At 36.0% G+C, this 57,671-nt stretch carries 46 protein-coding genes and 2 tRNA genes (2 of these 48 cut by a window edge); 30 read left to right on the top strand and 18 right to left on the bottom strand.

All coding sequences use genetic code 11. The features are described from left to right. On the bottom strand, window positions 1–6,047 hold the 5' portion of the coding sequence (locus LB449_RS13555; protein ID WP_224455659.1) for a LamG-like jellyroll fold domain-containing protein. 2,551 nt of this gene lie to the left of the window's left edge; 6,047 of the gene's 8,598 nt are visible here — the first part of the coding sequence; the start codon lies at window positions 6,045–6,047; the stop codon falls past the left edge of the window. A 6-nt stretch (window positions 6,048–6,053) separates the two neighbouring features. Further along, complete coding sequence (locus tag LB449_RS13550) at window positions 6,054–6,935, bottom strand: tail fiber protein (RefSeq protein ID WP_224455658.1); 882 nt, start codon at window positions 6,933–6,935, stop codon at window positions 6,054–6,056. Between the two features lie 504 nt (window positions 6,936–7,439). On the opposite strand from LB449_RS13550, the gene LB449_RS13545 reads away from it, so the two are divergent. Then, window positions 7,440–10,478, top strand: coding sequence for a histidine kinase dimerization/phosphoacceptor domain -containing protein (locus LB449_RS13545; protein WP_224455657.1), 3,039 nt, complete (start codon window positions 7,440–7,442; stop codon window positions 10,476–10,478). Beyond that, window positions 10,471–11,139: a LytR/AlgR family response regulator transcription factor gene (locus LB449_RS13540; protein WP_224455656.1), complete on the top strand. Its 669-nt coding sequence runs from the start codon at window positions 10,471–10,473 to the stop codon at window positions 11,137–11,139. Before LB449_RS13545 ends, LB449_RS13540 begins: the two co-directional genes overlap by 8 nt. A 231-nt stretch (window positions 11,140–11,370) precedes the next feature. On the opposite strand, the gene LB449_RS13535 is transcribed toward LB449_RS13540, so the two are convergent. After that, entirely contained in the window at window positions 11,371–12,474 is a 1,104-nt protein-coding gene (locus LB449_RS13535; RefSeq protein ID WP_224455655.1) for a hypothetical protein, read from the bottom strand. On the opposite strand from LB449_RS13535, the gene LB449_RS14005 reads away from it, so the two are divergent. Next, entirely contained in the window at window positions 12,473–12,598 is a 126-nt protein-coding gene (locus tag LB449_RS14005; protein WP_262901872.1) for a hypothetical protein, read from the top strand. The genes LB449_RS13535 and LB449_RS14005 overlap by 2 nt on opposite strands. Window positions 12,599–13,212: 614 nt before the next feature. On the opposite strand, the gene LB449_RS13530 is transcribed toward LB449_RS14005, so the two are convergent. The 7 genes from LB449_RS13530 to LB449_RS13500 form a co-directional block, all read right to left on the bottom strand. Continuing rightward, window positions 13,213–13,287, bottom strand: a tRNA-Val gene (locus LB449_RS13530). A gap of 40 nt (window positions 13,288–13,327) precedes the next feature. Then, window positions 13,328–13,402, bottom strand: a tRNA-Val gene (locus LB449_RS13525). Window positions 13,403–13,461: 59 nt separating this feature from the next. Continuing rightward, window positions 13,462–14,682, bottom strand: coding sequence for a bifunctional folylpolyglutamate synthase/dihydrofolate synthase (locus LB449_RS13520; protein WP_224455654.1), 1,221 nt, complete (start codon window positions 14,680–14,682; stop codon window positions 13,462–13,464). Window positions 14,683–14,685: 3 nt separating this feature from the next. Further along, window positions 14,686–15,570: an energy transducer TonB gene (locus LB449_RS13515; RefSeq protein WP_224455653.1), complete on the bottom strand. Its 885-nt coding sequence runs from the start codon at window positions 15,568–15,570 to the stop codon at window positions 14,686–14,688. A 3-nt stretch (window positions 15,571–15,573) separates the two neighbouring features. Continuing rightward, window positions 15,574–15,966 (bottom strand): ExbD/TolR family protein, encoded by a 393-nt coding sequence (locus LB449_RS13510; RefSeq protein ID WP_224455652.1) that lies wholly within the window; start codon window positions 15,964–15,966, stop codon window positions 15,574–15,576. Window positions 15,967–15,968: 2 nt separating this feature from the next. Further along, a complete protein-coding gene (locus LB449_RS13505) occupies window positions 15,969–16,658 on the bottom strand; it encodes a MotA/TolQ/ExbB proton channel family protein (RefSeq protein ID WP_224455651.1) in 690 nt (229 codons plus the stop codon). Between the two features lie 76 nt (window positions 16,659–16,734). Continuing rightward, window positions 16,735–17,961 carry a Glu/Leu/Phe/Val dehydrogenase dimerization domain-containing protein gene (locus LB449_RS13500; protein ID WP_224455650.1) on the bottom strand — a complete coding sequence of 409 codons (1,227 nt, stop codon included), beginning with the start codon at window positions 17,959–17,961 and terminating at the stop codon, window positions 16,735–16,737. A 279-nt stretch (window positions 17,962–18,240) separates the two neighbouring features. Here LB449_RS13500 and LB449_RS13495 point away from each other — a divergent pair, with 279 nt between their 5' ends. Beyond that, on the top strand, window positions 18,241–19,068 hold the full coding sequence (locus tag LB449_RS13495; protein WP_224455649.1) for a GLPGLI family protein: 828 nt from the start codon (window positions 18,241–18,243) through the stop codon (window positions 19,066–19,068). 38 nt (window positions 19,069–19,106) lie between these two features. Beyond that, entirely contained in the window at window positions 19,107–21,824 is a 2,718-nt protein-coding gene (locus tag LB449_RS13490; RefSeq protein ID WP_224455648.1) for a carboxypeptidase-like regulatory domain-containing protein, read from the top strand. A gap of 14 nt (window positions 21,825–21,838) precedes the next feature. Here LB449_RS13490 and LB449_RS13485 read toward each other — a convergent pair whose 3' ends face one another. Further along, window positions 21,839–22,891, bottom strand: coding sequence for an anhydro-N-acetylmuramic acid kinase (locus LB449_RS13485; protein ID WP_224455647.1), 1,053 nt, complete (start codon window positions 22,889–22,891; stop codon window positions 21,839–21,841). Window positions 22,892–23,061: 170 nt separating this feature from the next. Between LB449_RS13485 and LB449_RS13480 the strand changes: the two genes are divergently transcribed. The 6 genes from LB449_RS13480 to arfB all read left to right on the top strand — a co-directional run bounded on the left by LB449_RS13480 (window position 23,062) and on the right by arfB (window position 27,857). After that, complete coding sequence (locus LB449_RS13480; RefSeq protein WP_224455646.1) at window positions 23,062–24,204, top strand: acyl-CoA dehydrogenase family protein; 1,143 nt, start codon at window positions 23,062–23,064, stop codon at window positions 24,202–24,204. Between the two features lie 312 nt (window positions 24,205–24,516). Continuing rightward, a complete protein-coding gene (locus LB449_RS13475; RefSeq protein ID WP_224455645.1) occupies window positions 24,517–24,777 on the top strand; it encodes a thiamine-binding protein in 261 nt (86 codons plus the stop codon). Beyond that, the gene (gene pnuC / locus LB449_RS13470; protein ID WP_224455644.1) at window positions 24,761–25,399 is read left to right on the top strand and encodes a nicotinamide riboside transporter PnuC; all 639 of its coding nucleotides are present in this window, start codon (window positions 24,761–24,763) and stop codon (window positions 25,397–25,399) included. The genes LB449_RS13475 and pnuC overlap by 17 nt, the downstream gene beginning before the upstream one ends. Continuing rightward, window positions 25,354–25,908 (top strand): AAA family ATPase, encoded by a 555-nt coding sequence (locus tag LB449_RS13465; RefSeq protein ID WP_224455643.1) that lies wholly within the window; start codon window positions 25,354–25,356, stop codon window positions 25,906–25,908. Before pnuC ends, LB449_RS13465 begins: the two co-directional genes overlap by 46 nt. 7 nt (window positions 25,909–25,915) lie before the next feature. Continuing rightward, complete coding sequence (locus LB449_RS13460) at window positions 25,916–27,460, top strand: DUF4301 family protein (protein WP_224455642.1); 1,545 nt, start codon at window positions 25,916–25,918, stop codon at window positions 27,458–27,460. After that, entirely contained in the window at window positions 27,453–27,857 is a 405-nt protein-coding gene (gene arfB, locus LB449_RS13455) for an alternative ribosome rescue aminoacyl-tRNA hydrolase ArfB (protein ID WP_224455641.1), read from the top strand. The genes LB449_RS13460 and arfB overlap by 8 nt, the downstream gene beginning before the upstream one ends. Window positions 27,858–27,912: 55 nt before the next feature. Here arfB and LB449_RS13450 read toward each other — a convergent pair whose 3' ends face one another. From LB449_RS13450 to LB449_RS14060, 3 genes are all read right to left on the bottom strand, one after another. Continuing rightward, entirely contained in the window at window positions 27,913–29,028 is a 1,116-nt protein-coding gene (locus LB449_RS13450; protein ID WP_224455640.1) for an NAD(P)/FAD-dependent oxidoreductase, read from the bottom strand. 157 nt (window positions 29,029–29,185) lie between these two features. Beyond that, on the bottom strand, window positions 29,186–31,444 hold the full coding sequence (locus LB449_RS13445) for a phosphoenolpyruvate carboxylase (RefSeq protein ID WP_317196228.1): 2,259 nt from the start codon (window positions 31,442–31,444) through the stop codon (window positions 29,186–29,188). 68 nt (window positions 31,445–31,512) lie between these two features. Further along, a complete protein-coding gene (locus tag LB449_RS14060) occupies window positions 31,513–31,692 on the bottom strand; it encodes a hypothetical protein (protein WP_317196227.1) in 180 nt (59 codons plus the stop codon). 398 nt (window positions 31,693–32,090) lie between these two features. Between LB449_RS14060 and LB449_RS13440 the strand changes: the two genes are divergently transcribed. Then, on the top strand, window positions 32,091–34,466 hold the full coding sequence (locus tag LB449_RS13440) for a TonB-dependent receptor (RefSeq protein WP_224455639.1): 2,376 nt from the start codon (window positions 32,091–32,093) through the stop codon (window positions 34,464–34,466). A gap of 61 nt (window positions 34,467–34,527) precedes the next feature. Here the strand turns inward: LB449_RS13440 and LB449_RS13435 are convergent, their stop codons facing one another. After that, window positions 34,528–35,523, bottom strand: a complete 996-nt coding sequence (locus LB449_RS13435; protein WP_224455638.1) for a DUF4837 family protein — start codon at window positions 35,521–35,523, stop codon at window positions 34,528–34,530. A gap of 74 nt (window positions 35,524–35,597) precedes the next feature. After that, on the bottom strand, window positions 35,598–36,119 hold the full coding sequence (locus tag LB449_RS13430; RefSeq protein WP_224455637.1) for a DUF4304 domain-containing protein: 522 nt from the start codon (window positions 36,117–36,119) through the stop codon (window positions 35,598–35,600). A gap of 205 nt (window positions 36,120–36,324) precedes the next feature. Here LB449_RS13430 and LB449_RS13425 point away from each other — a divergent pair, with 205 nt between their 5' ends. The 10 genes from LB449_RS13425 to LB449_RS13380 all read left to right on the top strand — a co-directional run bounded on the left by LB449_RS13425 (window position 36,325) and on the right by LB449_RS13380 (window position 47,422). Next, entirely contained in the window at window positions 36,325–36,942 is a 618-nt protein-coding gene (locus LB449_RS13425) for a porin family protein (RefSeq protein WP_224455636.1), read from the top strand. Window positions 36,943–37,003: 61 nt separating this feature from the next. Then, the gene (locus tag LB449_RS13420; RefSeq protein ID WP_224455635.1) at window positions 37,004–37,822 is read left to right on the top strand and encodes a pseudouridine synthase; all 819 of its coding nucleotides are present in this window, start codon (window positions 37,004–37,006) and stop codon (window positions 37,820–37,822) included. 8 nt (window positions 37,823–37,830) lie between these two features. Further along, a complete protein-coding gene (locus LB449_RS13415) occupies window positions 37,831–39,849 on the top strand; it encodes a hypothetical protein (protein ID WP_224455634.1) in 2,019 nt (672 codons plus the stop codon). Between the two features lie 5 nt (window positions 39,850–39,854). After that, window positions 39,855–40,676, top strand: a complete 822-nt coding sequence (locus tag LB449_RS13410) for a DUF2490 domain-containing protein (protein ID WP_224455633.1) — start codon at window positions 39,855–39,857, stop codon at window positions 40,674–40,676. Between the two features lie 12 nt (window positions 40,677–40,688). Further along, complete coding sequence (locus LB449_RS13405) at window positions 40,689–41,582, top strand: MORN repeat-containing protein (RefSeq protein ID WP_224455632.1); 894 nt, start codon at window positions 40,689–40,691, stop codon at window positions 41,580–41,582. A 231-nt stretch (window positions 41,583–41,813) separates the two neighbouring features. Further along, a complete protein-coding gene (locus LB449_RS13400; RefSeq protein ID WP_224455631.1) occupies window positions 41,814–43,214 on the top strand; it encodes an arginine decarboxylase in 1,401 nt (466 codons plus the stop codon). Further along, window positions 43,204–44,079, top strand: a complete 876-nt coding sequence (gene speB / locus LB449_RS13395; protein ID WP_224455630.1) for an agmatinase — start codon at window positions 43,204–43,206, stop codon at window positions 44,077–44,079. Before LB449_RS13400 ends, speB begins: the two co-directional genes overlap by 11 nt. A 140-nt stretch (window positions 44,080–44,219) precedes the next feature. Continuing rightward, window positions 44,220–45,188, top strand: coding sequence for a deoxyhypusine synthase family protein (locus LB449_RS13390; RefSeq protein WP_224455629.1), 969 nt, complete (start codon window positions 44,220–44,222; stop codon window positions 45,186–45,188). Window positions 45,189–45,407: 219 nt separating this feature from the next. Next, window positions 45,408–46,946, top strand: coding sequence for a carbon-nitrogen hydrolase family protein (locus tag LB449_RS13385; protein WP_224455628.1), 1,539 nt, complete (start codon window positions 45,408–45,410; stop codon window positions 46,944–46,946). A 113-nt stretch (window positions 46,947–47,059) separates the two neighbouring features. Next, window positions 47,060–47,422 (top strand): S8/S53 family peptidase, encoded by a 363-nt coding sequence (locus LB449_RS13380; protein WP_224455627.1) that lies wholly within the window; start codon window positions 47,060–47,062, stop codon window positions 47,420–47,422. Window positions 47,423–47,531: 109 nt separating this feature from the next. Here LB449_RS13380 and LB449_RS13375 read toward each other — a convergent pair whose 3' ends face one another. Both LB449_RS13375 and LB449_RS13370 read right to left on the bottom strand, forming a co-directional pair. Next, window positions 47,532–48,224 (bottom strand): zinc metallopeptidase, encoded by a 693-nt coding sequence (locus LB449_RS13375; protein WP_224455626.1) that lies wholly within the window; start codon window positions 48,222–48,224, stop codon window positions 47,532–47,534. A gap of 63 nt (window positions 48,225–48,287) precedes the next feature. After that, on the bottom strand, window positions 48,288–48,809 hold the full coding sequence (locus LB449_RS13370; protein ID WP_224455625.1) for a lipocalin family protein: 522 nt from the start codon (window positions 48,807–48,809) through the stop codon (window positions 48,288–48,290). Between the two features lie 169 nt (window positions 48,810–48,978). Here LB449_RS13370 and rplM point away from each other — a divergent pair, with 169 nt between their 5' ends. The 8 genes from rplM to LB449_RS13330 all read left to right on the top strand — a co-directional run. Beyond that, window positions 48,979–49,434 carry a 50S ribosomal protein L13 gene (gene rplM / locus LB449_RS13365; RefSeq protein ID WP_003440104.1) on the top strand — a complete coding sequence of 152 codons (456 nt, stop codon included), beginning with the start codon at window positions 48,979–48,981 and terminating at the stop codon, window positions 49,432–49,434. Beyond that, a complete protein-coding gene (gene rpsI, locus LB449_RS13360) occupies window positions 49,435–49,821 on the top strand; it encodes a 30S ribosomal protein S9 (protein WP_003440105.1) in 387 nt (128 codons plus the stop codon). It abuts the gene before it with no gap. Between the two features lie 161 nt (window positions 49,822–49,982). After that, window positions 49,983–50,924 (top strand): 30S ribosomal protein S2, encoded by a 942-nt coding sequence (rpsB, locus tag LB449_RS13355; protein ID WP_224455624.1) that lies wholly within the window; start codon window positions 49,983–49,985, stop codon window positions 50,922–50,924. Window positions 50,925–50,998: 74 nt separating this feature from the next. After that, the gene (tsf, locus tag LB449_RS13350; RefSeq protein ID WP_003440109.1) at window positions 50,999–51,820 is read left to right on the top strand and encodes a translation elongation factor Ts; all 822 of its coding nucleotides are present in this window, start codon (window positions 50,999–51,001) and stop codon (window positions 51,818–51,820) included. A 132-nt stretch (window positions 51,821–51,952) separates the two neighbouring features. Beyond that, a complete protein-coding gene (gene pyrH / locus LB449_RS13345) occupies window positions 51,953–52,660 on the top strand; it encodes a UMP kinase (protein ID WP_224455623.1) in 708 nt (235 codons plus the stop codon). 2 nt (window positions 52,661–52,662) lie between these two features. Beyond that, window positions 52,663–53,217, top strand: coding sequence for a ribosome recycling factor (gene frr, locus LB449_RS13340; protein WP_224455622.1), 555 nt, complete (start codon window positions 52,663–52,665; stop codon window positions 53,215–53,217). A 32-nt stretch (window positions 53,218–53,249) separates the two neighbouring features. Continuing rightward, entirely contained in the window at window positions 53,250–55,550 is a 2,301-nt protein-coding gene (locus LB449_RS13335) for a hypothetical protein (RefSeq protein ID WP_224455621.1), read from the top strand. A 58-nt stretch (window positions 55,551–55,608) separates the two neighbouring features. Continuing rightward, window positions 55,609–57,671 carry the 5' portion of an efflux RND transporter permease subunit gene (locus tag LB449_RS13330; protein ID WP_224455620.1) on the top strand. It continues 334 nt past the right edge of the window, so the window shows 2,063 of its 2,397 coding nt (coding positions 1–2,063); it begins with the start codon at window positions 55,609–55,611; its stop codon lies beyond the right edge, outside the window.

Below are 57,671 nucleotides of genomic sequence, written 5' to 3'. Positions count from 1 at the left end.
CCTCCGGACATTACAGGGTCTGTACCATCGCCTTTCCCGTTTGAGAAAATGGTAGCGTCCTGAGAAACATCAGTTTTCATCCAGAAAGATATGGTAGCATCCATCGTAGGTGTCAATTGGGCAAAACCTACATTATCTAATGTCAGAGATGCACCATTACTAAAGGAGTAACTTTCACCTTTAGGCTTGATATCCCAATCTGTAGTAACTACAGCGTCTTTGAATCGAGCTTTGTCTTTGGCAATGTTACCACGACCTTCATCTAAAGGGTAGTAGGCTGTAAGTCCTGCCTCGTTACCCATTAATTTAGAATACATCATCGCAAATGAATCGTCTAGAGATAGTGGAATGTTCCAAAATCGCAATTGACTCATGTTTCCAATAAAGGTATTTCCACCTATGGTTATATTATTATTGTTCTGAAGGGAAGCATCTACATTTCCTGAAACCGATTTCAACACACGATCTTCTTCGATGATTTTTAAATCTCCAGTTTCACTATTGTAAGTCAACGTATAATGATGGAATAAATCATCTACAGCTATAATTCCACGAGCTTCAGCTCCAGCAAGTTTGAATACCATTTCAGTACCTTCTAAACTTACATCGATGCCTCCCGGCTGACTTATAATGCTTGCGCTGCTTGCCGTGGTTTGATTGTTCATCCAGAATTCGATGGATAGGTCACCATTAGCAATACGCGGATTTTCAATTACCATAGTGTTGTTCAAACCATTGAAAAATAAGGAGACCTCATTAGTCACCGGTAACTGATTGGTCTGGCCTTTGATTTCCAAAAGACTCACCGCAGAATTATAGAAAATGTCCTCGCTAAAACGCGCCCTAAGATCAGTTCCGGTAGCATAGATTCCGTTTAATGGGAATGGCGTTCCAAACTTTTGTGGACTAGTCAAGTCTACGCGACCAATAATGGGTTCTGATATATACTCAGTGCCATTGGTGCAACTGGATCTTGCTCTGATCTCATACTCGCCATCCGCTAAATTAAGGCCAGCGATGTCGAAAGCATAATTGATATTTGCACTTTCAATCAATGAAACTTTGGTCTCATTATTATCTATTGCAGCATCAAGAAAATCTTGCGTATTATAATACGTCTGCAATCTTGTCCATGATGGAGAAGTTGCCTTACGGTACTCCAATTCAATCTTTTCAAACGAATTGAATGAGCTGTTAAATTCACCTAATTCTACGTTTAAGGAATTAGTAGTTCCATCAAGATTAAACGCTGAATCTCTATTGAAGGAGAAGTTATTTAGCGGAGCATTGACAACAACCTTGGAACAAGAAGGAATGAATGATGCCGATATCAAAATATCGTCAAACACCTCTTCTGAATCACAAACGGATTGTAATATAATTCTGATATCCTTATAGTCATAAACATCAGATATGGATTTACGCAACGTAAGGAAATATTCTACCTTTTCTCCATAAGGGACATCAACGAAGGTATTGGTACTCCCTATATTGAACTCTGCATTAAACGGATTGGTAGTGTTATCTACCCTTAGCTCAAAGGAGCCAAAACCTTCTCCATTACCATTAGTATCTGCATTATTCTCTAAGATCAATTTAAATTCTGCCGCGTCAGATTCTGGGATGTTATTGATCTCTGCGATTTCTACACTTATCCTTGGATCTTCTGCCTTTTGTGTTGCTGCGGTTAACTGTTCTCTTTCCGATTCTTCTGAAATTCGTTCTATAGAAGAAGGATTAGTTTGATAGGTTTCCTTATCATAGAAATAGGATAATTCTGCCCCTTCATAAGGACAAGATGTTCGACCCCCTATCGTACTGAAAATAGGTCCATTCCCGTCGAATGCATTGATCACATCTACACTTAAGAAGTTTGCCGGGTCGTTATCTTTAAGAGTAAAAGATATTTCAGTAGTTTCCTGTTGCTCTTCTGTTAGACTCGAGGTAATATCCTGCGAAGCAGAACCTCCTGTCGAATTTATAAATCCAGCACCATTGAATCCAAAACCAACATCAAAAGAAAGTTTTTCATCAATTTTTACATTAAATGCTGTTACTGTGGTATTCACAATACTGGTCTCTACAGAACGTGTGATCTCACCAACACCAGCATCAAATGAAATATTATCGTCAAAATTATTCAGAACTTGATTGCGCAAGATATCCATGGCTCCCAATTGATCTTTTAAGCGATCCACATAATCACCTCCAGAACCTATACCAATGCTCCCGTCAATTTCATCAATCAAGTCTTGTCTGAATGCATCTATCTGATCAATGGTCTGTTGCTTATATGCTTCACGTTCTTTAAATGCTAAATACTTAGAACGTTCATTTTCTAAGATGACATTCTTCCAAAGTCGAATTTGCTCATTGTACTCTTCTATTGTCAGAACATTAGCATCAGGATCTGATGGATCTAAAAGTCCACCTTCAATGTTTGAAACAATTAACTCTAAACTAGGAATCAATTCCTCTAAAATGAATTTCTGAGAATAAACAAACATGGTTTCGGTAGGTTCGTCTGCAAAAAACATCGCTTTTTGTTTTGAAATCTCGAACTCAGTACCATCATCAGCAACTAAAATTCTGGTACCTGGATCTCCGGTTATTACATCAGATATCTGAACATTATCAAAACTCCCGTAACTGAAATTTTTAGATTGTCCTATGTAAAGGTCTCCTTCTGCTCCTACAAACTCAGGATCATCACTGGTGGCAATTTCTTGAGAAAATGTGTAAGTTTTGTTCAAACTACTTCCATCTGTAGAGCCTGTAGTTACAGAAATGCCGGTATTGATATTATTGGTAGTTTCCTGTTCAACTACAGGACCTGCTAAACCACCTCCGGCTCCAACTGTCAAACCAGCTTTAATTGTAAATTCAGTCGAGATTACTCCTTCGTTGGTAGCATTTCTTTCGGTAGTAAAGGATACTGTTTGTCCAGCTTTAATTCTAGCTGAACTATTGGTTCCTGGAGGATCACGTAGAATAATATCCGGCATATCAGGACCTGCAGTTACAAAAGTCTGGCTTCCATCAGATTTACCTCCCAGGACAATCACGTCCTTTATCAAGTCTTCAGCCTCATAAGAATTACCATTTATTTCATAAATGATAGAAATTGATTTTGTGAAAGGCGTACTTATGGTAGGCAGTCCTGCCTTAAATTTATAGGTCAAAAGACTTGGTTCCGTTGTACTTCTGGTTACCTGTGTATTATAATTAAAGGGATTTAATGCAAGGTTATTGGTAATGTTCAAATTCCCGTCAACTACCGGAACTATATCTTCTATAGTGTTTGAGCCATCATCTTTATTTTCATATCGCTCAAACGTATTAAGCACGACCTCATATGTTTTTCCTTGCGTAATGACAGGTACCTCAAAGCTTGAAGTAGATGCCGTCTCCTTATCAGACTTTAAAACTACCGGATCAAAGGTCTGTTTCACGACCTTCATTGTAGGTATAGATCTATAAACCAGACTCTGTTCATAATTGAAAGGGACCCCTGTTATAACCGTATCATCTGAAAACACAAATTCAGGAATGCTAACTTCGTTTACGTCTTCAAAATTTAGAATTTCATTGGACTCCAGTATCTGTGAACCAATATTTACTTCCACATTGCTACTAATAGTAATACCATTAGTTTCACTAATCTCATATTGCAAAGGCATGACTTCCACACGATACTCACCGGTGGCTGCATTTGTTTCAAAAGTAAAGCGCGTTTCAGGTACAATACTGCCAACTGCTGGCTTGTGACCAAATACTAATTTAGCTTGCCCTATGTTATTCTTAGCAGAATAGCGAACCGTTTCTTCAATACCTTCACTGTTGGTAAAGGTTCTTGTTGCAATTCCATTTTCACCAAAACCAATGGGTTTTGCCGCTTCTACAGAGCCTCCCACAACTTTACCAACGATGGCAACTCTGGTCTCGTCTATAAAAAAAACAGGTTCTACCGCATCCTCAAAAAATTCCTGAAACGATGGTGTAGCTGCAGGAAATCTCCCTGAGGCTACAAATTCATGACCGTTTTTCTTAACTGTGATAAAGTGATTTCCTATGGGTACATCTATGCTAAATTTTCCTTCGGCATCAGTTTCTACAGGGAAGTTGTTTTCATCCAGTACAATGTCGCCGTCTACAAATACATTTGCTCCTTTAAGACCTATTCTGGCATAACGTTCCAGGCGATCCTCATTTTCATTGTACCAGTATTCTCCTTTTGGATATTTGATACCTGATTTTTCATAGGTATTGTAACCTTCATCGATAATCCCAGGTCCAGAAACATATTCATCACCATCGGTAAGATTATTAGTTGTATTTTCATTCAATTCTACAAAAGATTTAAAAACACCTCGTGTATCATAAAGAATTTGACCATTAAAGTTGAAGGCAGAGATGTCTGTAAAATCAATTTTATTGACCACCTCAGATCCCTGACCTAGAAATACCAGTTGTTGCCCTGGATCAAACTCGTGTTGTCCAAAAAGTGGGGTGATGGTAAAGCTCTCGCCTGTTCCTGTATAAGGAATGGCATTGATCTCATAATTTCCATTCTCGTCTGTAATACCCAGAATTCCCAGTTGGTTTTCATTGGGGAAGTTTTCAACATTGCTTTCCCATAGCACCTTGTCCAGGCTATTGGTAGCTAGTTTTCCATTATTCTTGTTGTAATTAAACCCGTTACGAGAAAGGTCATAGGCAAAATCACCAACGCCTTCATTTGCTCTCAGGTAGGCGATCATTCCCGCATCATTACCACTTATGTATCTGGAATAATCACTGCGGATTACCTTAGGCGATTTTATAGTATTGTACACCCTAATTTCATCGATGTAAGCTGCTCTCAGCCCACCTATTTTTAACTCGTCTGTATCAAGATTTATAGGTGTTACTCCCTCGTTTAATGATAAAGCGAAAAAAGGCTCTGTATAATTTGCATCTTTTCCTCTTAGCGCATCATCGGCAGTCGACACGTAGGCATCAGTTACAGGCCGGCCGTTAATAAAGACTTTAGGAATTATACCATTTTCTACCTGTATAGTGATGTGCGTAAAGGAAGTATTAAAATTTGAAACCGGAACCAGAATATCATCACCTCTTGTATTTACTGCACCACTAGGCATATAATTTTTTAGGGTAAATTCCTGGCCTTTAACATCAATGATGAGTTCATTCGCTGTGGCGTTTAATTTCACATTGGCATATATAGATTGTGGATCAGAATCCGTTAAAAACAGCCTTATAGGTAATTCATTATTGTTAGAAAATGCATCAACAGGCTTCACCCAGGTTTGAAAAGTCATCTTTGTCACCACAGGTTTATTAAGGTCATCGATTAACAGCTGTCCATTATCAGGGATCATTAAGCCACTGCCATAGTTAAAATCACTACCACTGGATCGTGCTCTCAGCGTTACGTCCTTGACCGGGTTACCCCCTTCAAAAGTGACATTACCGGTAACGATCGCCGTAGGATTACGGAAACCAATTCCTGTTATAAAGTTGCTCAATCGCACTTCCCCCTGCACAATGCCCTGGGCAAACAACTTATATTCATATAATATGCCGCCGTCTACATACCGGTCTTCATAACTGGTTGCTGTTGGGGCTATATTCGCCACAAATTGATAGGGTTGTGAGCCATCTTCCGTATATTCCCTGCGGTAAAGCTTTAAGGTAGTGATGAGATTGGCGTTAGCCCCAATCTGCCAATTCACCAGGATTTTATCCCCAAAAAAGCCTTTAGACACCTCAAAGGAATCTTCACTAAACGTATCAAATAAATAGAGAACGCCCCAGGGAAACCTTATCTGTAAGTCCTGAGTAGCTGGAGGTGTCGTAACATTGCGGTTTTGTCCCAATATGGGCAAACCTGTCTGTATAGTATAATTGTTACTACCTGTATTATTGGTCTGGATCGTTTGTGCCGCCGTGACGATACGGGCACCTTTAGGAGTAGTCTGTGAATAGCCCATACTTATGGCTATCAGGAACAGAACCCCTGAGAGTATATGTTTGATTTTCATCATGATGGATTAAAGTTTGATCATATAGTTCACACCAAAGTGAACTGGTGCAGATTCGTTACTACCAGAAGTAAGCGTATTACCACTGACTTTGTGGGTGTGTGCTGGTATGTTCAATACACTACTTCCCCCTAAGTCAGGTTCACGACCAAAACTAGTATTATCAGGATTGTTTACTGTATAATTTCCAGTAAATTGTAATAGCCTGTTATATGCTTCATTTGTAGGATTGTATGCACCATCGGAAGAGGTGTCAATATTCACAGCGTGGCCGTGTGATAAATTAGTATCATCATAGGCTACTCCTACACTGGTTGTTTTTTCAGTAAATCCGTTGCTACCGGCACCTCTTAAGAAGTAGCCTTGTAGATTTGGAACATTATTACCGACCAAAGCACGTAGCTCTTCAGAGCCAGCAACATTTGTCAATGTTCGCCCATCACAAAGTACCCAGCCTTTTGGTATAGTGGCACCCATAAATGCCATAATAGATCCAGTAGGCACCCCATTTCCAGCAGAAATACTGTAGGGAACGGTTTTAAGCTTTTCATCAGATATGGTCGTCCCATTACCGTCCTTAATACGCAGGTAGCTTTCGTGATTAGCAAACACTGGATTGTTGTTCACGTTAGTATCCAGTGTCAGAGAAAACACCCCAAAAGAATCTGTTGTCACGGAATTGTTCAGGTTAATAATTTCCTGCTCCTGACCGCTGGCATTAATATAATAGAAGGCTAAAGACAACTGAATGTTTTGGTTGGCCCGTGCTGTGTTATTAGCATCTCTGGCGATACCCTGAATGGCAATTCCAGATTGATTAGCGGTTGTTTGTGCGTTGCTAATTCCAAAGAAGAATAAGCTGAAAACTGCAAGAAGTAAATGTTTGTTCATAAGTGGTGGTATAAAAGTTATTGATTTGATTTTAATGATTTTACAGATCGATTTGATCACTGCTTAAATATTTAATGATTTAAGTAGTTCGCGGTATTAAATTCTTAAAATAAAATGGGTTCAAGTCTAGTATTTGTTGATGTTATTTAAGATTTTGTTAGCAAATCTAATTAACACTCGATTAAGATTTTAAAAAATGTCGTGAACAGTCATTTTTTTGTCGTGAACGAATTTTGTTAACAAAATATTTTGAATTGTCTTATTTAAAAAAGATTCAAAATTGATTTCATTTGAAGTAAACGAGAACTTATTTTTTGGAGGTGCTGTTGAAAAGAAATCCTTCAAAAATTGAAAAATTTATGTTCTTCATTTTTGCTTTTAGGTCTTCATTTATTGGTGCATTATAAATTAGCCTAAGATTATTTATTAAATAATTATTCAAATCATAAAATTACTTGGCCTGCTTTTTTACATTTGATTTTTTTTTAGGTCTTAAACCAGAATTTGAAAAAATCACTTTTTATAGTTTTCTTGTTCAGCACCATGCTGTGGTCTCAGCAGGAAAGTGCTGTGTTGACTTCTAAAAAAACGTTCTCCTCTGCAAATGGTTACCTGATTTCCAATCCTTACCATTCCATCTATGATACCAACGGCTGGTTGTGGATTTTGGGAGAGAATAAGCTTTCAAACGAATTTATTTATGGAGAGCAGGAAATTATGATTCAACGTTTCGACGGGGCCAATTTTTTCAAGCTGAGGTTGCCAGATATCTCCGGAAAAAAAATCACAAACGGACATTTCTTGAAACAGCAGAACAAAGGTTTCTACCTCAAACTCTATTATCAGTCTGCAAGGGCAGAATTATTTTACATCAACACAGAATCTTTAGAGATTCAGCCTGTTGAAGCATACAATACTTTAGATCAAAAGTATATCATTTCCCAAGCCCATCAGGATAATGGTTTAACCCGACTCATTCTCACCTCTGAAGGTAAATTTTATAGTGCTGAACTTGATAAAGTGAAGCTGACATTTATAGATTCTATTCCTTTTGATAAGCCAGTGACCGATCCATTTATCGCTGATCCAGTTATAACTGATGAGTTTACGCTCATTAAGCTGTTATTTGAAAAGGAGATTTATCTATTAAATAAAAAAGGGAAATTCACAAAAAAATTAACAGAGAATAATTTTGAAACAAAGAGCGGAATCCATTTCTATCCAACAGAATTACACCCCTCTTTCAAAGTCGATGATGCCTTTTACACTTATATTGATGACTACCAAAATGCATTCAAATTTGATAAGGCAAATACAAAATTTGTAGAAATACCTTTTACAGATAAATTTTATAGCAAAAACAAAACACTGGAGTTTTCACCAGACTTTAAACAAGCATATTCAACTGAGATTTTTAGTGACAATATGGAAATTGAGTTGTATCGTTTTAAAAATTTTCAAAAGGAGTTACTCACCAGAATTGAAGTAAAGAATTTTTCAGAAATCGCTTATAGGGAATTTGGAAAAGACCTGGTTGTTCTTAACGGAAATACCTTAGAATCCTATTCTTTCATTGAAACTAAAATCAAAACTTTTTTGAAAGGTAAAAGTATACGAACGATTAGAAAACTGAATGAAAACAAGTATATCGTAGCAACTGATGCTGAGGGGTTTTACAAGATCGACGTAAAAGAAAACACAGAAGAACGAATTAAAATTCTAGAAGATACTACCGAGCTCGCAATTAATTACTCCCGGGATATTTTTATTGGAAAAGACAACACATTTATAATTGGGGATTCTGATGATCTATACACACTGGATTTAAATTTTAAGGTAATTCAGGATAAAACTGTCAAAATACATGGTGAAGAAATCATAAAAATAAAAGACACTCTGTTTACTGCAGATCAAAGAGGTGTCATTTCTAAATACAACATTAACGAAAAGAGGTATACTAAAATTACCAATACAGATGCTATACAGGTGAAGGAATTTACAACAGATGGCACAAGACTCTATGCAACCTCCTTTCAGGGGATTTTTGAATACGAGAATGGCACTTTTAATACCTATGAATTTGAAAATGTAGAAACAGATGATTTACTATCTATTAACTATCTGGAAGATTATGGGGTCCTGGTTTCTACAAAATTTGGTGAAATCTATTCATTCGATACTACAACTAAGGAATTAACTCTCTTCTACGAAGATGAGTTAAAGGCTTCTATCGTGGGAATGATAGCAGACGATACAGGCACGTTATGGCTAAATACCTATGCGGGAATTGTTTCGGTTAACCCGACTTCAAAAAAAATAGCTAGATACACTACTGAAGACGGTGTTTATGAGCTTGAAGGCAACAGGTTCAGCACCTATAAAGATGAGCAAGATGGCAGTATTTTGATGGGAAGCTTCAAAGGACTCAGCTACTTTAAGCCTGATGAAATAGTTGAAACTGATACCAATGTGCAGCCTCAGTTTACGTCAATTTCTTTTTTTAATTCAGAAAATGATCGTTGGACAGTCAATGCTTCTCCAGATTTTTTAAATAATACCAGCGAGATAGTATTGCCTGCAGAATACAGAAGGTTTTCGGCAACATTATCCGTACTAGGAGAGATCGTTCCCCAAGATATTAAGTACCGATTTCGACTGTTGAATTCTGAAAGTGATTCAGACTGGTTTACAACTTATCCAGGAAGAGAACTTCTCTATGCAAATCTGGCTGCAGGAACATATACATTGGAGGTCGAGGCCTTTAGTCCATCTCAACCAAAGATAGGAGAAAGGGTTGCGCTCAAAATAATTTCTAAAGAAGTTTTTTATAAAACCTGGTGGTTTATTCTGCTTCTTCTCGGTTTTGTTTCCCTCTCAGTTGTATATCTATTTTATCAGTATAGAATAAAACAGGTGTTATTTGCAAAAAATGAAATGGCTCTAAATGAAGCTAACATCAAAAATACTATGATGTTGGAAATTCATCACAGGATAAAAAATAATCTTCAAATTGTTTCCGGGCTATTAGGCTTGCAAATTGCCAAAAGCAAAAACGAGGAATTAAAACTAAAATTGCAGGATAGCCAGAGCAGAATAGAGTCTATTGCAGGCATTCACAACCTATTGTATCATACCAGTAATCAGGATTTTATTTCTGTTAAAGAAAACATAGAAAACAGCGTAACCTACTACCAAAAGCTTTTCCTGGATAATGTGAGCTACCAACTAGATATAGATGCTTCCCTCTTAAGCGTAAAAAAAGCCACTCCATTTTCATTGTTATTAAATGAATTGATAAATAATTCCAACAAACACGCTTTTACAGAAATTGAGCATCCGGTAATTTCTATTTATTTTAAAAAGCAGGACAAAACCTATGTATTTGAATATTTTGATAATGGAAATTTTAAAAAACAAGAGAACAAAAAAGTGTCTATGGGTATGAAAATAATAGAAATGATGAGCAAGCAATTGAAAGGAGATTTGAAGATTGAAAACACTTCTAATTTCAAATTAACTTTACTTTTCTCGACAAATGAATAGCATTAAAATTTACATTTTAGAAGATGAAATTATTACTCAGGAGCTTTTGAAACAGACGCTGGAGGATTTGGATTTCACAATTTGCGGGATGGCAACAGATGTAGAAACTGCACTTACAGAAATAAGTAAACTTAAACCAGACATTGCTATTTTAGACATTAGAGTAGAAGGTTTACAAACAGGGGTTTGGCTGGGCAGTCAACTGGATATTCCGCTCATTTATCTCACTGCTTTCAATGATAAAGAGACTATAAAAGCTGCAATCGCTACAAAGCCTGCTAGTTATTTAGTAAAACCTTTTAATACTAAAGACCTCTTTATTGCTGTAGAGTTAGCGGTTAGTAGAATAAAAAATAAGGGGCAAATCACTGTAAAAGATAAAGACAAAAAAGTTATACTATTAGAAGAACAGATATTATTCGCCAAAAAAGAAGATCAATATTTGATACTCCATTTAAAAGATTCTAAAAAATTAGTTCGCTCCAGCATTAAAGGTTTTTTAAAGCAAATGAATTCTTCTTCTTTTTTACAAGTTCACCGTTCTTATGTCATCAACAAAAATTCTATTGATGCATTCAATACTAAGGAAATCAGTATTAATGAAAATATCATACCTATATCAAAAACCTTTACCAAAGAAATTATAGAGGCGATTTCATGATTTGAAAGTTATTTTAGACCATTTAGAGTTTCCCCAGAACTAAAGCTCATTTCTGTAAATAGAAATAGAATACCAGTTATAATTCATTTTCTGATCAGGTCTTAAATTTAATAAACACTTTTTTAAAATTCGGTTTGTTTCGTAATCAACGAATTATAAAAATACCCCTGATCTTTTATGATCAGAGGTATTTGTTAAGAATAAATTATTAGTTAACTCGATGATTAATTTCTATTCACAGACTACAGCATGGGCTACGATCCAGAAGTCACCGTCACCACTATAGGATACTGAAAAAGAATCACTTGTTGCACCGTTCAAATTGTTAGTATTTCCGTACTGTCCAGGGGCTATTGTTGAAGGTGGATTATCTCCTAGGTATAAATGAGTTTCACTCATTGTAAATCCGCTGTTCATATCATAGGTAGCAGTTACATCAGAACCAGAGACTTCAATTGTCAAAAGACCGACTAAAGTTCCGCTACTGGTATTGTTCTGGCCAGCACCAGCCCAAATATCCAAAGTATACGTACCATCCTGAACATCGGTAAATTCATTAGCCCATCCCCATCGACTATTGGTCAATTCAAGATCAATAAATGTATTGTTTCCAAAAGCAAATGCTGTCTCGCAGCCAGTCTCGTCAAAGTCATCATAATCATCTTCGCAATTTTCATTTAAATGAAGGTAGCCGTCCTCTTCATTGATTGAGTCAACTTCATCCAATGACATAGTGGTTTCTAAAAGTACACCATTCACAAATAACTCGATGTAGAATGATTGATCTTCAGTAGGAATACTAGGATCATAAGGGAATTTCAAACAAAGCAGTTCGTTAGCTTCATCATTACTGTTATAATCACCATCTGCTGAACCACTCCAGATTAAATCTTCTTCATTAGTCTCATTTTCATTTGGATAAATAAAGACATCCAAAGAAGCTACAGCGTGTCCGGTTTCAGGTTCACAATAGTTAGCAAATACACATAAATTTTTAACTTCTTTAATTGTTACATCCCAGAATATAAAACCAAATTGTGGTGGGGTAAATTCTTCGATACATAATACTTCCAGATCATATTCAATTTTCCTGTAATTTTCAACAGTTACGTCGAAAGGTAGTGCCTGACTTACAAACGGACCAAATTCACTTTCTGCCAAAGGAGTAGCATAAAGTGGATGATCATCGGCATCAAAAAGCTGCACATTAGTCACTTGATAAGTGCCAGGACCGAGCTCAATAAGATCTGTCTTATAGCTTTCGCCCCATGCCTTTAAATCGATCTCATAAGTTTCTCCGCTCATTTCAACAATAGCATAAGAAGCTAAAGCCATGTCACAAGATTCTGCATCGTTTTTAGCATTTGTAATTCCAGACTTGGCATTACTTACTCTGTCACCAGCAAATAGGAATTCAACACCACCTTGTTCTTCTTGCGATGTGGATTCTTCATCTTGACAGGATTACATAAAAAGCATTGCAATGCAAGCAAAAAGTAAACTGAAAGGTTTTAATAAATTTTTCATGATTTTAATGTTTTAGGTTTAAATTTTTAGATAAAAAGCGTTTGTTTTAAAAAATAATCTTCGGAGATCTAATCGATCATTTCATAACCCCAACGTTTTTATTTAAGATAAAATTAAGATTTGAGCCTTATTATTTATAGCTATTTAACAAAAAACAAGCTTTAAAAAAAGTTATCAACAAATTGTTAATACTCTGAAAAGTAGACTCTTATTGATTTTTATTAAAATTAGCGAGCATTAAAAATGAATATAGAGTTATAATTATTACTAAATAAAACATAAATAAATTGCTTGTTTTTATTTTATTATAGTATTTTTTTGTAAAACGATTGTAAAATAATTTTAAGATGTAGGTGTGGTTTGAAATTACGAAGTGTATCGGATTAGCTTTCATTGATCCAAAGTTGAAGTCCGCCCCTGAAGAAAGAAATCTAAATGTACTAGGACACATTCTTGTTTTTTATTTTTCATCAGCCTTTAAGTAAGCTTAAGATTTTGAAAAACAAAAAAATCCAACACCTTTCGGCGTTGGATTTCTGCTTGATGTGGGTCATATTGGATTCGAACCAATGACTTCCACGTTGTCGACGTGACACTCTAAACCAACTGAGTTAATGACCCGGCTTTAAAATAAAAAAACCCTAACTTTAGCTAGGGTTAGTGGGCGATGAGGGGTTCGAACCCCCGACCCCCTCGGTGTAAACGAGGTGCTCTGAACCAGCTGAGCTAATCGCCCCAAATTGGGATTGCAAATATAAACCTTATTTTGAGTTCTCAAACTAATTTTTTTGTTTTTTATAAAATTTCTGCAACCGTAAATGTACTGCCTCCAATATAAATCAGATCATTCTGTTTTGCTTCACGTTGTGCTGCTTTCAATGCATTTTCAACAGTTGTAAAGGCTTTGCCGTAAAGTGAATAATCTTTAGCCTTGTAATACAAGTCCGTTGCTTCCATGCCTCGTGGTACATTGGGTTTAGAAAAATAATATTTTGCTGATTTTGGAAACAATGGTAAAATGCTATCTAGGTCTTTATCATTGACGAAACCTAAAACCATATGCAACTCTTCATACTTTTCTTCCTGCACCTGTTTCATCACCAAAGCTAAACCTTCCTTGTTGTGTGCAGTATCAGCTATTGTTTTTGGTTTATATTCCAGCACTTCCCAACGGCCTCTTAACTGGGTCCTTGCTTTTACCTCGGCAAGTCCTTTTTTAATGGCTGTTTTAGTAATCTTCCAGTTCCCCAAAGTTTGTAAAACTTCAAGACTTTTTACGCAGGTCTTGAGGTTAGACTTCTGGTAGTGACCTCCAAGATCGGTTTTATGCAGAGCATCATCCATATCTTCAGCAAAATATAATGGAGAAGTCTCCTTTTTTGCTTTCGATTTGAATACACGTTTTGTGTCTGCTGTGGTTTCACCTATAACTACCGGCACCTTCTTTTTGATAATGCCCGCTTTTTCTCCAGCTATTTTTTCCAGAGTGTTACCAAGTATAGCTGTATGGTCTAGTCCGATATTGGTGATAACAGAAAGAATCGGTGTAATAATATTTGTAGAATCCAGCCTGCCGCCTAATCCAACTTCAATGATAGCGATGTCCACTTCTTCTTTTGCAAAGTATTGAAAAGCCATGCCTACAGTCATTTCAAAAAACGATAACTTTTGAGTTTCCAGAAAATCTTTGTGTGCATCTATAAAGTCAATTACATCAGTTTTTGGGATGGTAACGCCATTTATTCTGATGCGTTCGCGAAAATCTTTCAGGTGGGGAGATGTATATAAGCCTACTTTGTAACCTGCCGTTTGCAAAACCGAAGCTAGCATATGACTTACGGAGCCTTTGCCATTGGTGCCTCCTACATGAATGCTTTTGAAATTATGCTGAGGATTCTTCAGTTGCTTCATTAAAGCTAAAGTATTTGTCAAATCCTTTTTGAAGGCAACTTGACCTTGTCGCTGGTACATTGGAAGTTGATCAAACATCCAGTGGAGCGTTTCAGTATATGTCATTTGTTATTCAGATAATTTGAAAACGTAAGTTATAAATCCGATTTGAGTAGAGGGGGCTTTAGAATCACTATTGAATTGGGTGGCTAAAGCTGCACGTTTAGCCGGATCCATTAGACAAGCACTTGAGTTGGTTGTCCCTTTCGCTCCTGGTGTTGCTTTTACGACGTCCCCATTTCTATTGACTTCAATTCGAACGACTACTTCTCCGGATTCATCGCATTCCTGGACAAATGTCTTTTTGGATAGGGCTTTTCTGCCTCCAAGTCTATAATTTCCATCGCCGTCAAGTCCTTTTCCAGTACCATAGTAATTTTTTGCATTGGGATCACCATTGGGATCTCCTTTATCTCCAGCCTGATTGTCATTACCCTCGCCTCCTTCAGTCTCACCAGTGTTCTCCGGGCCATTCATCAGGCTTTCCATAGCATCGGTTACCGATTTTTCTGGTTTTTGTTCTTTTACAGGTTCTGGCTCTGGTTCTGGAGCAGGTTCAGGTTGAGTTTCCTCTATTTTTTCTTTTACTTCTTCTTTGGGTTTCTCAGGTTGTTTTTTTTGTTTTTTTACGACTTCTTTTTTTTCTTCAATAACTGGTGCTTCCTCGGTTTCCTGTGTAACCACATCCTCTTGGATGTTCTCTGCAGTACTGGTTTCTTCAACTTCCTGTGGTGGAGGTGTACTTCTGGGTTGAGGTGAAGTTTTTATAGGCGCATCGGGCTGAACATCTCCGGAACCAACCTCTGTAGTTCCAAAATTAATAGCGATACCACGTTCTTCTGGAGGATCCAGGTACTTCAATCCAAAGAAAAACATCAATAATATAAACAGGATATAAATTCCCGAAGTGATCAGAAATGACTTTTTCTCGTGTTTTGTTTTAAATAGACTCACGCTCTAGTTGGGTTTGACGGCCAAAACAATTTTATATTTATTTCTATTGGCTATGTCCATTATTCTCACAGCCTTTTCAATAGGCACACCTTCTGCAGCTCTCAGAATAATAGTAGGTTCTTCAATTCCTCTGAGTTTCGATTTCAAAGTGCTTTCAATTCTGTTGGAATTTACTTTTTCTTCATTCACGTAAAACTCCAAATCTTTAGTAATACTTACCGCAACATTTTGAGTAGAAGTAGTTTTTCCTTTAGCTTTTGGCAAAATCAAATCCAATGCTTCTGGTGTTATTACTGGAGACGTCAACATGAAGAAGATAAGCAACAGAAAAACAATGTCTGTCATGGAAGACATGCTGAAAGTGGCACTTACTTTATTTCTACCTCGTAGATTCATAACTAGCTAGGTTCATTTAATAAGTCTAAGAAATCAACAGCGGTGGCTTCCATCTGGTGAACCACTTTATCTGTTCTTACCACAACATGGTTATAGCCAATGTAAGCGATAATGCCCACGATAAGTCCTGCAACGGTAGTGGTCATAGCTGTATAAATGCCTTCTGCGAGAGATCCCATTTCGGCTTGCCCGCTACTAGTTGCCAATTCATGGAAGGCGATAACCATTCCTATCACTGTTCCCAGGAAACCGATCATTGGTGCTGCACCGGCGATGGTGGCCAGCACACTCACGTTTTTCTCCAATTTGTAAACTTCAAGACGACCGGCATTTTCGATGGCTGTATTGATGTCTTCCAGCGGAGAACCAATTCTTGAAATTCCTTTTTCAGTAAGCCTGGCGACAGGAGAATTTTCCTGGGCACAGCGAATTTTTGCCGATTCTATATTGCCAGAAGTCACGCTGTCTTTAATCTGATTCATAAAATTCTTATCGGTCTTGGAAGCCGCTTTTATGGCAAATATGCGTTCAAAATAGATGTAAATCGCAAAAAATAAAAGCACAGCCAAAATCAGTATGATAATGGTTCCTCCCGGACCACCACTAAACATTAAATCGATGATGGATAAGGTTTTTTCTTCAACGACTTCCTCAGCAACGTCAGGGGTTTCTTGAGCAAAAGGTATAAACATGGGTTATAGGGTATTATATGGTATAAGTAACGCTAAAGTAAACAATTAATTTTATCACTAGATAAGTATTTCAGCTTTAGACCAATTGTTTTAGTGCGATTTCAAAAGCGACTTTACTGATGTGTTTTTTGTCATTATTGTTTTCAAAGGTCTGTTGAATTGCATTTTTAATAGTCACAGAAATATCATTGAAAATTGCTTCATCGGTCATTAAAACTTTACGCTCCATAAAGTAGGCAAAGACCCTTGCCATCCCGCAGTTGGCAATAAAGTCTGGAATGACACTCGCCTTTTGGTCGGCATATTCCATAATAGGTCCAAAGAAAATTTCCTTATCTGCAAAAGGCACATTAGCCCCGCAGGATATCATTTCCAGACCATGCTCTACCAAATTATCAATTTGATCTTTTTGTATCAATCGCGAAGCGGCACAAGGCGCAAAAATTTCTGCACCGAGCGACCAGAATCTCTCATTGGCTTCTTCAAAAGGAATCAAATCTGGACTTTGTAAAGTGTTTCCATCTTTAGCCAAAAACAGATCTTTTATTTCTTCAAACGTATACCCCTCTTCGTTAATGAGTCCGCCATCTCTATCCAGAATTCCTATGATTTTGACCCCCATTTTTGCTAAATAAAAAGCGGCAGCAGAACCAACGTTTCCAAATCCCTGGATGATGGCTTTTTTACCATTCACATCTCCTCCGTAAATGTTGTAAAAATGTCTTGAAGATTCTGCTACTCCAAAGCCCGTACACATATCGGCAACTGTATATTTTCTCAAAACGTCAGGCGTATAATCTGTGTTTTCTATCACTTTAATAACTCCTTGACGCAATTGCCCAATTCTATTGATTTTGTCGGCTTCCGTTGGTTGGAAATGCCCGTTGAAGACGCCTTCCTGCGGATGCCAGACGCCGCAGCTTTCTGTAATGGGAATCACCTCGTTAATTTCGTCGACATTCAAGTCGCCTCCAGTGCCGTAATAACTTTTCAGCAAAGGTGAAACCGCTTTATACCAGCGTTCCAAAACCGCTTGTTTCCTAGGATCTTCAGGGTTGAAGTTAATGCCAGATTTTGCTCCGCCAATGTCTGGCCCGGAAACTGTGAATTTGATTTCCATGGTTTTAGCCAAAGACAAGACCTCGTTTTCGTTGAGTCCTTCCCGCATTCGTGTACCGCCACCAGCAGCACCGCCTCTTAGAGAGTTGATGACCGTCCAGCCTTCAGCTTCCGTTTCAGAATCTCTCCAGTGAAACACTATTTCAGGGGCCTTATCTTCGTATTTATTTAAAAGTTCTTTCATAAGAAATCTCTACCTTTTGTTGATTTGGGCGCAAATATAAAGATTCACTAAGGCACTATTAATTTAAGCTTCAATAATTCTAAAAAATCTATTAAGTCAAAAAATTTTTTCCAGAAGAGTGATCTTAAAAAGCATCAGTCAAAGTATACAAAACGTTGATTTCCAAATAGTCAATATACTAATAGTTGAAATTAGTTATGCGCTGTTAATGTTTTGGTAAATCAAACAGACTTGTTTAAAATTAGTTTATTCTTGTTAAACAATTTAAAACAATTTATAATGATTTCTGTTTTCAAATTAACGTCTACTCTTCTTATAGCTACAATTTTTATTACTTTATTTTCATTTAAGCCTGTTTCGAATGAATTCCAAGGCAAAGCCATTTATATTGCAAAATCAAAAATGGATTTAGGTAATTGGGGAGCCCGAATGAGTGAAGCTCAAAAAAAGCAAATAAAAGACCGTTTAAAAAACAGATTGAACAAGACTTTTGTTTTAGAATTCAATAAAGAAGCTTCCGTTTTTGAAGAAGAGGAAAAGTTAGACGCTATATCTGGAGCAACGGATACTTGGGGGAAAAATTTTTCGAGAGGTAAGCAGTATAAAAACGTTAAAGATAACCAGCTAGTGCAAAGCCAAGAATTTTATGGTAAAAAATTCTTGGTAGTTGATAAACTAGAACCTATCAATTGGCAATTAGGTAATGAAACCAAACAAATAGGGAAGTACACTTGCTTTAAGGCTGTTGCATCTGTTCCTAAAGATAATTTAGAATGGTATAATTTTTCATGGAATGAACTTCGTCAAGCAGAAGCTAGTGAAGGTGAGAATGAAGAAATAGAAATGACCCTTATAGAAGCATGGTATACTCCACAAATCCCTGTAAGTCATGGTCCTGCAGAATACTGGGGACTCCCTGGTTTGATATTGGAGGTGAGTTATGGTGATACTGTTATGCTTTGTTCAGAATTACAACTTAATCCTGACGAAAAAATTGAAATTGAAGCACCTGATAAAGGCAAAAAAATCACCAAAATTGATTACAAGGAAACGATCATCAAAAAGATGACAGAAATGAGAAATAACCGAGGTCGACCAAGAGGATAAAATCTTTCGTTTCACTTCCCTTTTTTTAAATATTAAACATGCAAAGAATCTTCTGTATCCTCTTCTTATGTGGAGTAAGTTTGTCCTATGGACAGCTTAAATTTGAAGGGAAGGTTGTAGATAGCCTGAAAACACCTTTAGAATTAGCAAATGTAGTTGCTATAAACAAAGAAACTCTCGCTTTAGAATCTTATGGTATTACAAATACTGAAGGTGAATTTAAACTCAAGCTACAAAAATATCAAACTTATAACATCCAAGTAAGTTATGTGGGTATGGAAACTCTTAAAGATAGTTTATCTACAGAGGATAAAGATATTACCAAAAACTACAGTCTTAGACTGGAGAATTCACTTGATGAAGTCACGTTGAATTACAAAATTCCAGTTAAAGTACAAGGAGATACCCTAATTTATGATGCAGATTCATTTAAGAACGGTTCTGAAAGAAAGTTAGAGGATATTATTAAAAATTTGCCAGGAGTAGAGATCAATGAAGATGGTCAAATTGAAGTGGAAGGTAAAGTGGTCAACAAATTGATGGTTAATGGGAAAGACTTTTTTGATGGCGATACCAAATTAGGTACTAAAAATATTCCATCTAACGCTGTTGATAAAATACAAGTATTAAGAAACTATTCTGAAGTCAACCAATTGAGCGGAGTGAGAAATAACCAAGATAATGTAGCGATGAATATCAAGCTAAAAGAAGGTAAGGAAAACTTTTGGTTTGGGGATGTTACTTTAGGTGGAGGTGCTTCGCCAGACGGTGGGCTTTATTTACTTCAGCCCAAATTATTCTACTATAGTCCAGAATATACCATCAATTTTATCGGTGACCTTAATAATATTGGAGAACTGGCACTTACCCGAAGGGATATAAGAGGTTTTGGTGGAGGATTTAGATCACCAAGCCAGAGCAGTGGGACCGACATAAATCTTGGTGACAACGGTTTGGGGTTCTTAACCAGTCAAAACAATGCTATAGAAATAGAAAATCAGCTAGCTACAGCAAACTTTAGTTATTCTCCTCAAGCATCTTTAGACCTAAGCGGTTTTGTGATTTTGAATTCATCTCAAATTCTTTCAAGAGAAACCAGTTCTGTACAATATACAAACCCTGAGTTAGGCATCCCTGATGAAGACACAGATAGATCAAATATTGAGCGTTCAGACCAAGGTTTAGTCAAATTAAGTGCTTCCTATCAACCCAACGTGAACAATCAATTGGACTATGATGTTCTAGGTCGTATTTCTAACGATAGACAGAATCAAAACGCTTTTTCTTCAGTTATTGGGAATACTCAACAAGTTGAGGAGGTGAAGCCTTTCAGTATAAATCAAAGTTTAAACTATTACTACACCTTAAATGCAGATAACATATTCGCTTTTGAAGCACAGCATGTTATCAAAGATGAAGATCCGTTTTACAATGCTAGACTAGACAATGATCCTGATGCAGATACAGATGCCTTTGATAATACAGCCAATGCCTTGGGGCTCGATAATACAATGGATAATTATGATATTGGTCAAAACAGGCGTATTAAATCTAACCAAATTGATGCTAAATTAGACTATTACAATATTCTAAATTCAGTAAGTAATCTTAACCTAACCTTAGGCACGATTATAAGTCAGCAGAAATTTGATTCTAATCTATTTCAGTTTTTAGAAGATGGAGAGCCATTGGCACCTACTCCTAATTTCAATAATGGTTTAGCCGAAAATGACGTTATATATAATTTTAGTGACATCTATTTAGGAGCACATTATAGACTTAAAACAGGAAAATTTACTATTACTCCAGGTTTTTCACTCCATGCCTATGGGAATAAAAATATCCAGTTTGGTGAAACTTATGAAGATAACTTTTTTCGTCTTCTACCAGATTTTGAGACCCGTGTCCAGTTTAAAAAAAGCGAATCCTTAACATTCAGGTATGAAATGCGAAATCAGTTTACAGATGTCACCCGACTGGCAGAAGGAATTGTTTTGAATAGTTTTAACAGCATACAGTTTGGTGAGCCAGACCTACAGAATGCACTTTCACATAATCTGAGTTTACTCTACAGTAGTTTTAATTTATTCAACTACACCAATGTATTTGCGCGTTTAGCCTACTCCAATAATATTGATCAAATTCGAAGCCTTACTAATTTTGAAAGTATTATAAGGACGAGTACCTTTTTCAACTCAAATTTTGCAGATGAAACTTTTAGTGCTTTTGGTAGGATACAAAAGACTTTTGGTAAAATAAGAGCAACTCTTAATACTAATTATAACTATACCAAAATTAACCAGTTTATCCAAGGTCAGCAATCCTTGAACGAAGGGTTTACTCAAACTTATACACCTGCCCTAAGGACTAATTTTCGGGTTGCTCCAAACATAAGTTTAAGTTATGCATATAGCATTACCAATAATAACCAAGGGAGTCGTGAAACCACATTCACTAGGAATTCACCTTCTGTTGATTTTGATGCTTACATTTGGAAGAAGCTTACTTTTAGAACCAATTACGCCTATACCACACAAAAACAGGCCAATGGGCAATCTCAATCCTTTCAGACTTGGGATGCAAGATTGTCCTACAGAAAAGACAAAGACTCAAATTGGGAATATGAAATTAAGGCTACCAATATTTTGGATATTGACGCTCAGGTAATAAACTCTGCTAATAATGTTTCGGTATTTACCTCACAAACATTTATTCAACCTCGGTTTGTGACCTTTAGATTTGTGTATAGCTTATAAAAAAACCTACTCTTTTAAGGGCAATAAATTTTACCAGAACAATGATTTCTAGAAGCGCCAGTAACAGAGGCTAAATTATTGATTTCTCCTCTGTCTTTCAGTACGCCCAAAAGCCCAAAAATCAATGCTTCTTTGTAGTTGATGATATCAGGGTCTGGGAGAATCAATTCAGCATCGGTTGCTTTAGAAATCTGTTCCATTAAATAATTGTTGAAGGCACCGCCTCCTGTAAAAAGAACACGTTTATGGCTGGAAATGGCTTTTGCAATTTGATGGGCGAAATGTTGGGTACAGGTAGCTATAATTTCTTCGGAATTTAATTCTGCTAAATTTAATAGGGGCAGAAATTCAGCTTCCAACCATTCGATACCTAGTGATTTTGGCCAGGGTTTGGAATAATACTGAAGCTGATCGAGTTGATCTAAAAGCCCCAGATTTACAACTGAAGTCCTTGCGATAGAACCACTCTCATCAAATTCTTTCCCTAGTTTGTTGGCATAAGGATTTAGCACTTTGTTGAGAGGGCAAATATCGTAAGCAATACACTGTCCATTTTTTTCAGAAGAAATATTTGAAAAACCGCCTAAATTTACGCAGGCATCAAACTCACCGAAAAGCAACCGATCACCAATAGGAACCAAAGGAGCGCCTTGTCCACCAAGTTCCACATCCTGAACTCTGAAATCGCAGATAACTTTTTGTGTTGTTAGCTTGGCTAGTTTTGGAAGATTACCAATTTGATAAGTGAATTGATTTTCAGGTTGATGCAAGATCGTATGCCCATGAGATGCTATAAAATCAAGTCCGGATACATTTTTGTCGTTGATAAATCGGTTGATATATTCAGATAACAGAATTGTATAGTCTTCGTCAAGTGCTTTAATTTTTTCTAAAGGCCAGGTGTGAGCATGAGCTAACTTTTCTTTCCAAGCAGAAGAATATGCATAAGTACTGGCAGTATGAATTTCAAAAGAGAAAGAAGTCCCCGCTGTAATTGTGCAATGCAAAAGATCAATACCGTCTAGTGAGGTGCCAGACATGACGCCGATGACAGAGTAAGTTTTCATATGCTCGTTCTAAGTATTCAAAATTAATATAATGCTTTTGATTATTCTGTGAATATCTCCACTCATCTATATTTTACATTAATCTTAATTTATGAAACCTTACGCTGAAAAATATGTAAGTAAACCCTATATTTGTGTCAAATTTTTAATAAAACTGAAATAATAATTATATGGATTTTAAGTTGACAGAAGAACATGAAATGATACGCCAGGCGGCGAGAGATTTCGCTAATAATGAATTGAAACCTGGAGTCATTGAGCGTGATGAGAAGCAAGAGTTCCCAAAAGAGCAAATCAAAAAATTAGGAGAACTCGGTTTTATGGGAATGATGGCGTCACCAGAGTATGGTGGTGGTGGAATGGATACGGTTTCGTATGTTCTGGCGATGGAAGAATTGTCCAAAATCGATGCTTCGGCTTCTGTTGTTGTTTCTGTAAATAACTCTTTAGTCTGCTGGGGTTTGGATACTTACGGTAATGAAGAACAAAAGAAAAAATACTTAACGCAATTAACTACAGGTGAAAAAATTGGAGCTTTTTGTTTAAGTGAACCTGAAGCTGGTAGTGATGCGACTTCACAAAAAACAACAGCAATAGATAAAGGCGATCATTATGTGATCAACGGAACCAAAAACTGGATTACCAACGGAGGTTCTGCTGATATTTATCTAGTCATTGCGCATACCGATAAAGAGAAAAAACACAGAGGAATCAACGCTTTTATTCTTGAAAAGGGAATGGAAGGATTTGAGATAGGTCCGAAGGAACAAAAGATGGGAATTCGTGGAAGTGATACGCACTCTTTGACTTTCAACGATGTAAAGGTTCCTAAAGAAAATAGAATTGGTGAAGACGGATTCGGATTCAAATTTGCCATGAAAACCCTTGCAGGCGGAAGAATTGGTATTGCAGCGCAAGCTCTCGGTATTGCAGCTGGTGCTTACGAAATGGCTAAAGCTTATTCAAAAATCAGAAAGGCTTTTGGTACAGAAATCATGAATCACCAGGCTATCGCTTTCAAACTAGCAGATATGCACACAAGTATTGAAGCGGCGAGACACATGGTAATGAAAGCAGCCTGGGACAAGGATAATGGTGAAAACTATGATCTTTCTGGTGCGATGGCGAAGTTGTATGCTTCTCAAGTCGCGATGGATGTCACTGTTGAAGCAGTACAAGTTCACGGTGGTAATGGATATGTAAAAGAATACCACGTAGAGCGATTGATGAGAGATGCTAAGATCACTCAGATTTATGAAGGAACTTCTGAGATTCAAAAAATAGTCATTTCCAGAAGTATTCTGGCAGATTAGATATTGAAAATAGATTAGAGTAAAAGCCAGGAATTTTTTAAAATTCCTGGCTTTTTTGTTGCTTGTTATTTCATCTGCTTTTGCTGTCAGACAGGCTCTTAAAGTAGGATTTGTCATTTCGACAAGGGAGATTCATAATTTCTCCGCCTTAATCGGATTCTTCTGAAGGATAGTCTATTCACAACAACAATGGGCATCGCCCTGACATCTTTTTTGTTATTACTATGATTCTCCAAGTGTGAAAATGAAACTTGCGTTAGTCTTTAATCTTCTTATAAAAAATAGTAATCTTGTGACTCGAAAATATAAGCTATGAAAATTTCAGTAGAATTAACCTTGACTCCAATACAGGACGACTATGAACCGATTATCATAGATTTTATAAAATCCTTGAGAAACTCAGGACTTACAGTTCTAGAAAATCCGTTGAGCACCCAAGTTTATGGAGAATATGATAAAGTGATGCAGATTTTGAAGGACGAAGTGGAAATTGCTTTTGAAGCCATGGATCGAGGCTTGCTGCACATGAAACTAGTGAAATCTGATAGAAGCGATTATGAGCCACATTTTTGATTGGTTATTTTCAGAATATGAAAATACGCCCACTCATTATATAGTTTTAGAAGTCATTGCCATAGTCTTTGGCTTTTTGAGTGTTTTATTTTCTAAAAAAGATAACATTTTAGTGTTTCCAACTGGAATTATCAGCACTTTGATCTTTGTCTACATCCTTTACCAATATAGTCTTTTGGGCGATATGATGATAAATGCTTATTATTTTACGATGAGTGTGTACGGTTGGTACCTCTGGACAAGAAAAGTTGACGATTCGCATTTTATACCAATAGAAAGAGCCTCAGCTAGAGAAAACATCAAGTCCATTTTTCTTTTTATAGCAACCGCTATCTTTGTTTGTGTAATTTACGAAGTATTCGATAAATGGGATGGTTGGGTTACTTACATGGATGTTATAACGACCTCTATTTTCTTTGTGGGAATGTGGTTGATGGCCAAGAAAAGACTAGAGAATTGGATTTACTGGATTATTGGTGATTTCATTTCAATACCCCTATATTACTATAAAGGCCTTACGTTTACATCATTTCAATTCATACTTTTTACTATCATTGCTGTTTACGGATATTTAGAATGGAAGAAGAACTTAAACAAACCCAAAGCAAACTTATTAAAATAGTCCTTTTTGGTCCTGAATCTTCTGGTAAGTCCAGCTTAGCTGAAGCCTTAGCAGAGGAGTACAACACCGAATGGGTTCCTGAGTTTGCCAGAGAATATCTGCAGGAGAAGTACAACAATTCTGCTGAAGTTTGTGCGCCTTCAGACCTTATTCCCATTGCAAAAGGTCAAATCCAGATGGAAAATAAATCAGCAAAAAAAGCAAGAAATTATCTTTTTTGTGATACCAATGTTTTACAGACACTTACTTACGCTAAAGTCTATTTTGAAGACTTTCAAAATGCTGCTTTAGAGCAATGTGTAGAACAACACGAGTACACTTATTATTTCCTTACTTATATAGACACTCCTTGGGTAGCCGACGATTTGCGAGATAAACCCGAGGAGAGAATTGAAATGTTTAGTATATTTGAAAATACGCTCATCCAAAAAAATCTACCTTTTACAACTTTAAAGGGTGATTTGAAGCAACGTTTACAAAAAGCCAAATCTATTATTAAAACTCTATAATTTAATTATGAACTTCAATCCTGACGACCTCTCTCATCTAAATGATCATGATCAATCTGTTCAAAAAATTGAGAAAGATCTACAACATTTTGAAAAAGGTTTTCCAAACCTTGAAATCGTAAAGCCGGCCACTTTGGGTGATGGGATTTTGAAATTAAGCACAAAAGAAAAAAAAGAATTAATTAAAGCTTATAAACAGTCTGCCTTACAGGTATTAAAATTCGTTCCGGCGAGTGGTGCAGCCTCGAGAATGTTTAGATCCCTTCATCAGTTTTTGGACGAATACCCGACTACTACTTTTAGTTTTGAAAACTTTTTAAAAGAAGAAAAATTTAAGGATTTAAAAGTATTTTTTGATTCCATAGAGCATATTGCTTTTTATGAGGACTTGATTCTAGCATTAAAAGGCAGAGGTGTAGACTTTGACGAGTTGTCACGAGGAACAAATGCTTTTGAATTAGCTAAACAAATGCTAACTAAAGAGGGCTTCCAGATGGCAGATTTACCAAAAGGACTTATTCCATTTCATAAGTATCCTCAAGAAAAGTTATCAGCATTTGAAGAGCACTTTTACGAAGCCACAAATTACGCTGTAAAAAATGGTAAAGCGAAACTTCATTTTACGATTTCTACAAATCATATTGATAGATTCAAAAATAAACTGAAAGACTTTCAGCCTAAGATTGAAGAGGAAACAGGAATTAGTTTTGAGGTTGATTTTTCTTTTCAGCATTCTTCGACAGATACGATTTGCCTGGACTCCAATGGTGAAATTTTTAAAGATGAGAATAATAAAATCTTGTTTCGTCCTGCCGGTCATGGAGCCTTAGTCGATAATTTGAATCAGCTTGATTCGGATATTATATTCATAAAAAACATAGATAATGTCGCTCATCAAGATCCAGCTTTAGAAGCTGGTCAATCCTCTTTGGAATATAAATCAGTTCTTGCAGGCTTACTGATTCAGTTGCAAAACAAAGCATTTTCACTTTTAGAGAACCTTAATAAAGAGTCCGTTAGTGAAGAGGTAATTCAGGAAGCTGTCACTTTTTTGAAGAACGATTTGAATATACACGTAGATTTTAAAAACAGGGATGAAATTGTTCATTACCTTAACAGGCCTATAAGAGTATGTGGAATGGTTGTGAATGAGGGAGCACCAGGTGGCGGCCCGTTCTGGATTAAAAATGAAGATGATAGTATTTCTTTGCAAATTATAGAAAAGTCTCAGGTCGATTTAACTCAGCAAGATCAGAAAGAAAAATTAGAGGCTTCAACGCATTTTAATCCTGTGGATATTGTTTGCAGTTTGAAAAATTATAAAGGTGAAGCTTTTGATTTGAAGCAATTTGTAGATGTCAATAAAGGCTTTATTGCCAAGAAGTTTGTTGGAGGTGAAGCTATAAAAGCGCTCGAATTGCCTGGACTTTGGAATGGCGGAATGGCTTTTTGGAATACGGTTTTTGTCGAAGTTCCTGCGGAAAGTTTTAATCCAGTGAAAACTGTGGTAGATCTTCTCAAGCCTGGTCATCAACCCAAAACTGATGTTTAACACCAAGGTATTATATAATGAGCTTCAGTTTCAATTTGCTTTAAGTGGTGGGCCTGGCGGACAACACGTCAATAAAACGGAAACCAAAGTTATCATTACCTGGCATCCTTCATCTTCAGCTGTTTTTTCCGAATCTCAAAAAGCCTTAATCCAAAGTAAACTAGCTTCCAGAATCAATTCTGAAGGTGAACTTAAAGTAAGCGTTGCCAAAACGCGAAGTCAACTTCAAAACAAAAAACTGGCGGTAGCGATGCTGGAAGACTTGCTTAAAAAAGCGCTTCAGAAACCGAAAAAGCGAATTAAAACTAAACCCTCAAGATCTTCAAAATTAAAACGTCTTCAGAAGAAAAAACAGCATTCTGATAAAAAGCAATTAAGGAAAAAACCGAAGCTTTAGAAAAGTCAGGACTGTAAATTCTTAATTTTTTGCAGGAAGTTATTGTAAATGCCTTTTAGTCAACCAGATCTGCCAATTCCTTGCCTACGCTGCTGCCTATGGCAACACCCATTCCACCGAGTCGAACTGCACAGAACACCCGATTCGATATCGGCTTTATGATTGGACTTTTCTGTTGTCCAACTCCTAAAATCCCACTCCATCGCTGATCGATTTCAAAATTGTAATCAGGTAAAATCACATCTTTAAGCAAATCTTCCAAAGCATTTTGAATACGCGTAGTAGTTTCCAAAACGGAGGTTGTTTCGCCATCACTGTCCAGATTTCTACCACCACCAAGTAATATCCTGTTGTGTATATTTCTAAAGTAGTAAAAACCTTCATCCAGATGGAAAGTACCCTTAATAGATGAATTCGGAATAGGTTTGGTAATTAAAACTTGATTCCTAGCTGGAGTGACATTGAGCTCTAATAATTCAGAGGCAAATGCATTGGTCGCAATAAGAAGATATTTTGCTTTAAAATCAAAATCTTCAAGTTGTATATGAACAGATTCTGCTTCAGTTGAAAATGATTTGACTTCAATCGAATTTAAAATTGAAATGCCCTCAGACTGAGCTTTTTTCAACAGAGCTTGCATCATTTTACCTGTATCGATTTGTCCTTCAAAAGGATTGAAAATCAAATTGGGTAAAGTATTTTTAAAGCCAAAATTATTAATTTTCAATTTAAAAGTGTTTGCTTTGAAGACAGGATGAAGCAGTTCATTGAACATTTGTAAATTAGCTTCGCAATTTTCAAAAGTGTCTTCGTTTTTTTTCAGAAAAACCTCATATCCGCCATGTTGCCGGAAGTCAATCTGTTTTTCTCCAAGCGTAGATTTTAATGATTCCAGGCCATCAACGCGTTTTTGTACTAAATTTAGCAGCTCTTCTTTAGTGTGATTTTTCATGTCTGAAAGCAATTCACTGGCGCTGCCAAAACAAGCAAAGCCAGCGTTTTTGGTGCTTGCCCCTTGTGGTAAAATTCCTTTTTCCAAAATGAGAATTTTTGCTTTAGGGTGTTTCTTTCTAAGTTGTAGCGCACAGGATAAACCCACAATCCCACTTCCCACTATACAAAAATCTACATTATCAAACCACGTATGTTGTTCCCAATAGGATAAATTCAAAGTGTTATTTTTTGGTTATTAAACGAAATATTTGATTTTTTTTATTTCAGTTCTAATGAAAATATTAAATCGCAATCAAGATGAACTATCAACTTCTCGGCCGCGATTGAATAGAAAAAAGCATTTTTTAGGCTTTGATTTTAATTCAAAATACTACTTAAGCAGAATTTCTGCTTGCGTTGATATTTCCAAATAAAGCTCGAATTACCATTTTCTCATAAATCTCTTTATTAGGATCATCCTCTTGGATTTTTTGCAAGGCGTACTGTTGTATACTAAGTAGAGGTAGAATAATATCTTCACGCATACTTATAGATTTTCTTGCTAGTTCTTCGTTTTCCATTAATTCGTTCTGTTTTGTCAATTTAAGAACAAGTTTTTTTGTAAGTTCATATTCCTCGCGTAAATTCATCCAGAACTTTCCATATTTTTTATTATTTTTCATGTAGGATGTCAACGGGAAATATGATTTTTTCATTGACATGATGCTATTCAAAATAAGAGATCTAAAAAAGGCTGAGTGTTCGTAAAGGTCTTCAACCACATGAAATTGATCTGCATAAGTATTAAGTGCTGTTCCAAGTCCGTAATACCCCGGTACATTTTGCCTTATCAACCCCCAGGATCCTACAAATGGTATGGCTCTCAAATCTTTTAATTGAAGTTTGGCATTTTGATTTCTTTTAGTTGGTCTACTGCATATGTTTGTGGCTCCATAGTACCTAAGGGTTGTCATTTCTTCCAAATAAGGAATGAACAACTCGTGTTCCTTTAGACTTATGTATTTCTCGTAACTTTTATCAGCTAGTTCGGTAAGTAATTCCTTATGATTTGGCTTCCAGCTTTTACTTTGTTTAGATTTTACTCCCGCCAGAAGCAGTTGTTCAAAATTGTAAGTTGCCTGTTCATGAGTTCCAAAAACACTGGTAATTGTTTGTCCCTGGATAGTCAACTGAATCTTTTCGTTTGCAATTTCGTTGCCTTGAGCAGCGTAAAATTGATGTGTTTTTCCTCCACCGCGCGCTGGTGGTCCTCCACGACCATCAAAAAACACAACTTGATAACCTTCTTGTCTTGATAAAGTTGTTAAGCGCTCTTTGGTTCTGTAAATTTCCCAGTTAGCTTTCAGATAGCCGCCATCCTTGGTGCCGTCTGAAAATCCTAACATGATGTGCTGTTCCTTGTTTCTTTTACGCAAATGTGATTTATAAATTTCATTGTCATAAAGCGCTCTCATCACAGATTCAGAGTTGTCCATGCCGTCCATAGTTTCAAATAAAGGGACAATGTCTATCTGGATATCTTCTTCCTTATATCCGCAATACTTGAAAAGAGCATACACATGTAAAACATCGAAAATGCTTTCAGAATTGGAAATGATATAGCGATGTAAACCCCTCTGCCCATTCAGTTCTTGGATGTCCCGGACTTGATATACATTTTCTATAGTGTCTACGACCAAGTCACCCGAATAATCGGCTGAATTTATTTCTAACGACTCTTTTGTTAAGTATTCCAATTTTTCTTCTGAAGACAAGTCGTTATAATTTACATTAAATTCTTTTTTGAAAATTTCAGCGATTACTTGGTTATGAATGCTACTATCCTGACGGATATCTAAAGTTGCAAAGTGATTTCCAAAGAGGTGCACTCTTCCAATAAAATCATCGATTAAGTCGATATTCAAAGACTGGTACTTGTCCTCAACCAACTTTCTTACATGATACATGATTGAGAGAATTTCTTCAGACTTTAAACTTGTTTTTTTCTTGAAAATTTGCTTGTATAATTTGCGTTTTAGTTTATTCAGAGGTTCATTAACTTCCCTAAAAGTGAGTTTACGCATCAAAACTTTCAGGTGGTTATAATAACATTTCATGATAGTAATCCGCAATTGAGTTGCTACTTCATAAGTAGTTTCTTTGGTTACAAATGGATTTCCGTCTCGGTCGCCGCCTGGCCAAAACCCCATTTCCAGCAAATTTGGGTTGAAGTCTGGAGGTAAATTGGCAGCTTTTCCAATTTGGTGATAGATTTTGCCTAGTGTTTCATAATAAACATATCTCAAGTAAAATATGATACTTTGTGCTTCTTCAAGTGGGGTGGGCTTTTCTCTATTAATAAACGGAGTATAAGCTAGCTGTTGAAGGATGTTATCAATTTTTGTAATGCTATCTATTTGAACGGCATTGCGAAGTTCATGCATTATTCCTTGCACATTGTTGGGGTAAAATTGTGTAGGATGAGCGGTAAAGACCACTCTAGAGCTAAAGTTTTTCAGGTGTTCAATAAGATCTTGGTAATTTGCGTTACCGGGTTGTAATACGTTTTCGATTTTTTGTTTTTTGAAACTTGAAAAGGCGGCATCTTCAATACTATCAAACAAAACCACTTGGCGTTCGATATACTTTATCATTCTGAATAATAAATCAAACTTTTCTTTGTCGGAAGTTAACTCAGTATGGTTAGCTAGAAAGTCTTCAATTACTGCTTTAGGCTCTGCGTCTTTTTATAACCTTCCTTGCTCAACTTATGAAGAAGTGGAATAAAAACACCTGTATAGGTAGTATTTTCGTTTGGAAGATTTAAAAACAAGCTGTTATAGATTAAGTATTTATTGCTTACAATTTGTCTAAATTTTTCTATACGTTCATTGTTTTGCATGGTCTGTTGATTTTTGGTTTGAATTTTAACTTAATAAGCTAGTTTATCAAAAATAAAGAAAAACCAGTATTAAACCTCAAAATCAAAGTTTAATCCAACTCCTTTAAACTTTGAGACTTAAAACTCAAGTTTATAATCTATATATTTTTATCAATAATTAGTGCATTTATAATGACTGAAATTAAATTCAATTACATAAATTTACAACAAATCTCTAAGGGGTGTTTTGTGAAAGCAAGACTGAGATCATACCCAATGAACCTGGGCAAGTAATGTTGCCAAGGGAAATGACATGTTTGTCATGCATTGCTTTATACTCCTGATACCAGAGCGGTCTTCAGGTTTTTTTATGTTTAACATTGAATAATTGCCCCTTTTATTCGTAAATCATTTTACGAATGAAAATCAAATTATTTCTATTATGTGCTATCTTCTTTGGATGGCAATCCTTCTCACAAGATTACACGATAGAAGGAAAAGTAACAGACAACGGTAAAGCACTTCCGGGAGTAAGTGTGTATGCCAAATCTACCAATTACGGAACAGTCACCGATGAGAATGGAGACTATCAGTTGAAAGTTTCACCAGGAACTTACACGCTTATTTTTAACTTCGGAAACAGGAGAGAATTTAAGGTGAATGTAGATTCCAATCAAAGGCTTGATGTTGATATGTCTAAGGCTGAAGAAGCTCTGGATGAAGTTTTGGTCCAGGCATTTCGGGTTAATGCGGACTCTCCAATCACGCACTCCAACTTCAGTAAAAAAGAAATTGAAGAGCGTAATCTAGGTCAGGACATTCCTATTTTACTAAATGTACTTCCTTCCGTCGTGTCCACAACCGATGCTGGAAATGGTGTGGGTTATACGTCTATAAGAGTGAGAGGTAGTGATGCTTCCAGAGTGAATGTGACCCTAAACGGTATTCCCTTCAATGATCAGGAAAGCCAGGGCTCCTTTTGGGTGAATCTTCCAGATTTTGCTTCTTCTACAGAAAACATTCAATTGCAAAGAGGTGTGGGAACATCGACCAACGGATCAGGAGCTTTTGGAGCGAGTTTGAATATCTTGACAGAAGCCAAAAGTGATGAGCCAAGTGCGGAGTTGAGCAACTCATTTGGTTCTTTCAACACGAGACGCCATACTGTAGAATTTGGAACAGGACTTTTGGAAGATAAATTCACATTCTCGGGTCGATTGTCACAAATCAAGTCTGACGGTTACATCGATAGAGCTTCTTCTGATCTTAAATCTTACTTTTTGCAAGGAACCTTTAAGGAGGGAAACACCTTTATAAAAGCGCTGACTTTTGGAGGAAACAATGTGACTTACCAAGCTTGGAATGGTATTGATCGAGAAACTCTGGAAACCGATAGAACATTCAACCCTTCCGGACAATATACCGATGAAAATGGGCAAACTCAGTTTTATGATAACGAAGTAGATAATTATAAACAAGATCACTATCAATTACACTTGAATCAGAGATTGGATCAGAACTGGACGACAAATTTGAGTTTGAACTACACCTACGGTCGTGGTTATTTTGAACAATATGAAGAAAATGGTGATTTGGCTTTTCATGAAATTGGGCCGGTCACAGTTGGTAACGAAACCATTGAAGAATCAGACTTGATACGAAGACGTTGGCTGGATAATGATTATTACGTCATCAGCGGAACTTCAACGTATACGGATAGTCAACTCGAGTTTACCTCTGGTTTGTTTTACAGCTATTATACTAATGATCACTTTGGAGAAGTCATTTGGTCGCGATTTGCTGGGGATTCTAAAATAAGAGATAACTATTATTTCGGTACGGGTACAAAACAAGAATTTACAGCGTTTAGTAAAGCTACTTTAAAGTTGGATGATAGGCTGAGCCTCTTTGGAGATTTGCAGGGACGGTTTGTAAATTACGAAACTATAGGTTTGACTTCAGATAAAGAAAACTTATTAGTCGATGAAAACTTCAATTTCTTTAACCCAAAAGCTGGTGCAACTTTTGAATTGAATGCCTATCAACAATTATACGCATCATATGGGAAAGCCAGAAGAGAGCCACGTCGACGCGACTTTGAAAATGGCATTACCAATCCAGAAGTTCTGGATGACTTTGAATTGGGTTGGAGGGTCGATCTAGGTAATTCCAGCATTAATACAAACGCTTATTATATGTATTACAAAGACCAGATGGTCTTAACAGGAGCCATAGATGATGTGGGTGCGCCAATCAGAGAAACTAGTGGAGAAAGTTATAGATTAGGTTTGGAAATCGATGCTGATATCAAAATCAATCGCTTATTTTCTGCTCGACCTAATTTGACTTTAAGCCGAAATAAAAATATCGATTTTAGAGCAAATCTCGATGGACAAATTAGAGACCTTGGGGAAACTAATATTTCTTTTTCTCCAGAAATTATAGCAGCCAATCAACTGATTTATCACCCTAGCGAAGAGTTTCAGATAAATTTGATATCAAAATATGTAGGTGAACAGTATATGGGCAATATCGATAGTGAAGTGTCTTTGCTGGATAGTTTTTTCACCAACGATATCAATATTGTTTACGAGTGGAAAGATGTACCTTTATTCAAATCGGTTGTGTTTACAGGACTTGTGAATAATGTGTTTGATGTAAAGTATGAGTCCAATGGCTATTTCTTCTTTTTTGATTCACAAAATGACGCAGGCCAAGTTCAAACAATTGAAGGCGCTGGATTTTATCCACAAGCAGGTATTAACTTCTTAGCGGGAGTGACACTTAAGTTTTAATCATAAAGTTTATAAACCAAAAAAAGACCTCCAAGTGGAGGTCTTTTTTACTGTTAAACGTCTAGTTTATAAACCGAGCAGATTTTAGTATAGCTTCAATTTCAAACATTTGTAATCTTTTGGAAGAAGAAGGTTTGAACACAAAACCTTCTAAAATGATATAGCGATCATTTTTTTCATCTCTTACAGCATAAGTCATAAAAGGACCTGCCATAAAAAACCCTTTTACTTCCCAGGTTCCTTTGATCTCATAAGCAAACTTTCCATCAATTTCAGTTTCAAACAGATATGGAGCATAAGCTTCCTCGGTAATCATGTGAGTGTCTTCAGTAGGACCGGGAATATACTTTTCACCAACTGAATCTCTCATTTTTATAACATTGGCTATAATATCGTTGTTTTTTTCAATAGTAGAAGTAGGAACTTCATAAGTAAGTAATTCCATACTTCCATTTTTTATGTCTTTACGCATCCAGAAAAACTTATCTTCCTGTTTCGCGTAGCGATATGCGGAAGGAAAAAGCATCGTGATTCCCAATGATTTTTTTAGAACATCAACTTCATTGGGAGCTTTTCTCATCCTTCTCCTTTTTTCTTTTAATTCAGTATTACTGAAAAGTTCCAGAAATTTATCTTTATGAGTATTCAATTCTGTGATGATTGAGGAAGGATTGGGGCCAGTAATAGCTATGCCGGTTTGAGGCTTGGCAAAAGAATCAATCAAAACTTGATGGCCAGTTTTTTCAGAAGTTTCAATCTTCAGGAACGTTCTGTTTTTTCTTGCAAAACCATTAAAAGCTTTTGGTGGGATTTGGTTCAATGCATACTTTGGCTCTTGTTGAGGTAAGCCCTGGACATCTTCAGCAAAAATTTGCCGAATGTGTTCACCTATAGAATCCTGCCAGTCGTCGTTGGTGATCACAACGTTTAGTTGATTCAAATTACCAGAAGATTCAGCCTTGTAAGCAGAATTTTTTGTGTCAGTACAGGAATAAATTGAAATGAAGAAAACAAGCGCAAGGCTGAATTTTCCGAAGCGGCGTAAAGTTGATTGCATTTTTTTTGGATTTTTTTGTTGAATATTACTTATCCAATATTATTCCAAAAGTACGATTCTTAACAATAACTTTTTTAGCTCGCTATATTGTTCATTAGTTTGAATCTATGTTCTTGGATAAATCGGTCCAGTCTTTGATTCCAAAAGGGCACATCTTTGTAAAATTCTACACAATCCTGCAAAGTCTTCTGCTTGAGTAATTGTGGTATGATGTATTCTTCGAAGTCTCGTGTGATTAGCTTTAGAAATTCATCTGCATTGTCTTCATTGGTCAATGAGTAGCCGATGCTATTTTTAAATCTATGAAACTGAAGTTCCTCGGGAAGATAGCAATCTTGTGAAACGCAAACCGCCAGCTCTGTGATCTCTGGACGTTTTCTGGATGAAGATTTTATTGGTGGTATCATCATGCCTAAATTGATCCTGAAATCAATTTTATCATCTGTTGACCACCAGTATTTTTGAAGTGTGAGTACTAAAGAAAACTCATCTGAAGATTTCCACCAAATTTCGCCGTCATTATTAAAACCAGCTTCAAGCATGATTGGTTTTAAGATTTCGACTTCCATTTTTTGTAATAATTCAATTGCTTTCATAACTAAAGGTATTTGACTTATTCAAATGTACAAGCCTTCTTTGGTTTTGATTTACGGTTCAACCGTAATCATAGTGCGGTAAAACCGTAAAATTTTATTTTACGCTTACAAAACAACTCAGTTCATGATAACCCTAGCTAAAAACTCATCTTTTTGAAATTAAAAGTTGTTCTGAATATTTACATTTGTTTTTTTTCTAAAAAATATGAAGTATACCACTGCATTAGTCATCATCTTTCTCACTTTTCTTTCTCCAGGTACAATTGCGCAAGAGCAGAATTCTACATTAGAATATGGTGCCAAGTTTGGTCTATCTATATCTGAGTTTAAAGGCGCCGAGAATCTTAAATCCTTACGATCGACTTTTACTGCTGGATTAATTTCAGAATATAGTTTAACTGAAAAATATGCTTTACAACTGGAGTTATTATATTCCAGACAAGGAAGCACAAATAGAGGAAATGAACAAGGATCCTATTTTGAAGACAGTGTAAACCTTAACTATTTTAACTTACCAATTCTGGGAAAATATTACATCAATAAAGGTTTGGCTTTTGAATTGGGACCCCAGTTTGGATACCTTGTTAATGCCACCTATGAAAGCAAACAAGCAGAAAACTCTAATAAAATAAATGTAGACGACGATTTTGAAAAGCTGGATATGTCGATTTCTGCTGGTATAAGTTATAAAACAGATTGGGGCTTTTTAGTTGGAGCCAGATACAGCCTTGGTTTGAATAATATCAACGACGGATTTAATTTTGAATCCAGTAATTTAAATAACGCAGTTTTTCAGCTTTACTTTGGCTATTTAATTAAATAAAGCTTGGCTTTTCTAAATCGTCAACTGCTTTAAAAACAGTATCTTTGCGCAAATTTTGAAAATGAAAGACCCAAATAAACATAAAGACCCTAGCAAAAAGGGATCAAAAAGCAAATTCAGCAAAAAAGAAGTTGCTCAGTCTAAGGTAGATAAACAGATTAAAAACCCAAACGCAGGAATGCGTCTTAATAAATATGTATCAAATTCTGGCGTTTGTTCCAGAAGAGATGCAGACATCTATATAAAGTCGGGAAATGTTACTGTCAATGGTAAAGTTGTTACCGAGATGGGACACCAGGTCAAGCTCGAGGATGAGGTGAAGTTTGACGGAAGATTGATTAATCCTGAACCTAAAACCTATGTTTTGCTTAATAAGCCCAAAGGATTTTATGTTACAGGAAGTTACGAAAAAGGAAAATTGACCGCTTTGGATTTAGTTCAAAATGCGTCTAAATCTAAACTTGCTCCAGTTGGAAAACTTGACACTAGTTCAATGGGATTGATCTTGTTTACAAATGACGGGACATTGGCTAAGAAATTATCCGGGCATAAAAATGGTATTAGGCAAATCTATCAGGTAGAATTGACCAAACCTCTCAAAGAATCCGATCTTGAAGTCATAAAAGATGGTCCCTTTATAGAAGGGTCTAAAGTAAAAATCGAAGAAGCGGCCTACGTAGATAACCGACCAAAAAACATTATTGGACTTGAGTTGAGAAGCCAAAGAGCTCATATTGTCCAGCGTATCTTTAAAAAGTTAGGTTATGAAATTGAAAAACTCGATCGAGTGGTCTATGCCAACCTAGATAAGAAAAATGTTCCCAGAGGTCATTACCGCATTCTCACCAAGCAGGAGGTTATCAATTTAGGAATGGTTTAAATGTATTTATGGATAAATTGAACAGATACTTTTTATTGAACATCAACTTAATCTTAAGTAGAGTAACTCTGGTTCTAATTTTAATTTCTTCATATGTGGCGCTTGCTCAGCAAAAAGAAGTTAAAAGAGATTCATTAATAATCAATGACAGTATTTCTGGGATTGTCAACTACGAATATGATTCATCTAATGGTGAGAACATATTTGACGGAAAATTTTCTTTTGAGTCTGTATCCTCTTCAAAGTTGAAAAGTTTCGATTATCAAGCCTTCACGTATGACGGTGAATTTTCATCCGATCAAAAATCTGGTGACTGGTCCTTTTCTGATAAAAAAATGAAAGAGGAAAATCAGAAATTTGTTTCAGGTTTTAGAGTAGGGAATTTGGCTACAGGAACCGAAAACAGGATTTCTGGTGAATTTCAGGAAGGTATAGCAGTTGGTAGTTGGAAAGTGGTCAAGCAAGATTATGTAAACTCCGAAGTTAAAGACACGCTATTCTTTATCGAATCTACGTTCAAAAATAATCGATTAATAGGATCTTTAAAATCAAGCTCAAATCTTATTACTGTTCAGGGCTACTTCAACGCAGATGGATATTTTCATGGGGATTGGGTGATCAAACATCAGACTGAAAACCAACCTGTTCAAGAAAACAGGACTTATGAAGCAGGAATTTTAAAAGCCTATCAAATTATAATCGATGGTAAGACCTTTGATATTTCCTATTCAGGATTTGATACTACGGACGTGGATGATGATGAGCAGTGGGAAGATTATACCTTGCAAAACGGATATTTTGACATACTCAACCTTATAGATTTAGAAGTTGAACAAACCATTTCTTCGGAGGTGAAACTTTTAATCAATAACCGCCATCAAAAGACCAATGATTTTATAAAAAACAGCGTCTTGGCGTTTTCATTTAATTCTGAATTCGATATTTGGAACACCTTAAGAGGGAGTAGTCCTCTAGGCCTTGGAAAGTTTAAGGTGAGGAAATTTGAATTTTCATCAAACGAACAAAAATTAGTCAAAAATATAGCTGATGACTTTCAGGAGATTCAATCTATTCTGAAAAAATTCGAAAATAATCCGAAAGTCAAAATTGGTAAGCCAGTACACGAAAAATTTAATGAAGCTGAATTGATTTTTAATGTTTACAAAAATGAATTAAGCCAGTTAAAGAGAATGGTAGAGGTGATTACTTCAGATGCTTTTGAGTATGTTCATCGAGAAGAAATTTATGGTAAGATTTGGCCTAAACTTCTCTTTCCAGTTGAAGTTACCTATGAGTTTCAATCAGAATTGGTGACGAAGCCTCATGAATTTCCTGAAGCTCCTGAACGAGAAAATTTCAATCTGGATAAGGCTAGTTCCTTAATCCAAAATATCAAGACGGATGTTAAGGCCATAGATTTGGAAGTTCAAAAGATATTTAAGGAGATGGAAATTGAAAAATCGCTTTCCAATGATGAAAAACGTCTTGTAGAAAAGAAAGGTAAAATTGAAAGCTTATTCAATTTAGATTCAGAAGAAAATGATCTAAATACGTATCATCAAAGATATTCAGAATTAGTTTTGAAACTCACCGAAAGCACCTTCAATTCCTACGGTAGTTTGAAGGTTGACCAAAAGAAAAATCAGATTAAGGATTTACTTCGTTGTTACAACAACCTTCTGGATTTCTACACTTTCCTTGAAAATTTAGAATCTAAAAACGAAAGGCTGGACGAAGCTTACACAAACACAACTTTCAATGCATATATGATGGTTGATATGTCTGAAAGGATAAAGGAAAATATTTACACAGCCTTTATTGAAAGCTTAAGACCTTACTTGTTTGAAAGACTAAGCAATGATTTCAACTGTGAAAATTTAGAATTGGCTATGGAGGATATCAGTAGCGTTTATCAAAAAATGCTGGAACTTAGCAAACGTGATACTAGGGCTGAGGAAAAAGAATTAAGAAGAGAGAAAGACCCTGAAGTTATTTTGTCTGTTCTGGAATTGAAGTTGAAATATTGATGTATATGAAGTTCAACGGATCAATTAAATTCAGTTTATTCTTTGTTTTTATTGCAAGTTTTGTTTTTTCACAAGAAGACAATACAAGCTTTCCAGACCAGTCTATTTTGAATGCACCTGAAACACTTACGTGGATCAATAGTTACGGTACTTTTAGGCTAAGTGAGAAGTGGTTTTGGCACGGAGAGTTACATTATCGAATGCGTGAAAATGATAGCAGAAATTTTATTGGCGATGTAGCTCAGGTTTATAACAGGCATGGTATTCAATATATCCCCAATAAAAGCTTCAAATTTACATTGGGTGGTGTTTTGCGAGTAGATTTTGGTGATCAAAGCGGAGATGCTTTCGAAAAAATAAGATTGGAGCCCAGGATATGGCATGAGTATCAATGGATAATGCCCTACGAACGTTTTAGGATTTATCACCGTATAAGAATTGAACACCGTTGGAAAAAAAGTTTCCAAAAAGGTTCGGAATATGTTTTTGGCAACAGATGGCGTTATAAATTTATGATGAAGATTCCGCTGAACAAACCTAAACTACAGCCAGGGGCTTTCTATTTTAATCCAGATGTTGAGTTGATTATGCAAAGTGGAAAAAGTATCGTAGACAATCCTATTGAGGACTTAAGGTTTTATCCTGGTATTGGATACATTGCCTCGCCACGGGTAAGTTACTCGGCGAATATGATGTATACCACTGGTCAATCTGGAATAGATGGAGGGATTTATCGAGAACGTTGGATATTCAAATTCAATGTGTATATCAACTTGGATTTGAGAAAATTCGATGATAAAATACCTGAAACTAGATTTTACGATTAACAAAATTAAAGCATGAGTTCTAAAGACAAAAAAAATAAAAATCGGTATAAAGTATTGTTCATTGTCTCATTGATTGCCATTTTGGCTTTGGTTGTGATTGTATTCTCGCTAGACTCTAAACTTAACACTTATCAAAACAGTGAAACTATACCTGCTTCAGCTTATTCCGAATTAGAGTCTGATCTTACTATCCTAAAAGATATTATTTCAGCAGATGAGGTGTGGATGATGGACAATCAACCTGGGAATGCATTAAAACAATATAAAAACCTAGAACTATCAGATAGCGATTTAAGAAAAAAGGTAGATCAAAGAATAAAACGAGTCCAGAATATTTTACAATCTGAAAATGATGATGAACTCACTAAAATAAATCTACGAACTGAGCTCAGTAATACCATTGATTTAAAAGATTCTATTTCAAGTCGTTCGGATTCTCTTCAGCGAGCATTCAAGCTGTCATTAAATCAAATTAAGAGTGTTAATGATAGTCTTGAAAGTGAATTGAACATCAAGTCAAAAGAGTTAAACCGCAAAGAGACTTTAAAGGTTATAAGTTTTAGATCTGATAAGGATATATTGATCCACTATGTTGGCGAAACTGAAAATAATATAGCTACAGGCAGTGGAGTAGGTGTGTGGACAAACGGATCTATTTATAGAGGTGAATGGAAAGAAAACAAACCGCATGGAAAAGGTAATTTCCAATGGGCGGATGGAGCTAAATACGAAGGAGATTTTGTGAGGGGTGAACGAACAGGCGAAGGTACTTTTAGCTATCCTACTGGAGAGAAATACGTTGGAGAATTTAAAGAAGGATTGAGGAATGGTAGTGGAATACTTTATGATATTGATGGCAACGTAAGTTTTGAAGGGCAATGGAAGAAAGATAAACCAGTCCAGTAACCAGTAGATTTATACCATAAAGTAACTGAAATTTTAACATTTGTAAGCTTTTTCTATTTATGAAAATGATTTTCTTTTGTAAATGTTTTTAAAATCAAATTTAGCTTCTGATATGAAGTTTCTTCAATATTATAATTCTCTTACTGCAACAACATGTAATTCAATTTGGTGTTGATCTTCCCAATTAAAACATTTTTTTACTTAACTTTAAGGATAATAATTAATTCATAAATGAATACAAAGTACATTGACTTAATAAGCCAAACCTATGATTTCCCCCAAGATGAATTTACTCTTAAAGGTGACGAACTTAAATTTCATGATATAGACCTTATGGGTCTAGTTGAGAAATATGGAGCTCCTTTAAAATTCACTTATCTTCCAAAAATTTCTGAAAATATTGGCCGTGCTAAAAAATGGTTTCAAGATGCCATAGAAAAGCACGAGTATAAGGGAACTTACAATTATTGCTATTGCACCAAGAGTTCTCATTTTAAGCACGTTTTGGATGAAGCGTTAAAGAATAATATCCACATCGAAACTTCTTCTGCTTTTGATATTGATATCGTTAACAGCTTAAAAGAGAAAGGTAAAATCACTAAGGATACTTATGTGATTTGTAATGGTTTCAAAAGAGACCAATACGTTTCTAATATTGCAAATCTTATTAATGGTGGTCATCACAATTGCATTCCTATAATTGACAATTACGAGGAAATCGCTCTGCTCACTAAAGAAATAGATAAAGACTTTAAAATCGGAATTAGAATTGCTTCCGAGGAAGAACCTAAGTTTGAATTTTATACTTCCAGGTTAGGTATTGGCTATAAAAATATTGTTCCGTTTTACGAAGATCAGATCAAAAACAACGATCAGGTTGAGTTAAAGATGCTCCACTTTTTTATCAATACAGGTATTAGAGATAATGCCTACTATTGGAATGAGCTTCAGAAATGTTTGAGAGTCTATACTCGCTTGAAAAAAGTATGTCCTAGTCTGGATAGCCTCAATATTGGTGGTGGTTTTCCGATAAAGAATTCTCTGGCATTTGAGTATGATTATGAATACATCATCGATGAGGTTATCAATCAAATTAAACTGACTTGTGAGGAAGAAGATGTTCCTGTGCCTCATATTTTTACTGAATTTGGGAGTTTTACTGTAGGCGAAAGTGGTGGAGCGATTTATGAAGTTTTGTACCAGAAGCAACAAAATGACCGTGAGAAATGGAATATGATTAACTCTTCATTTATCACGACTTTACCAGATTCTTGGGCCATAAGTAAACGTTTTATTATGTTAGCTATTAACAGATGGCAGGATAGGTATGAGCGAGTACTTCTTGGAGGATTGACTTGCGATAGTGATGATTATTACAATTCTGAACAGCATATGAATGCGATTTACCTCCCGAAGTACGAAAAGAATGACCCGCTTTATATTGGGTTTTTCAATACCGGTGCTTATCAAGAAAGCATTGGAGGTTTTGGAGGATTGCAGCATTGTTTAATCCCAGCTCCAAAACATATTCTAATACAAAAAAACGATGATGGAAGTCTGTCGACAGAATTATTTAGTGAACAACAAAAAAGTGAAGATTTACTCAAAATTTTAGGTTATCATGGCATTTAACAAAAATTATGCAGGAATTCCAGACAAGTACGCACGTATCGACGAAGCGAAAGTTGTTTTAATTCCAGTTCCCTATGATGGAACAAGTTCTTGGCAAAAAGGAGCAGATAAAGGGCCTCAGGCTTTTTTGGAAGCTTCAGAAAACATGGAATTGTTTGACATCGAAACCCGTACAGAAGTTTATAAAAAAGGCATTTACCTGGCTCCTCCTGTGTCTGAAAAAAGCTCGCCAGAAAAAATGGTAGAAGCCGTTCATAAAACCACCAAAAACTACTTAAAGCAGGAAAAGTTTGTCACTATTTTTGGAGGTGAACACTCAGTTTCTATAGGAACCATCCGTGCTTTTCATGAGCACTATCCAGAGTTAACCGTTGTCCAAATTGATGCGCACGCCGATTTAAGACCTTCTTACGAGGGAAGTGCTTGTAATCATGCTTGTGCCGTTCATGAAGCCAGTAAAAAAGGAAACTTGATTCAGGTAGGAATCCGCTCCATGGACGAATCTGAGTTAGAGTATATGGACGAAAATCGAGTTTATTTTGCCCACGATCTTTATGAAGACTGGGCAGATGATGCGGTAGGACAAATGACTCCAAATGTCTTTATCACCATTGATCTGGATGCTTTCGATCCCTCCATTTTGCCATCTACTGGAACCCCAGAACCAGGCGGCTTATTTTGGTATGAGACTCTAGAATTCCTGAAAGAAATTTTCAAAAAGAAAAATGTAGTCGGTTTTGATATTGTAGAACTTTGCCCTAATGAAGTGGATAAATCTTCAGATTTTCTTGCCGCTAAACTGTATTATAAAATGCTGAGCTACAAGTTTAAATATGAAAATGGAAGCGAAGAAGAGGAGGAATAGACTTGAACTTGTTAGATTTAGTATTAAAAAAAGGATAAAACAAATTAGTTTTGGTTTGATGTTTTTAGATAGTCTTTTCTAAGTTTTTTTATTTGACCCTCAGCCCTCCACTTTAATTATAATTTTAAAAAATAAATACAATGAGTAAACCCATTTCGGACTTTATAGAAAAATATTACTTACACTTTAATGCAGCAAGTCTAGTTGATGCTGCCAAGGCTTATGAAAAGCAACTGGATGGTGGTTCCAAAATGTTAGTTTCCTTGGCAGGTGCGATGAGTACAGCCGAATTGGGTAAAATATTTTCTGAGATTATCCGTCAGGATAAGGTTCATATCGTGTCCTGTACTGGTGCCAATCTGGAAGAAGACGTGATGAATCTGGTCGCACATTCTCATTACAAACGCGTTCCAGAATACCGTGATTTGACACCTCAGGATGAAAGAGATTTACTAGATAAAGGCCTGAATCGGGTTACAGATACCTGTATTCCAGAGGAAGAAGCCTTCAGACGTTTGCAAAAACATATTGTCAAAATCTGGAAAGATGCCGAAGCCAAAGGTGAACGCTATTTCCCGCATGAATACATGTATAAATTATTGCTTTCAGGCGTTCTGGAAGAATACTACGAGATTGATTTAAAAGACTCTTGGATGTATGCCGCCGCAGAGAAAAACCTTCCAATTGTAGTTCCAGGATGGGAAGACAGTACGATGGGGAATATTTTTGCGAGCTACGTGATGAAGGGTGAATTGAAAGCTTCTACGGTAAAATCTGGAATAGAGTATATGACGTTTCTAGCCGATTGGTATACAGAAAACTCAAAAGAGGGGATTGGCTTTTTCCAGATTGGAGGTGGCATTGCAGGCGATTTTCCAATCTGTGTAGTACCGATGTTATATCAGGATATGGAACGCACCGACACGCCATTTTGGAACTATTTCTGTCAGATTTCAGATTCGACGACCAGTTATGGATCTTACTCCGGAGCAGTACCAAACGAAAAAATCACCTGGGGAAAACTAGACATTAACACACCAAAATTCATTATTGAAAGCGACGCCACCATTGTTGCTCCCTTGATTTTCGCGTATTTGCTGGAAATGTAAACCTCATTTTGGTTTATCTAATTTTGAGCCCTAATTGTATAATCTTCAGAAATCATCTTCACTTTGGATGCCGTCCTAAAGTGAAGATGATACTTAAAGCTTATTTTCTTAAAGCTTTATAGCTAACTTTGTACAAATTCAGAAGAAAAATAACTTCACTTTTCCATTCTGAATTTGATACTTACTAGATTTCGAATCCATAACTAAATTAAAGACCACATGTCGACTGAAAATTCTCCAAAAATCGAACAAATTGAACTGAAGTACTTATCTCTAAAGGATTTTGAAGTCCTTAAGGAAGTATTTGTGGAAATTTATGGTGACGTTCCCGATGCTTATTGGCAAAAAGACGAGTTGAAAAGATTGATTGATATTTTTCCTGAAGGTCAGGTGGTGATTTTAGTAAATGGAGATATTGCTGGTTGTGCATTTTCCATTATTGTGGATTACGATAAATTATCCGATAACCACACCTATGATGATATTGCTGGGGATGTAAAGTTCAAAAACCACACAGGAGACGGTGATATGTTGTATGGTATCGATGTGATTATCCGAAAAGAATACAGAGGCCTGAAGTTAGGGAGAAGACTTTACGATTATCGTAAGGAATTAACCGAACAATTGAATCTAAAGGGAATTGTTTTTGGCGGTAGAATCCCAAATTATCATAAGGTTTCAAGTCGATTGACTCCCAAGCAATACATTCAAAATGTAAGGACCAAGGAGATTGATGATCCGGTTTTGAACTTTCAGTTATCCAATGATTTTAGACCTGTACGAATCTTGTCAAATTATCTCGATGGCGATAAAGATTCCAGGGAATATGCAGTCTTGATGCAATGGGATAATATCTATTATGAAAAGAAAACTAAAGTCCCATCCAATCAAAAAAGTGAAGTTCGTCTTGGTTTGGTACAATGGCAAATGAGGCCTTATCGTAGTCTGGAAGAATTGTTGCATCAGGTGGAATATTTCGTAGAATCTCTCTCAGGTTACCGATCGGATTTTGCATTATTCCCAGAATTTTTCAATGCTCCGCTGATGTCTAAGTATAACCACTTAAGCGAGCCTGATGCGATACGAGAACTGGCTAAATATACAGAGCCTGTCAAAAATAAAATGGCGGAGCTTTCCATCGCATACAACATTAATATTATCTCTGGTAGTATGCCGGAAGTGATTAACAATAAACTCTATAATGTTGGTTATTTATGTAAGCGTGACGGAAGTATAGAACGTTATGAAAAAATACATGTGACCCCCGATGAAGCCAGTGTTTGGGGGATGCAGCAAGGGAATGAGTTTAAAGTCTTTGATACCGATTGTGGTAAAATTGGTATTCTGATTTGTTACGATGTAGAATTTCCAGAATTGTCTAGAATTTTGGCTAAAGAGGGGATGGATATTCTGTTTGTTCCTTTTCTCACCGATACTCAAAATGGCTTTTCCAGAGTGAAACTTTGCGCACAGGCCAGAGCGGTAGAAAATGAATGTTATGTTGCTATTGCAGGAAGCGTGGGTAATTTGCCAAAGGTTCATAATATGGATATTCAATACGCACAATCTGCAGTGTTTACGCCTTCAGATTTTGCGTTTCCAAGTGACGGGATTAAAGCTCAAACTACACCGAATACCGAAATGATTCTGATAGCGGATGTAGACTTGTTGGCTCTACGAGAACTTCATAACTTCGGAAGTGTGAAGAATTTGAAAGATATACGTAATGATTTGTATACATTGAAACGAAATACCTAAAATAGACTTTTTTCTAAATCATGCTGAAATAATAATTGAGTGAGGTCTCGTTTAACGAATAATAAAGTCTAGGGAAACAATTATTCTTTTTGATTTTATACTATATTTAGAGTATGCGAAAATTCTTAATAGTCATAATACCATTTTTCCTACTCTGCTTTGGTTCATGTTCGGACTCCGAAAATGAGACAAATGATATTGAAGAAGAGATATGCGATGATGGAATTGATAATGACGGTAACGGTTTTGTGGATTGTGAGGATGCAAGTTGCTCTTCAAACAGGGCTTGTGTTGAAAGTAACTGTGAGGATGGAATAGATAACGATGGAGACGGTTTTGTAGACTGCGAAGACATAAACTGTGAAGATTTTCAAGATTGTCTTATAGAACGTTGCATCGACGGAATTGACAACGACGAGGATGGTTTAATCGATTGTGATGATCCAGATTGTCAATCAAATATCAATTGCACTTAGTTTGTTGCGAATAAAATCACTTTACTCAATTTAAAATGATAGCCGAAAGCTTTAAAATAAAAGGCGTTTTAGAAATCTCTAAAACGCCTTTTATACCGTCGAATAGTTTTTAATCTCTACCCATATAAATACTAAGAAAATAAAGCAAAGTTGCAAGAGAACCAATGGCAGCAACCACATAAGTCCTTGCGGCCCACTTCAAAGAATCTTCAGACATTTTATATTCTTCCTGGTTGACGATGTTATGATCTTTCATCCAGGCTAAAGCTCGGTTACTAGCATCGTATTCTACTGGTAACGTGATGAAACTAAAAAGAGTACCGAGTCCAAACATAATGATACCAGCTAGAAGTACAGTTTGCCCAACACCTACGCTTACCATTGTCATCAAAATAAGGCCACCAAAAATGACCCATTGGCTCCATTGGGAAGCAACACTGACAAGTGGGACAAGTTGGCTTCTCATTTCTAACCATGAATAGGCTTTTGCATGTTGTACCGCATGACCTACTTCGTGAGCAGCAACAGCTGCAGCAGCTGCGTTCCTTTGATTGTAAACACTTTCACTTAAGTTCACTGTCTTTTTAGTGGGGTGATAATGGTCAGTTAACTGCCCTGGTGTGGAAATCACCTTTACATCGTGAATATGATGATGTTCCAGCATTTTCCTGGCGATTTCTGCACCACTCATTCCATTCTGAAGTTGAATTTTAGAATATTTTTTGAATTTTTTCTTCAGTGTATTACTCACATACCAGCTCACAAGTAGTATGGCTCCAATTAATATATAGTATCCTATCATTTTGTTATAGTTTTTATGATAAATATCTTATCAAAAGTTTGACCAAAACCTCATTTGTCATGTCTATTTTTCAAATATAAATTCCAAAGTTTCTAGATCTGCATTTTCATTATTACTACTTCCAAGATCAAGATATTCGTTCACCTGAGCTCTAGTAATAGTAAATTTTAAAAGGTCGTTATCAAGCTGAACAGAAACACTTTCTGTTGTTGTAGAATTATCGATGGTGGTAGTGGCTGTCAAAGTGCCACTTTCTAAGCTGTAACTGCCAGTGTTAATAGTGTCTGTGCAGCTTAACTCATCGTTATTTTCTCCTATAAAATCAAGTTTTGGATAAGTAAATGAATAGGTGTCATTTTCAAAATTAATTGCCATGGTTGAAAAGCAATCGGTTTCAAGCCTTAGATTTGTATTTGAAATTCCATCGTTATTTAGGTCTGTAGGTTCATTTGCATTCAGTTCAACCAAAAACCAATTTCCTTGAATATCACTTTGGGATAATGCTTGTGGAGTGTTATCGTCGTTGCTACATCCCAAAAGAATAAGGCTTACTAAAAGGGTGGAAACATACTTTAATAAATTCATAAGTCTACTTTTTTGAGCTAATGTACTCTCTAAATACTTGAAGATAAATACACTTAACAAAATATTCTTGACCATACCTTGCTATATAAATTTATAATCGTAAATTTGCATCCTTATTTTCAAGACCTTGAAAGTAAAAAGGAATGTTTAATTATTTAAAAATTTAAGTGTGGATACATTAAGTTACAAAACGGTTTCTACCAACAAAGCAACTGCTGATAAGCAATGGGTTGTTGTAGATGCCGCCGGACAATCTCTTGGACGTGTATCTTCTATTGTTGCCAAATTTTTGAGAGGTAAGTACAAACCTAGTTTTAGCCCTCATGTAGACTGTGGAGACAACGTAATTGTTGTTAACGCTGAAAAAGTCAACTTGACAGGTAAGAAGTGGGACTCAAAAAATTATATCCGATATACAGGATATCCAGGTGGACAAAGAAGTCTAACAGCTCAAGAAGTATTTGACAAGAGCCCAGAGCGTCTTGTTGAAAAATCTGTAAAGGGAATGCTACCTAAAAACAAATTAGGTTCAGCATTGTTTAGAAATCTTCGAGTCTTTACAGGCGCAGAGCACAGTTTAAGTGCTCAAAAACCAAAAGAAATTAATATAAACGAACTAGTGTAAATGGAGACAATTCACAAAATTGGCCGTAGAAAAACAGCCGTAGCTAGAGTTTATCTTTCTGAGGGTAAAGGTGAAATTACAGTTAACAAGAAAAAAGCTAACGAGTATTTTACAACAGGACCTTTACTTTACAAAATAAATCAAGCCCTTACATTGACAGGGAATGAGGATAAATTTGATATCAATGTAAATGTCTTTGGTGGAGGTATCACCGGACAAGCAGAAGCTATCAGACTTGCCTTATCCAGAGCAATGTGCGAGCTAGACCCAGAAAATAGAGCTACTTTAAAACCAGAAGGATTACTTACTAGAGATCCTAGAATGGTTGAGCGTAAAAAATTCGGTCAGAAAAAAGCAAGAAAGAAATTCCAATTCTCAAAACGTTAATCGAGAATTTCCTTCACAAATTGAAATTATTAACAGTTCAATTTTTTGTTGTTATCTGGAGTACAAACCCAGAGTTAGTTTAGCATCTAAATGAATAAGGCCAATACCAATTGCCACTTATTTATTGCTATCCCAACAGAAGAACGTAAACTAAAACAAAAATGGCAAATCAAATAGTAGTCAAGGATTTACTTGACGCTGGTGTACATTTCGGACACCTTACCAGACGATGGAATCCAAACATGGCTCCCTATGTATACATGGAGCGTAATGGTATTCACATCATCAACCTTTACAAGACAGTTGCTAAAATGGAAGAAGCTGGAGAAGCTCTTTCTAAAATAGCAGCAAGCGGAAGAAAAATTCTTTTCGTCGCTACCAAAAAACAAGCTAAAGAAATTGTAGCTCAAGAATCTCTAAGAGCTCAGATGCCTTATATCACCGAAAGGTGGCCTGGTGGAATGTTGACGAATTTTGTCACCATAAGAAAGTCTGTAAAGAAAATGGCAACCGTAGACCGTATGAAAAAAGACGGAACTTTCAATTCTCTTTCTAAAAAAGAAAGATTGCAGGTTGACAGGATGAGAGCTAAATTGGAAAAGAACTTAGGTTCTATTTCAGAAATGTCAAGATTGCCTGCTGCAATATTTGTTGTTGATACTTTAAGAGAGCATATTGCGGTAAAAGAAGCACAAAAATTAAACATTCCTGTTTTTGCAATGGTAGATACCAACTCCAATCCTAGAGATGTGGATTATGCTATCCCAGCTAATGACGATGCTTCTAAATCTATCCATAAGATTATGTCCTATATGACAGACTCTATTCTTGAAGGTTTAAACGAACGTAAGGACGGTAAAGACAGTGGAGAAGCTAAGCCTGCTAAAGCTAAAAAAGAAGCGAGTACTGAAGCTAAGCCAGCTAAAGCTGAGAAAAAAGCAACAGTAAAAGAAGAAGCTTCTGAAGATAAACCTAAAGAAGAAACAATCACTGAGGCTAAACCAGCAAAAGCTGAGAAAAAAGGACCAGTAGTTGAAGAAGTTCCTACTGATAAAGCTGAGCCTAAAAAACCAGCTGGAGAAGAGAACAGAGTTTCAGAATAAAATAGACTAAACCATAACAAGTCGCTTAAGTCTATGCTTAAGCGACTTTCATGTTAACACAAAATACATATATCATGGCAAAAATTACGGCTGCTGAAGTCAATAAGCTTAGAAAAAGTACTGGTGCTGGAATGATGGATTGTAAAAAAGCTCTTGTAGAAAGCGAGGGTGATTTTGACAAGGCTATCGAAATCTTAAGAAAAAAAGGTCAAAAAGTAGCAGCAAAAAGAGCAGACAGAGATTCTTCTGAAGGTGCTGTTATTGCTTCTGTAAATGAGGACGCCACTAAAGGTGTAATTGTTTCTTTAAACTGTGAAACTGATTTCGTTGCTAAAAACGATTCGTTTACAAAAATGGCTCATGATTTCGCAAACTTAGCACTTGGTGTCGAGACGAAAGAAGAGTTGCTTAAACTAGATTACAACGGAATTACAGTTGAAGAAAAATTAACTGAGCAAACCGGAGTTATTGGTGAGAAAATCGAAATTGGAGATTTTAGAATTTTAAAAGCAGCATTCGTTGGATCTTATATCCATGCTGGTAATAAAATTGCTGTTTTAACAGGTCTTTCTAAGCCTGCTGAAGGCGCAGAAGAAGTTGCTAAAGAAGTTTCTATGCAAGCTGCTGCTATGAATCCAGTAGCACTTAACGAAGCAGGTGTCGATCAAACTACCATAGATAAAGAGATTGAAATTGCAAAAGATCAGTTGAGACAAGAAGGGAAACCTGAAAACATGCTAGACAAAATTGCTGAAGGAAAAATTAAGCGTTTCTTTAAAGACAACACTCTAGTGAACCAAGACTTTATCAAAGACAATAAAATTTCTGTTGCCCAACACGTTAAAACATTGGGCGATGTAGAGATTGTAGCTTTTGAAAGAGTTGCTTTAGGATAATCTTATAGTATAAATACAATAAGCCCTTTCGTTTTTGCGAAGGGGCTTTTTTGTGTTCAAAAATGAGCAACATAACTCATTTATCAGAATAAGATAATCCCTATATTTGCAAAACTTTATTTAAAATTCACTATGCAGTATAAACGTGTTTTACTCAAACTCTCCGGAGAAGCTCTAATGGGCGATCGCAAATATGGAATTGATCCTAAGCGATTAGACGATTACGCCAAGGAGATTAAAAGTATAATCGATAAAGGAGTTGAAGTCGCGATTGTGATAGGTGGAGGTAATATTTTTAGGGGTATAGCTGGTGCCAGTAAAGGTTTGGATCGAGTTCAAGGTGACCACATGGGCATGCTTGCTACTGTCATCAACGGTCTTGCTTTACAGAGTTCTTGTGAAGATAATGGTATGCAAACCAGACTTCAGTCTGCCATAAAAATCAATGAAGTTGCAGAGCCTTTTATCAGAAGAAAAGCCATTCGTCATTTAGAGAAAGGGAGAGTCGTTATTTTTGGTGGTGGAACAGGAAATCCTTATTTTACTACCGATTCTGCTGCTGTGCTTAGGGCTATTGAAATGGAAGCAGATGTCATTCTGAAAGGCACACGTGTTGATGGAATCTACACTTCAGATCCAGAACAAAATACAGATGCAACAAAATTTGATTTTATCAGTTTTGAAGATGTGCTAAGAAAAGGATTGAAAGTAATGGATACTACAGCATTTACATTGAGCCAGGAGAATGAATTGCCAATTATTGTATTTGATATGAATACGCCTGGAAATTTACTTAGAATAATTTCAGGAGAAAAAATCGGAACAAAAGTGAATTTATAGATATGAACGAAGAAATAGATTTTATTTTAGATAGCGCTAAGGAGTCGATGGAAGAAGCGATCAAGCATCTTAAAAAGCAATTGACAAATATAAGGGCTGGAAAGGCAAACCCTGCGATGTTATCTTCTGTTATGGTAGAGTATTATGGTACCATGACACCACTTAACCAAGTGAGTAATGTAAATACTCCAGACGCCAGAACACTTACGATTCAGCCGTTTGAAAAGACCATGTTCAAGGAAATTGAAAAAGGAATCATGAATGCAAATCTTGGTTTCAATCCTATGAATAATGGAGAAAGCGTAATTATTAATGTTCCGCCGTTAACTGAAGAAAGACGTCTACAGCTTTCTAAACAAGCCAAGGCTGAAGCTGAAGAAGCTAAAATTGGGGTTAGAAACGACAGACGGACTGCTATGAATGAAATTAAAAAAGCAGATCTTCCTGAGGATGTTCAAAAAGATACCGAAGATGAAATTCAAAAACTGACCGATTCTTTTATCGTTGAAATCGATAGAATTAATACAATTAAGGAAAAAGAAATCATGACCGTATAATATTCGGTGGTATAGTTTTACAACTTCAAAATTTGAAAATTCAACATCTTTTCAGCTTTTTATTTTTTGCAATAGTGTTGAATAGCTATGCTCAATCTTCAGTCAATGGAAAAATTGGAGATAACTCAAATAAACAGAATTTTATATCTAACGCTGTTTTGATCACGAATCAACAGCGTTATTTTTTTTCCGACTATAACGGGGAATTTTCTGTAGAGCTCAATCAAGGTGAGTTCATCTATAAAGTTATTTACAAAGGATTTGAAGATTTAGAAATTTTCGAAAATTTTTCAAATCTTAAAATGATTCCTAAAAAATCCATTGATGCAAAAGAAATTGAAGCATGTAGAATTGATTCAATATCCAAGAATCATTCTTTTTTTACAAACTACAAATTCAAAAGTTTAAGTAAAACAAGAATCACAAATCAAAAATCTGATTTCGTTTTAAGAAAAGACATTGATCTTCGACTTACCAGACAAGAAGGTCTTCAGATGAAGTTTAATGCTGTAAGTGTCGATGGAATAGATGAGGTTGTTCCTAAAATGGTGAACAAAGATATTTTCTCGTTCAACTGGTTCCAAACCCATGTTGAAATTTTTGATGAGCGATTTGTTTCTCCATTCAATACATTTAATTTAGTCAACTATAAATTCTATAGCATTTATGAAACTTCTGAATTTGAAGTAATCCAATTTGAACCCATTTTGAAAGGTTTTCAACGATCGTTCAAAGGAATTCTGTTGCTGAACAAATCAACTTCCAAATTTGAAAAAATTCAAGTGACTCTGGATGCAGACTTTAGATTGAATATGACCACAATTTTCGATCTTGGTTCTGGTTTGCCAAAAGATATCGATCTAAATATTTATCCAGGAACGGGAGGAACTAAACTTTCATTTTTTGGTGGTGGAATGTCTTTTGGTCGAATTCAGAAAAAAAATCCAGATGATGAAGCAGAATTGAAGCATCAACAAGTATATTATGATTTTGTTGCTTCAGATTCTATTTCTCCTTTTCCAAAATCTCTGAGTAAAGTTTTAGAAGATAAAAATCAGATAATCCCAGATGCTTACTGGGAAAATTTTGAATTCTCTTTTATAAGTGAAAAGGAACATAATACAGAAGATCTTGTGACTTATGTTGAGGAAGAAAACATAAAAAACAGGGTTGAAAGAATATCAGCTTTTGATGCCGGATATTTTCCTGTAGGTATTGTAGACGTCGATCTTACCAGGCTTGTGAAAGCAAACAATTATGAAGGTTTGCGACTTGGATTGGGTTTACAAACCAATCAGTCGTTTTCAGAAAAATACCGGTTGGGAGGGTTTACGGCTTATGGGACTCAAGATGGAAATTTCAAATATGGCTTTAATGCCGGAATGTTACTTAATTCTGACTCGGCTACATGGTTTAATGCCTTTTACGATAATGACATTGAAGAGGTTGGGATGAATAATTACCTTACAGATCAGCGTGTTTACTCTTTGTTTGAACCACGGCTTGTCAATATTACTTTCTTTTATAAATATGAAAAGTATGGGCTAAGTCTTCAGCATAACTTTTCTCCTCAATTGATCTCTGAATTTAAACTTGATAAAAGTAATATCTCTCAAACTAGAAATTATGAATTTTTAAATGATGGAACTTTGTATGATAATTATAATCTGACTTCTGCAACATTTGGTCTGAGATGGACTCCCAATTACACTTACTCTAAAGTAGGAAAGCGGATTTATATAAATAATACATCCGCTCCTGAAGTTTCAGCACAGTTGAGCCAAAGTTTCAATGGTGTCCTGGATGGTGATTTTAATTTTACAAAATTGAGTGCAAAAGTTGACTACGACTTTATTCATAGCTGGGGAAGTGTATCTAGTATTGAGCTAGGTGGTGATCTTGGATTTGGAGATATTCCTCTGATGCATACGTTTCATGCTTTTCCCAATAGTCCAAATAAAGAAGGTGTTTTTAATCGGTTCTCGGTAGCTGGAGTTAAGAGTTTTGAGACCATGTATTTCAATGAGTTTTTTAGTACAAAGTTGGCTACTTTACACATGAAGCATAGGTTAGCACCATTTAAAATTTCCAATACCATTCAGCCAGAGTTAGTTTTAATATCTAGACATGCCATTGGAGATTTTAATAATCCCGAACAGCATCAAAATATTTCTTTCAACAATCTTTCACAAGGTTACAATGAAGCGGGATTCGAACTTAATAAACTTCTTTTTGGTTTCGGGTTGAGTTTTGCTTATAGGTATGGTGCATACCATCTCCCTGACCTTGAAGATAATATTTCATTCAAATTCACATTTTACTTAAAGCTTTAAAAATTAAAAACAGTTACAGTTTTTGATTTTTTACATTTGTAAATTCACACAATACTACATGAATAAAGTTTTCAGCTTCGGATTTTGGAATTTCATAGCTAGTAAGATTCTTCGAAATAGAATTTTGATCATCATACTGCTTATAGTAACTACAGTCTTTCTTGCTTTCCAATGGCAACACATGAAATTTTCTTTTTCTGAAGCCAACTTGTTACCAGATGATGCCCCAATCAATCAACAATATACTGAATTTGAAGAAAAGTTTGGATCAGATGGTAATGTGATCATGATAGCCACTGATGATGAAAGCTTATTCACTCCAGAAAAGTTCAATGCCTGGGCGAAATTGGCTGACACTCTTGCTTCATTTTCAGAAATAAAATCTGTAATTGGTATTCATAATTTGCAGCAACTAGAAAAGCGAGAAGACCCCAAGCGCTTTGAAATGCACTCCATTTTAGACAGGGATTCACTTTCTGAAGACGAAATTGAAAACTATGGCAAAACTTTATTTACAGATTATCCATTCTACGACGGGCTCATTTTCAATTCTAAAAGTAAGACTGTGCAGACAGTTGCTTATATGCAGGATAGTATTGTGAATGCTAAAGGGCGTCAGATTTTTATTATGGAAAAATTTGTTCCATTGATAGAGTCTTTCAAAAAAGACAATTCAATAGAAATTCATGTCTCCGGAATGCCCTACATCAGGACGTTGAATTCTCAAAACATAGTAGATGAGATCCAGTGGTTTGTACTTTCAGCACTTTTGGTGACCTCCCTTATCTTCTTTTTCTTTTTCCGGTCTTACAGAGCTACGCTTATTTCAATGCTTACTGTGATTGTGGGTGTCATGTGGGCTTTTGGATTTATAGGCTTACTAGGTTTTGAGATCACGGTATTAACGGCTCTCATTCCACCCTTGATTATTATTATAGGGATTCCCAATTGTATATTTTTAATCAATAAATATCAGCATGAAATTAAGAAACACGGAAATCAAGCTAAATCTCTTCAGCGTGTAATCACCAAAATTGGAAATGCTACGTTGATGACCAATGTAACCACGGCTTCTGGTTTTGCAACCTTCATTTTTACACAAAGTGAATTATTAAAAGAATTCGGTATTCTGGCCTCAATAAATATCGTTGCGATTTTTATTCTGAGTTTATTGATAATTCCCATTATCTACAGCTATATGCCATTGCCAAATGATAAGCATCTAAGGCACTTAGGAAAGCAGTGGATTGAAGGTTTTGTAGAGTGGATAGTTAGGATGGTAAAACACCGAAGAGTCACCATTTACTTTACTTCCGTAGCTATTTTAGGCCTTAGTATCATAGGAATTTTTAATATTAAAATCTCAGGAAGTCTTCTAGAGGACATGCCACAAAGTGCAGATTTTTTTAAGGATATTAAATTTTTTGAAGAGAAATTTGATGGTGTTCTTCCTTTGGAAATTATGATTGATACTAAACGTCCGAATGGTGTGACCAAATTATCTACGTTGAAAAAGATGGATAAGTTGAAGGCTGAAATCAACGAGATTGAAGAATTATCACCGCCAATATCTGTGGTAAATTTGGCAAAATATGCCAAGCAAGCTTTTTATAATAACAATCCGAAGTATTACCAGTTGCCTACTTCTCAGGAGCAGACTTTCATGTCTCCTTATATCAAAAGCATGGATAATATGGAAAATGGAATTTCGTCGTACGTGGATTCTACGGGTCAGTTTGCCAGGATGACGATGTTCATGAAAGACGTAACCACTGAAGAAATATCTAGAATTGAAGCAAAACTACTACCAGAAATCGAAAAAATATTTCCGATAGACCGCTTTGAAGTCACCATGACGGGTAAGGCGTTGGTGTACCAAAAGGGGACGCATTATTTGGTAGATAATCTTGTACTTTCCCTATCTCTTGCTATTATCCTTATAGCCTTATTCATGGCCTGGATGTTTAGATCGTTTAGGATGATTTTGATCTCTTTGATTCCAAATTTACTTCCACTTTTAATGACAGCGGGGATGATGGGTTTTATAGGTGTTCCAATAAAGCCTTCAACCATTTTGGTATTTAGTATTGCCTTTGGAATAAGTGTGGATGATACCATTCA

This window comes from Psychroflexus lacisalsi (assembly GCF_020164495.1).
GTDB lineage: Bacteria > Bacteroidota > Bacteroidia > Flavobacteriales > Flavobacteriaceae > Psychroflexus > Psychroflexus lacisalsi.
This window is presented reverse-complemented; position numbering and strand designations above follow the sequence as displayed.

Bases quoted from the DNA above. Each gene is read 5' to 3' on its own strand.
- LB449_RS13550 (WP_224455658.1), bottom strand. From the start codon at position 6,935: ATGAACAAACATTTACTTCTTGCAGTTTTCAGCTTATTCTTCTTTGGA.
- LB449_RS13540 (WP_224455656.1), top strand. From the start codon at position 10,471: ATGAATAGCATTAAAATTTACATTTTAGAAGATGAAATTATTACTCAG.
- LB449_RS14005 (WP_262901872.1), top strand. From the start codon at position 12,473: ATGTCACAAGATTCTGCATCGTTTTTAGCATTTGTAATTCCAGACTTG.
- LB449_RS13535 (WP_224455655.1), bottom strand. From the start codon at position 12,474: ATGGCTTTAGCTTCTTATGCTATTGTTGAAATGAGCGGAGAAACTTAT.
- LB449_RS13520 (WP_224455654.1), bottom strand. From the start codon at position 14,682: ATGACATATACTGAAACGCTCCACTGGATGTTTGATCAACTTCCAATG.
- LB449_RS13510 (WP_224455652.1), bottom strand. From the start codon at position 15,966: ATGAATCTACGAGGTAGAAATAAAGTAAGTGCCACTTTCAGCATGTCT.
- LB449_RS13505 (WP_224455651.1), bottom strand. From the start codon at position 16,658: ATGTTTATACCTTTTGCTCAAGAAACCCCTGACGTTGCTGAGGAAGTC.
- LB449_RS13500 (WP_224455650.1), bottom strand. From the start codon at position 17,961: ATGAAAGAACTTTTAAATAAATACGAAGATAAGGCCCCTGAAATAGTG.
- LB449_RS13495 (WP_224455649.1), top strand. From the start codon at position 18,241: ATGATTTCTGTTTTCAAATTAACGTCTACTCTTCTTATAGCTACAATT.
- LB449_RS13490 (WP_224455648.1), top strand. From the start codon at position 19,107: ATGCAAAGAATCTTCTGTATCCTCTTCTTATGTGGAGTAAGTTTGTCC.
- LB449_RS13485 (WP_224455647.1), bottom strand. From the start codon at position 22,891: ATGAAAACTTACTCTGTCATCGGCGTCATGTCTGGCACCTCACTAGAC.
- LB449_RS13480 (WP_224455646.1), top strand. From the start codon at position 23,062: ATGGATTTTAAGTTGACAGAAGAACATGAAATGATACGCCAGGCGGCG.
- LB449_RS13475 (WP_224455645.1), top strand. From the start codon at position 24,517: ATGAAAATTTCAGTAGAATTAACCTTGACTCCAATACAGGACGACTAT.
- pnuC (WP_224455644.1), top strand. From the start codon at position 24,761: ATGAGCCACATTTTTGATTGGTTATTTTCAGAATATGAAAATACGCCC.
- LB449_RS13465 (WP_224455643.1), top strand. From the start codon at position 25,354: ATGGAAGAAGAACTTAAACAAACCCAAAGCAAACTTATTAAAATAGTC.
- LB449_RS13460 (WP_224455642.1), top strand. From the start codon at position 25,916: ATGAACTTCAATCCTGACGACCTCTCTCATCTAAATGATCATGATCAA.
- arfB (WP_224455641.1), top strand. From the start codon at position 27,453: ATGTTTAACACCAAGGTATTATATAATGAGCTTCAGTTTCAATTTGCT.
- LB449_RS13445 (WP_317196228.1), bottom strand. From the start codon at position 31,444: ATGATAAAGTATATCGAACGCCAAGTGGTTTTGTTTGATAGTATTGAA.
- LB449_RS14060 (WP_317196227.1), bottom strand. From the start codon at position 31,692: ATGCAAAACAATGAACGTATAGAAAAATTTAGACAAATTGTAAGCAAT.
- LB449_RS13440 (WP_224455639.1), top strand. From the start codon at position 32,091: ATGAAAATCAAATTATTTCTATTATGTGCTATCTTCTTTGGATGGCAA.
- LB449_RS13435 (WP_224455638.1), bottom strand. From the start codon at position 35,523: ATGCAATCAACTTTACGCCGCTTCGGAAAATTCAGCCTTGCGCTTGTT.
- LB449_RS13430 (WP_224455637.1), bottom strand. From the start codon at position 36,119: ATGAAAGCAATTGAATTATTACAAAAAATGGAAGTCGAAATCTTAAAA.
- LB449_RS13425 (WP_224455636.1), top strand. From the start codon at position 36,325: ATGAAGTATACCACTGCATTAGTCATCATCTTTCTCACTTTTCTTTCT.
- LB449_RS13420 (WP_224455635.1), top strand. From the start codon at position 37,004: ATGAAAGACCCAAATAAACATAAAGACCCTAGCAAAAAGGGATCAAAA.
- LB449_RS13415 (WP_224455634.1), top strand. From the start codon at position 37,831: ATGGATAAATTGAACAGATACTTTTTATTGAACATCAACTTAATCTTA.
- LB449_RS13410 (WP_224455633.1), top strand. From the start codon at position 39,855: ATGAAGTTCAACGGATCAATTAAATTCAGTTTATTCTTTGTTTTTATT.
- LB449_RS13405 (WP_224455632.1), top strand. From the start codon at position 40,689: ATGAGTTCTAAAGACAAAAAAAATAAAAATCGGTATAAAGTATTGTTC.
- LB449_RS13400 (WP_224455631.1), top strand. From the start codon at position 41,814: ATGAATACAAAGTACATTGACTTAATAAGCCAAACCTATGATTTCCCC.
- speB (WP_224455630.1), top strand. From the start codon at position 43,204: ATGGCATTTAACAAAAATTATGCAGGAATTCCAGACAAGTACGCACGT.
- LB449_RS13390 (WP_224455629.1), top strand. From the start codon at position 44,220: ATGAGTAAACCCATTTCGGACTTTATAGAAAAATATTACTTACACTTT.
- LB449_RS13385 (WP_224455628.1), top strand. From the start codon at position 45,408: ATGTCGACTGAAAATTCTCCAAAAATCGAACAAATTGAACTGAAGTAC.
- LB449_RS13380 (WP_224455627.1), top strand. From the start codon at position 47,060: ATGCGAAAATTCTTAATAGTCATAATACCATTTTTCCTACTCTGCTTT.
- LB449_RS13375 (WP_224455626.1), bottom strand. From the start codon at position 48,224: ATGATAGGATACTATATATTAATTGGAGCCATACTACTTGTGAGCTGG.
- LB449_RS13370 (WP_224455625.1), bottom strand. From the start codon at position 48,809: ATGAATTTATTAAAGTATGTTTCCACCCTTTTAGTAAGCCTTATTCTT.
- rpsI (WP_003440105.1), top strand. From the start codon at position 49,435: ATGGAGACAATTCACAAAATTGGCCGTAGAAAAACAGCCGTAGCTAGA.
- rpsB (WP_224455624.1), top strand. From the start codon at position 49,983: ATGGCAAATCAAATAGTAGTCAAGGATTTACTTGACGCTGGTGTACAT.
- tsf (WP_003440109.1), top strand. From the start codon at position 50,999: ATGGCAAAAATTACGGCTGCTGAAGTCAATAAGCTTAGAAAAAGTACT.
- pyrH (WP_224455623.1), top strand. From the start codon at position 51,953: ATGCAGTATAAACGTGTTTTACTCAAACTCTCCGGAGAAGCTCTAATG.
- frr (WP_224455622.1), top strand. From the start codon at position 52,663: ATGAACGAAGAAATAGATTTTATTTTAGATAGCGCTAAGGAGTCGATG.